This window comes from Pseudomonas bubulae, from assembly GCF_900618535.1.
In the GTDB taxonomy this organism is placed as follows: domain Bacteria; phylum Pseudomonadota; class Gammaproteobacteria; order Pseudomonadales; family Pseudomonadaceae; genus Aquipseudomonas; species Aquipseudomonas bubulae.
The window spans coordinates 509441-566122 of sequence record NZ_UYJA01000004.1; the positions used below are offsets into that span (position 1 = coordinate 509441).

Consider the following 56682-nt stretch of genomic DNA (forward strand, 5'->3'; position numbering starts at 1 on the left):
AGCGGTGTGGATAAACACGGTCTTGAGAATTCGGTCTACGACCTGTTGATCGGTGAATGCGACCTGGCCCAGGCCATGCACATCTCCGAGCACGGTGGTTACCAGTTGCTTCCCGCCAACCGCGATTTGACCGCGGCTGAAGTCGTGCTGCTCGAAATGCAGATGAAGGAAAGCCGTCTGCGTACAGCGCTGGCCCCGGTTCGCGAAAGCTACGATTACATCCTGATCGATTGCCCGCCGTCGTTGTCGATGCTGACCTTGAATGCCCTGGTGGCGGCCGATGGGGTGATTATCCCCATGCAGTGCGAGTACTTTGCACTCGAAGGCCTGAGCGACCTTGTGGATAACATCAAGCGCATCGCCGAGCTGCTCAATCCGAACCTGAAGATCGAAGGCCTGCTGCGCACCATGTACGACCCGCGCCTGAGCCTGATGAACGATGTTTCGGCGCAGCTCAAGGAACACTTCGGCGAGCAGCTCTACGACACCGTGATTCCGCGCAACATCCGCCTGGCCGAAGCGCCAAGCTATGGCATGCCAGCGCTGGCGTATGACAAAAATTCCCGTGGCGCGATTGCTTACCTTGCCCTGGCGGGCGAGCTGGTTCGTCGTCAACGTCGTTCTACCCGCACGCCTCAGCCAACTTAAGGAATTTCCATGGCCGTCAAGAAACGAGGTCTCGGACGCGGACTGGATGCACTCCTGAGTGGTCCTACGGTCAGCTCGCTGGAAGAGCAAGCGGTCAAGGTTGATCAAAGCGAACTGCAGCACCTGCCCCTGGACCTGATCCAGCGCGGCAAGTACCAGCCTCGTCGCGACATGGATCCGCAGGCGCTTGAAGAACTGGCCAGCTCGATCCGCACCCAGGGCGTGATGCAACCGATCGTGGTGCGCCCGATCGAAGGTAACCGCTTTGAGATCATCGCCGGTGAACGTCGCTGGCGCGCCAGCCAACAGGCTGGCAAGGACACGATCCCGGCGATGGTCAAAGACGTGCCGGACGAAACCGCCATTGCGATGGCGTTGATCGAGAACATTCAGCGTGAAGACCTCAATCCGATCGAGGAAGCTGTCGCCTTGCAGCGTTTGCAGCAAGAGTTCCAGCTGACTCAACAGCAAGTCGCCGACGCTGTGGGTAAGTCCCGGGTGTCTGTGGCTAACTTGTTGCGATTGATTTCGTTACCGGAAGTGATCAAGACCATGCTGTCCCACGGTGACCTGGAAATGGGTCATGCGCGGGCATTGCTCGGTTTGCCTGATGCTCAGCAGGTTGAAGGGGCGCGACACGTTGTCGCACGAGGCCTGACGGTACGTCAGACTGAAGCCCTGGTTCGCCAGTGGTTGAGTGGTAAACAGGAACCCGCGGAACCGGTTAAAACCGATCCGGACATTGCCAGACTCGAACAGCGTCTGGCTGAGCGGCTGGGCTCTGCGGTGCAGATCCGCCACGGAAAGAAGGGAAAAGGCCAGTTAGTGATTGGTTACAATTCCCTGGATGAGCTGCAAGGAGTGCTTGCTCACATCCGCTGAAACAATTCCTCATGTAGCGCGCAGTCGGAAATCACTACCTGACAGTTGAATAGGGGCTTCGTCGCCCCTATACTCTGCGCGCATTTTGTCGGCACAAATTATGCCAAGTTTTCTGTTTTTGGTAGCCGACCTTTGAGGAGCAGTTGTGATGGAAACCCGCACGCCAAACCGCTTGCCGTTCCATCGCTTGGCGGTTTTTCCGGTTTTGCTGGCTCAATTTGTCGTTTTATTGCTGGCTGCTCTGGGGCTCTGGCAATGGCATGGAGTCGTCGCCGGATATTCAGGACTCTGCGGAGGCCTGATAGCTTTGCTACCCAATGTGTATTTTGCTCACAGGGCTTTTCGGTTTTCCGGCGCCCGAGCAGCGCAAGCCATCGTCCGGTCGTTTTACGCCGGCGAGGCAGGCAAGTTAATTTTGACGGCAGTGCTGTTCGCGCTGACGTTTGCAGGTGTGAAGCCATTGGCGCCGTTAGCAGTATTCGGTGTCTTCGTGCTGACCCAACTGGTCAGTTGGTTCGCTCCCCTGCTAATGAGAACAACACTTTCGAGACCTTAGGGCGTTTGAGGCAACCATGGCAGAAACAACCGCTTCGGGCTATATCCAGCACCACTTACAGAACCTGACCTTTGGGCAGCTACCTGATGGCGGCTGGGGCTTTGCCCACACCGTTGCAGAAGCTAAAGCAATGGGCTTTTGGGCGTTCCACGTCGATACCCTCGGCTGGTCGCTGTTTGTTGGTCTGATTTTCATCCTCGTATTCCGCATGGCGGCCAAGAAGGCAACTTCCGGTCAGCCAGGCGCACTGCAGAACTTCGTTGAAGTACTGGTGGAATTCGTTGATGGCAGCGTAAAAGACAGTTTCCACGGTCGCAGTGCAGTAATCGCACCGCTGGCGCTGACCATTTTCGTGTGGGTGTTCCTGATGAACGCCATCGACTTGATCCCGGTTGACTGGATTCCTCAGTTGGCCATCTTGATCACTGGCGATGAACACTTCCCGTTCCGTGCCGTACCGACGACTGATCCAAACGCGACCATGGGCATGGCCCTGTCGGTGTTTGCACTGATCATCTTCTACAGCATCAAGATCAAGGGCATCGGTGGCTTTATCGGTGAACTGACCCTGCACCCATTCGGCAGCAAGAACATTTTTGTTCAGGCGCTGCTGATTCCGGTGAACTTCCTGCTCGAATTCGTGACGTTGATTGCCAAGCCTATTTCGTTGGCTCTGCGTCTGTTCGGCAACATGTACGCTGGCGAGCTGGTGTTTATCCTGATCGCCGTGATGTTCGGCAGCGGCCTGCTTTGGCTTAGCGGTCTGGGCGTGGTGCTGCAATGGGCGTGGGCTGTATTCCACATCCTGATCATCACCTTGCAAGCGTTCATCTTCATGATGTTGACCATCGTCTACCTGTCGATGGCACACGAAGATAATCACTAAGATCCGCTTCGGCGAATCTGGTGCTCCTCTCACCTTCGGGTGAGAGGGCGTCGCAAAATGATTTTGTTTTACCGCTTTAATCTAAAAACCTAAACCATACGACGTAAAAGTCGGGAGGAAAGATGGAAACTGTAGTTGGTCTAACCGCTATCGCTGTTGCACTGTTGATCGGCCTGGGCGCACTGGGTACCGCAATTGGTTTCGGCCTGTTGGGTGGCAAGTTCCTGGAAGGCGCAGCGCGTCAACCAGAAATGGTTCCAATGCTGCAAGTTAAAATGTTCATCGTTGCCGGTCTGCTCGACGCCGTAACCATGATCGGTGTTGGTATCGCACTGTTCTTCACCTTCGCTAATCCTTTCGTTGGTCAACTCGCTGGCTAATCACTCGAATTTTCGAGTTGATTAGAGTGATGGACAACGAACGAGCGAGGTGTTGGCGTGAACATTAATGCAACCCTGATTGGCCAGTCCGTTGCGTTCTTCATTTTTGTACTGTTTTGCATGAAGTTCGTGTGGCCTCCGGTCATCGCGGCATTGCAAGAACGTCAGAAGAAGATTGCGGCTGGACTGGACGCTGCTAACCGAGCAGCTCGCGACCTGGAGTTGGCCCAAGATAAAGCGGGTCAACAACTGCGCGAAGCTAAGGCTCAAGCAGCTGAAATCATTGAGCAAGCCAAGAAACGCGGTACTCAGATCGTAGACGAAGCCCGTGAACAGGCTCGCGTTGAAGCTGACCGTGTGAAGGCTCAGGCTCAGGCCGAGATCGAACAGGAACTGAACAGCGTCAAAGACGCCCTGCGTGCCCAACTGGGTACCCTGGCTGTTGAAGGCGCAGAGAAGATCCTGGGTGCCACAATCGATCAAAACGCGCACGCGGAGCTGGTTACTAAACTGGCTGCTGAAATTTAAGCGAGGGCGATCATGGCAGAATTGACCACGTTGGCCCGACCTTACGCTAAGGCAGCCTTCGAGCACGCCCAGGCCCACCAGCAACTGGCCTCTTGGTCAGCCATGCTCGGCCTGGCTGCAGCAGTGTCGCAAGACGACACTATGCAGCGCGTGCTCAAGGCCCCGCGACTGACGAGCGCAGAAAAGGCCGCCACGTTTATTGACGTGTGCGGCGACAAGTTCACTGTAGAAGCACAGAACTTCATCAACGTCGTTGCCGAAAACGACCGTCTCCCGCTGTTGCCGGAGATCGCCGCTCTGTTTGACCTGTACAAGGCCGAACAAGAGAAGTCGGTAGACGTTGAAGTCACCAGTGCTTTTGCATTGAACCAAGAACAGCAAGACAAACTCGCCAAGGTTCTCAGTGCACGACTCGACCGGGAAGTGCGCCTGCAAGTTGCGGAGGATGCCAGCCTTATAGGTGGTGTCATCATCCGCGCCGGCGACCTGGTTATCGATGGCTCGGTTCGCGGGAAACTCGCAAGCCTTGCCGAAGCATTGAAATCTTGAGTTTGAAGGGGCAGCAGAGCAATGCAGCAACTCAATCCTTCCGAAATAAGTGAAATTATCAAGGGCCGCATCGAAAAACTCGATGTGACCTCCCAAGCCCGTAACGAAGGCACTGTCGTCAGCGTATCTGACGGTATTGTGCGGATTCACGGTCTGGCCGACGTAATGTACGGCGAGATGATCGAGTTTCCGGGCAGCGTCTTCGGTATGGCTCTCAACCTCGAGCAAGACTCTGTAGGTGCCGTAGTACTGGGCGCATACACGACTCTGGCTGAAGGCATGAGCGCCAAGTGCACTGGCCGTATCCTGGAAGTTCCGGTTGGTAAGGAACTGCTGGGTCGCGTTGTCGACGCACTGGGTAACCCAGTTGATGGCAAAGGTCCACTGGGCAACACCGAGACTGATGCAGTCGAGAAAGTTGCTCCAGGCGTGATCTGGCGTAAGTCGGTAGACCAGCCTGTACAGACTGGCTACAAGGCTGTCGATGCCATGATCCCTGTCGGCCGTGGCCAGCGTGAGCTGATCATCGGTGACCGTCAGATCGGTAAAACCGCTCTGGCGATCGACGCGATCATCAACCAGAAGAACAGCGGCATTTTCTGTGTATACGTAGCGATCGGTCAGAAGCAATCGACCATCGCCAACGTGGTTCGCAAGCTGGAAGAAAACGGCGCGCTGGCTAACACCATCGTCGTTGCTGCCAGTGCTTCCGAATCCGCAGCGCTGCAGTTCCTGGCACCGTACTCCGGTTGCACCATGGGCGAATACTTCCGCGACCGCGGTGAAGACGCGCTGATCGTTTATGACGATCTGTCCAAGCAAGCAGTGGCTTACCGCCAGATTTCCCTGCTGCTGCGCCGTCCACCAGGCCGTGAAGCTTACCCAGGCGACGTGTTCTATCTCCACTCCCGTCTTCTGGAGCGCGCATCCCGCGTATCCGAAGAATACGTAGAGAAGTTCACCAACGGCGCAGTGACCGGCAAAACCGGTTCCCTGACCGCACTGCCGATCATCGAAACCCAGGCTGGCGACGTTTCCGCGTTCGTTCCGACCAACGTGATTTCCATCACCGACGGTCAGATCTTCCTGGAATCGGCCATGTTCAACTCCGGGATCCGTCCTGCAGTGAACGCCGGTGTTTCGGTATCCCGTGTGGGTGGTGCCGCTCAGACCAAGATCATCAAGAAGCTGTCCGGTGGTATCCGTACCGCTCTGGCTCAGTACCGTGAACTGGCAGCATTTGCCCAGTTCGCTTCTGACCTGGACGAAGCGACCCGTAAGCAACTTGAGCATGGTCAGCGCGTTACCGAGCTGATGAAGCAGAAGCAATACGCACCAATGTCGATCGCTGACATGGCGCTGTCGCTGTATGCCGCTGAGCGTGGGTTCCTGACTGACGTCGAAATCACCAAGGTCGGTAGCTTTGAACAAGCGCTGATTGCTTACTTCAACCGCGATCACGCCGAGCTTATGGCGAAGATCAACGTTAAAGGTGACTTCAATGACGAAATCGACGCTGGCATCAAAGCCGGTATCGAGAAGTTCAAGGCCACCCAAACCTGGTAAGCCGCAGCGGGAGCCGCAAGGCTCCCGCTTGCTAACCTGATAGGTGTTACATGGCAGGCGCAAAAGAGATTCGCAGTAAGATTGCGAGCATCAAAAGCACGCAAAAGATTACCAGCGCCATGGAAAAAGTGGCGGTCAGCAAAATGCGCAAGGCACAAATGCGCATGGCTGCTAGCCGTCCTTATGCGGAGCGTATCCGCCAGGTTATTGGGCATTTGGCCAACGCCAACCCGGAATACCGCCACCCGTTCATGATCGACCGCGAAGTTAAGCGTGTGGGTTATGTGGTTGTGAGCAGTGACCGTGGTTTGTGCGGTGGTTTGAATACCAACCTGTTCAAGGCTTTGGTCAAGGACATGGCGGTAAACCGTGAAAACGGCGTCGAGATTGATCTGTGCGTGGTCGGCAGCAAAGGTGCGGCATTTTTCCGTAACTTCGGCGGTAACGTCGTCGCTGCTATCAGCCATCTGGGTGAAGAACCGTCGATCAATGATTTGATCGGCAGCGTTAAGGTGATGCTGGATGCTTACCTGGAAGGCCGTATTGACCGCCTGTCCGTGGTATCCAACAAGTTCATCAACACCATGACGCAACAGCCTACTGTGGAGCAATTGATTCCACTGGTGGCGACCCCGGATCAAGAACTCAAGCACCACTGGGACTATCTCTACGAACCGGATGCCAAAGAGCTGCTAGACGGCTTGATGGTGCGTTACGTGGAGTCGCAGGTGTACCAGGCGGTGGTCGAGAACAGTGCAGCTGAACAAGCTGCGCGGATGATCGCAATGAAGAACGCCACTGATAACGCCGGTGACTTGATCAGCGATTTGCAGCTGATCTACAACAAGGCGCGTCAGGCTGCGATCACCCAAGAGATCTCGGAAATCGTCGGCGGCGCTGCCGCGGTTTAACGGTTCAAATATTCAGAGGATCCAGCTATGAGTAGCGGACGTATCGTTCAAATCATCGGCGCCGTGATCGACGTGGAATTTCCACGCGAAAACGTACCGAGCATCTACAACGCGCTGAAAGTACAAAGCGCGGCCGGAACCACTCTGGAAGTTCAGCAACAGCTGGGCGACGGCGTGGTTCGTACCATTGCGATGGGTTCCACCGAGGGCTTGAAGCGCGGTCTGGAAGTCACCGACTCTGGCGCAGCCATCTCCGTTCCAGTAGGTAAAGCTACCCTGGGCCGGATCATGGACGTTCTGGGCAACCCGATCGACGAAGCTGGCCCGATTGACACCGAAGAGCGTTGGGGCATTCACCGCCCAGCACCGTCCTTCGCTGAGCAAGCTGGCGGCAACGACCTGCTGGAAACCGGTATCAAGGTTATCGACCTGATCTGCCCGTTTGCAAAAGGCGGTAAGGTTGGTCTGTTCGGTGGTGCCGGTGTAGGCAAAACCGTAAACATGATGGAACTGATCCGTAACATCGCCATGGAACACAGCGGTTACTCTGTGTTTGCTGGTGTGGGCGAGCGTACCCGTGAGGGTAACGACTTCTACCACGAGATGAAGGATTCCAGCGTACTGGACAAAGTGGCACTGGTTTACGGTCAGATGAACGAGCCGCCGGGTAACCGTCTGCGCGTAGCACTGACCGGCCTGACCATGGCCGAGAAGTTCCGTGACGAAGGTAACGACGTACTGTTGTTCGTTGACAACATCTACCGTTACACCTTGGCCGGTACTGAAGTATCCGCACTGCTGGGCCGTATGCCTTCGGCAGTAGGTTACCAGCCGACTCTGGCTGAAGAGATGGGTACTCTGCAAGAGCGCATCACTTCGACCAAAAACGGTTCGATCACTTCGATCCAAGCGGTATACGTACCTGCGGATGACTTGACTGACCCGTCGCCTGCGACCACGTTTGCCCACTTGGACGCTACCGTCGTTCTGTCCCGTGACATCGCTTCCCTGGGTATCTACCCAGCAGTAGATCCACTGGATTCGACTTCGCGCCAGCTGGACCCGAACGTAATCGGCCAGGAACACTACGACACCGCTCGCGGCGTTCAGTACGTGTTGCAGCGTTACAAAGAACTGAAGGACATCATTGCGATCCTGGGTATGGACGAGCTGTCGGAAACCGACAAGCAGTTGGTATCCCGCGCTCGTAAGATCCAGCGTTTCTTGTCTCAGCCGTTCTTCGTGGCTGAAGTCTTCACTGGCGCTTCGGGTAAATACGTTTCCCTGAAAGACACCATTGCTGGCTTCAAAGGCATCCTCAACGGTGACTACGACCACCTGCCAGAACAAGCGTTCTACATGGTCGGCGGCATCGAAGAAGCGATCGAGAAAGCCAAGAAACTGTAATTCCAGCGCCCGGCAACGGGCGCTAATCAGGTTGAGGCAATCAGATGGCTAATATGATGACAGTCCATTGCGATATCGTCAGTGCGGAAGGAGAAATCTTTTCCGGTCAGGTCGAGATGGTGATTGCGCACGGCAGCCTGGGTGATCTTGGTATCGCTCTGGGTCACGCTCCGCTGATCACTGAACTCAAGCCGGGTCCGATCCGCCTGATCAAGCTGGGCGGGGAATCGGAGGTGTTTTACATCTCCGGTGGTTACCTCGAGGTTCAGCCGAACATGGTCAAGGTTCTTGCCGACACCGTGCAACGTGCTGCCGACCTGGATGAAGCCTCCGCTCAGGAAGCCGTAAAGGCTGCCGAGAAGGCACTGAACGAAAAAGGCGCAGATTTCGATTACGGGTCTGCTGCTGCACGTCTGGCCGAAGCCGCAGCTCAGCTGCGCACCGTCCAGCAAATCCGCAAGAAGTTTGGCGGCTAAGCCTCCTGTCTTATTGTGTGATTGATTAAAAAGGGTAGCCTCGGCTACCCTTTTTCTTTTTCCGCGAAATACTTTTTGGTCGCAACCGCTGACCACCCAGGATTGGTAGCCAGTCATGTCTCTCGATATCGTTATTCTCGCCGCAGGTCAGGGCACCCGCATGCGTTCTGCCCTGCCCAAGGTTCTGCACCCCGTGGCAGGCAACTCCATGCTTGGCCATGTTATCCACAGCGCTCGTCAGCTTGAACCGACCCGCATCCACGTCGTCATTGGTCACGGAGCCGAACTGGTGCGTGAACGCCTGGCTGCTGATGACCTGAACTTTGTGCTGCAAGACAAGCAACTGGGTACCGGCCATGCCGTGGCTCAGGCACTACCATTTCTGACCGCAGAAAACGTGTTGATCCTGTACGGCGATGTACCGCTGATCGAGGTCGAGACCCTGCAACGTCTGCTCAAGCAAGTTGGCCCCGAGCAACTGGGCCTGCTGACCGTCAACCTGGCCGACCCGACTGGTTATGGTCGTATCGTGCGTGATGCGGATGGCAAGGTGTGTGCGATTGTTGAGCACAAGGACGCAACCGAAGCCGAACGTACAATTACCGAAGGCAACACCGGGATCCTCGCCTTGCCGACCCGTCGCCTGGCTGACTGGATGAGCCGTCTGTCGAACAACAACGCACAGGGCGAATACTATCTGACCGACGTTATCGCCATGGCGGTTAGCGATGGTTTGGTCGTGGCCACCGAGCATGCCCTTGACCCGATGGAAGTGCAGGGCGCCAACGATCGTAAACAACTCAGTGAGCTGGAACGTCATTACCAGTTGCGCGAAGCCCGTCGCCTGATGGCCTTGGGTGTGACCTTGCGTGACCCGGCGCGTTTCGATGTGCGCGGTGAAGTCACCGTGGGTCGTGATGTGCTGATCGATATCAACGTGATTCTTGAAGGTCGCGTGGTTATTGAGGACGACGTGGTCATCGGCCCGAATTGCGTAATCAAGGACAGCACCTTGCGCAAAGGTGTTGTGATCAAGGCCAATAGCCATCTCGACGGTGCCGTGATGGGCGAGAACAGTGATGCCGGTCCGTTCGCTCGTCTGCGCCCGGGCAGTGTGCTGGATGCCCGTGCCCATGTGGGTAACTTTGTCGAATTGAAAAACGCCCACTTGGGTGAAGACGCCAAATGCGGTCACCTGACTTATCTGGGCGATGCCGAGGTCGGCCCGCGCACCAATATCGGTGCTGGCACCATCACCTGCAACTACGATGGCGCCAACAAGTGGAAGACCGTGTTGGGCGCTGATGTATTTATTGGTTCGAACAACTCGTTGGTTGCACCTGTGGATATCTCCAACGGTGCTACCACTGCTGCAGGCTCGACCATCAATCAGGATGTTGCCGCGGAGCAACTGGCCGTTGGTCGTGCGCGCCAGCGCAATATTGATGGCTGGAAGCGTCCGGTCAAACAGCCAAAGCCTTGATTTAAAGTTATCCACAGAAAGGCGATGATGATTTAAGGTTATTAACAAGTCATCCTATAACTGTTTTAAATCAATGAGTTACCTAAAGCCTTATTCACGCCCTGTGGATAAGGCTTTGTTTTTTGCGGGCCTAAATAAGCGTTTTGGCCAATGAACACAGGCCCATATCGACTTATTCACAGAAAATAGCCCACAACATTTTCTTGACGAAGGTTTCGAGATACGGTTTCATTGCTTTCGTTATCTTTCGAAACGAAACTTAAGCCGTTATGTCCAAACGTAATACGCCACAACGCAGACACAACATCCTGGCCATGCTTGCCGAGCAGGGCGAAGTCAGTGTGGATGAACTGGCCAAGCGCTTCGAAACCTCTGAGGTTACGATTCGCAAGGATCTGGCTGCACTCGAAAGTAACGGGCTTTTATTGCGTCGTTATGGCGGCGCGATCACCATGCCGCAAGAACTGGTCAGTGATGTCCCTCAGCCAGTTTCTCTTTATAAGCAAGCCATTGCCCGTGCAGCGGTTGGTCTGATTAAAGAGCATGCGCGCATCATCATCGACAGCGGCAGCACCACGGCCTCGATGATTCCACAACTGGGCCTGCAACCTGGCCTGGTAGTGATGACCAACTCCCTGCACGTCGCCAATGCACTCAGTGAACTGGAACATGAGCCTGTATTGCTGATGACCGGGGGCACCTGGGATCCGCACTCCGAGTCCTTTCAGGGACAGGTTGCCGAACAGGTGTTGCGCTCATACGACTTCGATCAACTGTTCATCGGTGCTGACGGCATAGACCTGCAGCGCGGCACGACAACTTTTAACGAGTTGTTGGGTCTGAGCCGGGTCATGGCTGACGTCGCGCGTGAAGTGATCGTGATGGTCGAGTCGGACAAGATTGGTCGAAAAATACCCAACCTGGAACTGCCCTGGAGCAGCGTCCATACCCTTATTACCGATGATCGCCTGCCCCTTGAGGCACGCGAACAGATTCAGGCCCGGGGCATAACATTGTTATGCGCGGCCCTAAGCTAGGAGAACTTTATGTGTGGAATCGTTGGCGCAGTCGCTGAACGTAATATCACGGCCATTCTGCTGGAAGGCCTGAAACGTCTTGAATACCGTGGTTACGACAGCGCAGGTGTGGCTGTTTTCACCAACAACGGCACCCTGGAACGCATGCGCCGCAACGGCAAAGTGGCCGAGCTGGAACAAGCTCTGGCCGGTGAGCCATTGGCCGGTCGTCTGGGCATTGCCCATACCCGTTGGGCCACCCACGGTGCGCCGTGCGAGCGTAACGCTCACCCGCATTTCTCCGGTTCCGATCTGGCTGTTGTACATAACGGCATCATCGAAAACCATGAAGCCCTGCGTGAGCAGCTCAAAGGCTTGGGCTATGTGTTTACCTCGGACACTGACACCGAAGTCATTGCCCACCTGCTAAACCACAAACTCAAAGATCACAGCGACCTGACCGAGGCCCTCAAGGCCACCGTTAAAGAGTTGCACGGTGCCTACGGCCTGGCTGTGATCAGCGCCAAGCAACCGGATCGTCTGGTTGCAGCCCGCAGCGGCAGCCCGCTGGTGATTGGCCTGGGCCTGGGTGAAAACTTCCTGGCCTCCGACCAATTGGCACTGCGTCAGGTCACTGACCGTTTCATGTACCTGGAAGAAGGCGATATCGCTGAAATCCGTCGTGACAGCGTGCAGATCTGGGACGTAAACGGTCAGAGCGTTCAACGCGAAGCCGTGCAATACAGCGATGGCGCCGAAGCGGCCGACAAGGGCGAGTATCGCCACTACATGCTCAAGGAAATCCACGAGCAACCAGCAGTAGTTCAACGCACCCTGGAAAATCGCCTGGGTGCTGACCATGTACTGGTTCAAGCTTTCGGTCCACAAGCGAAGGAATTGTTCGCCAAGGTTCGCAATGTTCAGATCGTCGCCTGTGGTACCAGCTACCACGCCGGCATGGTTGCCCGTTACTGGCTCGAAAGCCTGGCAGGCATTCCGTGCCAGGTTGAAGTGGCCAGCGAGTTCCGCTACCGAAAAGTTGTGGTGCAACCGGACACCCTGTTTGTTTCGATCTCGCAATCGGGCGAAACCGCTGACACCCTGGCAGCACTGCGCAATGCAAAAGAATTGGGCTTCCTCGGTAGCCTGGCGATTTGCAACGTAGGTATCAGCTCGCTGGTTCGTGAGTCTGATCTGACGCTGCTAACCCAAGCAGGTCGCGAAATCGGTGTGGCTTCCACCAAGGCATTTACCACCCAGCTGGTAGGCCTGTTGCTGCTGACCCTGTCTCTGGGCCAGGTGCGCGGCACCCTGGAAGAGGGCGTTGAAGCACAGCTGGTAGAAGAACTGCGTCGTTTACCAGCGCGTCTGGGCGAAGCCCTGGCGATGGATTCGGTGGTTGAAAAAGTGGCTGAATTGTTTGCCGATAAACATCACACCCTGTTCCTGGGCCGTGGCGCTCAGTTCCCGGTGGCAATGGAAGGCGCACTCAAGCTCAAGGAAATTTCGTACATCCACGCTGAAGCGTACCCGGCGGGCGAGTTGAAGCACGGCCCTCTGGCACTTGTGGATAACGATATGCCGGTAGTGACCGTTGCTCCGAACAATGAGCTGTTGGAGAAACTTAAATCCAACCTGCAAGAAGTTCGTGCCCGCGGTGGCGAGCTGATTGTGTTTGCTGATGAACAAGCCGGTATGAGCAACGGCGAAGGCACCCATGTGATCAACATGCCGCATATCCACGATGTGCTGGCGCCGATCCTCTACACCATCCCGCTGCAATTGCTGTCGTACTACGTTGCCGTGCTCAAAGGCACTGACGTGGACCAGCCGCGTAACCTGGCTAAATCCGTGACTGTGGAATAAATCACAGCTGCGGCACTACTCAGTGGTGGTTTTAGAGAATTAAAACTGTCGCGAATGAAGGGAGCCACTTACGGGCTCCCTTCTTCGACAGATCCCCTTCTTCCAGGTTGCTTGACCAACACTGAGGGAAACACTCAATTACAGGTGGAAATGGCCCGCAGCCTCTGGCTGGTAAAGCACTTTCCTGATCTCAATTCGGCGGGTCCGATCAGAAATTCGCCAGTCAATGGCGTCCCCCTCCTGATAGCCCAAAATGGCGGCGCCAATGTCGGAATACACGGAATGCTTCCCTGCGTTGCTGTCCGCGTCTTCCGGGTAGACCAGGGCCACTTCGATCTCTTCGTCGTCCAGTTGCACTAAAGCCCTGGAGTTCATCGTGACGACATTGCCCGCCACCTGCTGCGGCTTGACGACAATGGCTCGTTCAAGCTCATGTTCGAGCTCAACAACCGTCGGACCTTGCTCCAGAGCGATTAGACTCTCGAGCCTGGCCTTGTCGATTTCAGTGATGTAGATCCTGGTGGAGTCGCCAACGGTACCTTCGCGCAAGAGCTGGAGATAGCGCCCCGCTGCCATGGAAAATGACTTCAATGTGGGCGTTTCGCTTTCAAGCACAAAGCCGCTGCGCAGAAAGGCTTTTACCGAGCGCGTGTTGTCCGGGTGGATCTTGGCGATGAGCTTCTTGGCCCGCATGTCGAGGAAGGCCAGTTTCATGCCTTCGCGGATCGTGCGGGCGCCAAGGTTTCGGCCCCATTTGTCGCTGTCTCCAATGACCAGGACTATCTCGCAATTTGAGCCGGTCTTGATCAGACGGACAAAGCCTACCGGGGCGTCATGCCGGTCATAAGCCATGAAGAATCGGCCACCCTGGTTGAACAGATGGGTCAGGATTGGCAATTGGGTTCTATCAATGGCTTGCTCGATGGAGCGGGAGACATGACGTGAATCGCTCAGATAACAGGTGACGCGCTCATCTTCCAACCAATCCATCAACGTCAACGCATGCGCCCGAGTAACTTCCGGGCACAGCGAAATGAAAGGCTTGTTCATCTTCACCACACTTATTTTCAAGGGATGAAAGCCCTTCATGGCTACGGCCATGACGGTTCTTTCGGCAACCGGCTATTTTAAGACATAACGCAAGTAATGCCGAATGGTCGGGAGAGTTCGGGGATATCTTCGTTTTACCCTTTGATCCGACCCAGAGCCTCGCCGCAAGCAGCGCCAGCAAATGTACGTGTATGTCTTGTGGTTTCAGGGTTGTGGATAACTTCAGCAAGGAGCTGGCATGCTTTACACCAATGCGCTGAAACAATTGGATATGCAGGATATTTCGATCGTCTTGCTGTTGATCGAAAATCGCAGCGCCAAGCGTGTGGCAGAAATGTTGAATCTCAGCCAATCAAGCATCAGTTACAGCCTGAAAAAACTCCGCCACTGTTTCGACGACAAACTCTTCGAGAACACCGACGGCGCCATGCAACCCACGGCACGGGTGCTGGCGATCAAGCCCTATCTGCAAAACATCCTGCAGTGCATCAATCAGTGCGCCAAGGAAGGAGCAGGGCAGGGCACCGCGCTGCGTCAGTGGAATATCACTGCCCCGGAATATTTTGAAATTCTCATGTTGCCTGCAGTGTTGCAGCAGGTGCGTTCAACCGGGCGCAACTGGGCGTTGAGTGTGAGCCGCCTGGGCCAGGATTTGCCCATCAGTGAGTTATTGGCTTCTGACACCGACGTTTGCTTTGGCTTCGGCCCGGGCTATCACCAACGGCATCCGTTGCTGGGCTATCGCAGCCTTACTGAAGATTCTTTTGTGTGCCTGTCCAGCGTGGCAAAACATCAGGCTAAATCTTTTTTGGATATTGATGAGTTTTGTGACGCGCCGCACATATTTCCAACGCCGTGGCTGTCGGAAAAAAACATGGTGGATGGCTGGCTGGAAAAACAGTCGCGGCGTAGAAGTATTTTTACCCGGGCCAACTCCTATCACGCCGGGGTCAATGTTTTATTGGCGGTGCCGGCACTGATCGTGATCCCGAAAAAAATAGTGGCGACGTTGAATGTGCCGCCAAACATTAAAGTTCTCCAACCGCCGCCCGGTTTTCCGACTTTCACTCTGGACATGATCTGGAGCCGTGAACGAACCATCCACAGCGACTTTCATGAGCTGGAAGGGTTGATCGAAAAAATAAAAAAATAAATTTCAGGTGCGCAAAATCGCCTGCGGGTGCTGGTGTGCGCTATACATTCCCACTGCTTATCCCGCAGGGTAGGGCACGGCCATGAACTGAAAAGGAATTTTCGATGATCAAGCAATTTATCAAACCCGCCCGCACCGGTGCGGTTTTTCTAGTGACTTGCCTGGCGGCTTCCATCGCCTGTGCCAGCGATAAAACCAGTTACCCGGACGCCGCTGCCAGCGACCCGGCGAAGCTGGGCTGGATGGTCGGTGCACCGCCCCCGCCGGATCGCATCGTGCGCTTTGCCGACGGCAGTTATTTCCAGTTTCCCGCCATGCGCTGGAGTGTTTCCAACTTCCGTCAATTGATGCCTACCACCAATGTCTCCCGTGGCCTGGGTGCGCCCGTGCTGCTGGCCAGAGCCTTGCGCACGGATATCGACGCCTTGACCTTCGTGCCACTGGGCAGCAAGGAGCCGATGACCTGGGAACAGTCGCTGGCGGCGAACTACACCGACGGCATTGTGGTGCTGCACCGCGGCAAAATTGTTTATGAGCGTTACTTTGGTGTGCTGACCCCCGAAGGCCAGCACGGCGCCATGTCGATGACCAAGTCCGTGGTGGGTACTATGGGCGCGATGCTGGTGGCTGATGGCACGTTGGATGCCAATAAAAAAATTGCTGAGTATGTCCCCGAGCTGGCCAAGTCGGCCTTTGGCAACGCCACCCTGCGCCAGGTGCTGGACATGACCACGGGGCTTAAATACAGCGAAGATTATGCCGACCCCAATGCTGAAGTCTGGAAGCATGCACAGGCCGGTAACCCGCTACCCAAACCCAAGGACTACACCGGCCCGCAAAGCTATATGGAATATTTGCAGACGGTCGAGCCGGAGGGGGAGCACGGCGAGGCCTTCGCTTATAAAACCGTGAACACCGATGTGCTGGGCTGGGTCATTGCACGAGTGACAGGGCGTAACGTTGCGCAATTGCTCTCGGAAAAAATCTGGCAGCGCATTGGCGCTGAACAATCGGCCTATTTCACCGTGGATTCAATCGGTACCCCGTTTGCGGGGGGTGGTTTGAATACAGGGCTACGGGACATGGCCCGCTTTGGAGAAATGATCCGTAACAATGGTCAGTATCTCGGCAAGCAAATCGTACCCAAGGCGGTTGTCGATGACATTCGTGGTGGCGGCGATAAAGCGGCCTTTGCCAAAGCCGGTTATGACTTGCTTAAGGGCGCCAGCTATCGCGACATGTGGTGGGTGACGCACAACGCGGATGGTGCCTTTATGGCGCGCGGTGTTTACGGTCAGCGCACCTACATTGACCCGAAAGCCGAAATGGTTATTGTGCGTTATGCCTCCAACCCGGTTGCCAGCAACTCGGCTAACGATCCGGTGACTATTCCTGCATTTGAAGCCCTGGCCAAACAGTTGATGACTCACCCGGACTGATAGCGCCAAAAAACGCTGGGAGTCGTGCTTGACCGGCTCCCATAGCGGCGTTTCGCCGTTTTTAAACCAAGATGAAGAATCCGTAAGCTCGACAAAAGTTTCATCATTTCTGCGATATCGTAACTAGATATTTCATAAGTGAGTGTTTCCATGCGTGTCGATTTAGAGGCAGAGGAGGGCCGGCTCGAGTCTTTGCCTCGTTTCCAAAGCGCCAGCGCACAGGCTCGTCAGCTCTATCTACTGGGGGTAGTGCTGGCAGTCCTGGCGTTGCTGGCGTGGGTGCTGGCATTTTTTATAGGTCTGTTTTCATCGGAATCGCTGTGGCCGGTGCTGCTGGGCAATAACGCAGCAGCCATGCTGGTGCTGGCCGCAGGCGTTCAATCGGCTTACTGGGTGGCGGATTGGCGCAATGACGCACTCAACCCCGCACCACAGGTGGCTGAGGTCGCGCCCGACGAACAGTTGCGTGGCATTGAACGTTTTAACCAGCGGATTGATGCCGGGGCAAAACAGGTGCTGGCCACCATCGGCGCGCCCGTTTTGTGGCTGGCAGGCGTGAGCGGTGTCGCCTGGTGGAGCGTCCAGCACACCTGGAACCTGGCTTTACCCGGTTTGGCTCTGGGAACCTGGGGCAGTGTCGCGGCTGGCATTGCGGTGCTGTGCGCGTTTGCACTGTTAGTGTTCGAACGTTTCCTGGCGCAGCAACACCCTGGCCAATGGCCGGAGGCGCGTTTGCTGGCACCGTTGGTTCGCGTGCCCATCCTCACTTTGCTCCTGAGCGCCGTGTGCCTGATTTTCAGCAGCGACGATGCGGTGTGGCCTGCCCGCCTCGCGGTGCTGACCGGGTTGCTACCTGCTGCCGTGGCTATTGAGCTGATTCTGAGGGCGCTGGCTGCACTGTTCATCCCGCGCCGCGACAAACTAGAACCGCGCATGATCGGGCAAAGCTTTGTCGCTGGTATGTTGCGTTGGCCGCCTCAGCCATTGCTGACGCTGCAGAGCGAATTGCATAACCGGTTCGGCATCGACCTGCGCCAAATCTGGGCTTTTACCTTTATGCGCAAAGCGTTTTTCCCGGTGCTGGCGGTGGTTGCTGCTGTCGGCTGGGTGCTGAGCGGTGTGAGTGAAATCCCGCTGCAAGGTCGAGGGATTTATGAGCGCTTTGGTGAGCCGGTTGAAGTGTTGGGCCCGGGTTTGCACGTGGGCCTGCCATGGCCTTTTGGGCGAGTCCTGGCGGTGGAAAACGGTGTGGTACATGAGTTGGCCACTAGCACGGAATCGACTGTCGATCCGCTACTCACGCCTGCCGATGGTTTACCACCGCTTACCGCCAATCGCCTGTGGGATGCCACCCATGTGAATGACAAGTCCCAGGTGATTGCCAGCGACAGTGGCGACAAACAGGGCTTTCAGATCGTCAATATGGACGTGCGTTTTGTCTATCGCATTGGCCTGAGCGACCACGCCGCCATTGCCGCCACTTATCACAGTGCTGATGTACCGACGCTGATTCGCACTACCGCCAGCCGCATTCTGGTACACGACTTTGCCTCTCGGACGCTTGATGGTGTGCTCGGTGAGCAGCGCAGTGCGCTGGCCGATGATATAGGCCACGCCGTGCAGGCTGATCTGGATGGCCTGGACAGCGGGGTGGAAATTCTTGCCACCGTGGTTGAAGCCATCCACCCACCTGCCGGGGCCGCCAATGCCTATCACGGTGTGCAGGCAGCACAGATCAGCGCGCAGGCCCTGATTGCCCGCGAACGGGGCGCGGCCAGTGAACAAGCCAATGTGGCGCAATTGCAGGCCAGCGTCGCCCTGGATCAAGCCCATGCGCTGGCGCGTGAAATAAATGCCACCGCACTGACAGCTGATCTGCGCTTTGGCGCCGAGCAAAAAGCCTACGCCAGTGCCGGTCATGCGTTCCTTTTGGAACAGTACCTGAGCCAGTTAAGCCAGGGGCTGAACAATGCCCGATTGCTGATCCTCGACCATCGCCTTGGGGGCAGCAGTGCGCCGACCCTCGACCTGCGTTCTTTCACACTGCCGGCCGATCCTGTCGCGCCGCGTAAAGCTGCTCAGTAAGGAGTCTTCTCTTGTCTCAATCCCACGATCACAGCAGCCATCATCATGGCTGTTCCCACCACGGCCATCACCATCATGACGATACCCTTGAGCCAAGCCCCTTCCCGTGGCGACGCATGGGCTGGGCGGCATTGCTGGTGCTGTTTGCCATCGCCGCGGCGAGCCTGGTGCAAGTACGTTCCGGCGAAGCCACGGTAATTACCCGCTTTGGCAACCCGGCCCGGGTGCTGCTGGAGCCCGGTCTGGGCTGGCGCTGGCCGGCGCCATTTGAAGTCAGCGTGCCGGTGGATCTGCGTTTGCGCACCACCTCCAGCGGCCTGCAGGACGTGGGCACTCGCGATGGTCTGCGGATTATTGTGCAGGCCTATGTGGCCTGGCAGGTGCAGCCCGATGCCGAGAATGTGCAGCGCTTTATGCGCGCCGTACAAAATCAGCCTGACGAAGCGGCGCGGCAGATCCGTACATTTGTGGGGTCGGCACTGGAAACGACGGCTGCCAGTTTTGATCTTTCAAGCCTGGTGAACACCGATGCCAGCCAGGTCAAAATTGCCGACTTTGAAGCGCAATTGCGTCAGCAGATCGAACAGCAATTGCTCAACACCTATGGTGTGCGTGTGCTGCAAGTGGGCGTGGAGCGCCTGACTTTGCCATCGGTCACGCTCACGGCGACGGTTGACCGCATGCGTGCCGAGCGCGAAACCATCGCCACGGAGCGCACCGCCGCAGGCAAGCGCGAAGCGGCGCAAATCCGCTCCGCTGCCGAACGCGATGCGCGCATCCTGCAGGCCGATGCGAGCATCAAGGCCGCGGATATCGAAGCGCAGTCGCGGGTAGAAGCCGCGCAGATTTATGGTCGTGCCTATGCCAGTTCGCCCGCGCTGTACAACGAACTGCGCGCGCTCGATACGCTGGGAACAATGGTTAATCCCGGCACAAAAATTATTTTGCGCACCGATGCCGCACCCTTCCGGGTACTGGTCGATGGCCCGCCGAAGCTGGATGCCAAGGCTGGATCGCAGCCATGAGCCAGGCACCTGATGAAATCAAAGGTGTCAGCAGCCCATGGCAACAGGCGGGGCGACTGGCATTTTTGGGCCTGTACGCGGTGACTGTATTCGCGGCGGTTGCCTGGGGGTTTTCCAATGTGCGTCAGATCGATCCGCAAAATCGTGCCGTGGTATTGCGCATGGGCGCGTTGGACCGTATCCAGAATGCCGGCTTGTTGTGGGCGTGGCCAAAGCCTTTCGAGCAAGTGGTGATCGTCCCCGCAGCAGACCGCGTGAGTGAACGCCGGATTGAAAATCTGCTGCGCTCGGATGTGGCGTTGCAGGCCGATCGAAAAGCTTCGTTCGCCACGCCGGTCAGCGATGCGCTGGCCGGTTCCGGGTATTTGCTGACCGGTGATGCTGGCGTGGTGCAACTGGATGTACGGGTGTTTTACAACGTCACCGAGCCCTATGCGTTTGTGCTGCAAGGTGAGCATGTACTGCCTGCGCTGGACCGGTTGGTGACACGTAGCGCCGTTGCGCTGAGCGCCGCCCGCGATCTGGACACGATTCTGGTGGCGCGCCCGGAACTGATCGGCAGCGACAGCCAGGCAGCTGAACGCCGTGAGCGCCTGCGCGGTGATCTGGTGCAAGGCATCAACCAACAACTCGCATCCCTGAGTGCCACCGGGCAGGGTATTGGTTTGCAAGTGGTACGGGTGGATGTGCAATCGAGTTTGCCGGGCCCTGCGGTGAATGCCTTCAATGCGGTACTGACGGCCAGCCAGCATGCGGAGCAAGCGGTGGCTGCAGCGCGCAATGAAGCGGCCAAAGTCACCCAATCGGCCACCCAGCAGGCTGATCGCAGTGTCGAGCAGGCCCAGGCCCAGGCCAGCGAGCGTCTGGCCAAGGCTCAGGCAGATACGTCTACCATCATCAACCTGGCCAAGGTACAGCAGGCCGGCAATGACTCTGGCTTGATGTTGCGCCTGTACCGCGAACGCATGCCCAGGATTCTGGGGCAGGCCGGTTCTGTCACCAGCGTCGATCCCAACGATGATTCCCGCCTGATTATTCAGGGAGCCGAACAATGAATGCGTCTGCCACTCAACCCGCCGTGAGCCTGTTGACGGGTCCCGAACAACGTCGCGCAGCGCGCCAACTGACACTGGCCATGCTGGCGCTGGGCTTGTTGGGTTTAGGGCTGGTATGGCGCTGGCTGATGCCCGCGCAAATCGGCGTCAGTCAGTTGCTGCTGGGTTTTGCTTCAATATTGGTGGCCGTGCCGGTCATGCGTTCGGCCTGGTACAGCCTGCGCTACCCGAGCTTGCACGGGATCACCGACCAGTTAATTGCCTTGGCCATGCTCGGCGCCTGGGCCACCGGCGATTTGCTGACGGCGGCTTTGCTGCCGATCATCATGATTTTTGGCCATGTGCTGGAAGAGCGCAGTGTGATTGGCTCCCAGGAAGCGATCCATGCCCTGGGCAAACTGACCCGCAGCCAGGCGCGTTTATTTCAGGCTGACGGCAGTTTGCTGGAAGTCGACAACGCCACCCTTAAAAGCGGCGATCAGGTAGAGGTGCGCGCTGGAGATCGGGTGCCCGCCGATGGTCTGGTACTGGCAGGGCAGGCCAGCCTGGATACGGCCTCTATTACCGGTGAGTCAGTGCCGCTGGAAGTCGGTAGCGGCATGCCGGTCTTTGGTGGGGCCATCAACCTCGATGGTTTACTGCGGGTACAGGTTACCCGCACCGGTGAAGAATCGACATTAGGTAAAGTCATCGCCCTGATGCAAAGCGCCGAGCGCGCCAAGCCGCCGATCACCCGTTTGCTTGAACGCTATGCTGGCAGTTATATGGTGTTGGTGTTGATGATTGCAGCAGTGACCTGGTTTATCACCAACGATGCCCAGGCCATGCTGGCAGTGCTCGTGGCTGCGTGCCCTTGTGCGCTGGTGTTGTCGGCACCGGCGACGGCGATTGCCGGGATTGCCGTGGCGGCGCGCCACGGGATCTTGATCCGTAGTTCGGCGTTTCTGGAAGAGCTGGCAGACCTCAGCTCATTGGTTGTGGATAAAACCGGCACCCTGACCTACGGCACTTTGCGCCTGCAAGCGATCGAAACCGATGTGCTGCACGAGCAACCGCTGCTGCAACTGGCCGCCAGTTTGGGCGCCGCCAGCAGCCACCCGGTGAGCCGGGCGCTGGCCGGGTTGGTGAGCCACGAGCAGATGCTCACCCTCAATGATGTGCGCGAGCGACAAGGGTTGGGCATTGTGGCCAGCACCGGGCAGGGTGAAGCAGCGTTGGGCCGTCCTGAATTGTTCAGTCAATTGAACATCACCACCAGTGCCGTGCCTGACCACGATGGCCCCATTGCCGGGCTTTCCCTCAATGGCAATTTCCTGGGCTGGATGTTGCTGGCAGATAGCGTAAAACCCGAAGCCCGACAGGCGTTAAGTGAATTACGTGAACTGGGGCTTGGGCGCCAGGTGCTGCTGACCGGCGACCGCCAGAGCGTGGCCGAGCATTTGGCGCACACTGTGGGCATCAACGAAGTTCAGGCGCAGGCACTGCCCGAAGACAAGCTCGAACGTGTGCTGAGTGAAATCGGCAACGGCTTTCGGCCTATGGTGGTGGGCGATGGTATCAACGATTCGCTGGCGCTCAAGGCCGGTGTGGTGGGGGTTGCCATGGGCGCCGGTGGCGCGGATATCGCGCTGGCGTCATCGGATATCGTGTTGATCGGCAGCGATTTGCGTCGGCTGGGCACCTGCGTGCGCCTGAGCCGTGAGTGCCGGCATACTTTGCAGGTCAATGTGATCATCGGCCTGGGCTGGACCCTGGCGATTGTCGCGGCGGCGGCGTTTGGCTGGCTGGGGGCCGCCGGCGCGATGATCGCCGCGGTGTTGCATAACCTCAGCACATTGCTGGTGCTGGGCAATGCCGGGCGTTTGCTGCGGTTTCATGAACCCCTGCAGCCGTTGAAGTTGGCTTGAAAGTGATTCGGATAAACGGTCGCGCCCGCTCTAGCGTCGACCTCCTGTCCGCGAAGCTGACAGTTTTCGTTATTCGTCTAACCTATAGTTTTGATATCTGAAATGAAGGAGGATTACAGATGCTCGCGCAACTTCCACCGGCCTTACAGAAACTTCAACTTCCATTACGCCTGAGGCTGTGGGACGGGCACGAGTTCAATTTCGGCCCGACGCCCAGCGTCACGATCGTGGTCAAGGACCCGACCCTGGTGGCTCAATTTACCCACCCCAGCCTCGACTTGCTGGGCAGTGCCTTCGTTGAGGGTCGGCTTGAACTGGAAGGCTCTATCAGCGAAGCGATTCGGGTATGCGATGAGTTGAGCCAGGCGCTGGTAGATGATGATGACTACGCCCCGCCACCCCGGGTTTATCACGACAAGGCGACTGACGCCGAGTCCATCTCTTATCACTACGACCTGTCCAATGACTTCTACCAGCTGTGGCTTGATCGCGACATGGCGTATTCCTGTGGTTATTTTGAAACCGGGGAAGAGAGTCTGGACGAAGCCCAGCAAGCCAAGTTTCGTCTGTTATGCCGCAAGCTGCGACTCAAGCCCGGCGAATACTTGCTGGATGTTGGCTGCGGTTGGGGCGGGCTGGCGCGGTTTGCCGCACGCGAATATGGGGTCAAGGTATTCGGGATTACCCTCAGCAAGGAACAACTCAAACTTGCCCGTGAGCGCGTCAACGCTGAAGGTCTGCAAGACAAGGTTGATCTGCAACTGCTCGATTATCGCGATCTGCCGCAGGATGGCCGGTTCGACAAAATCGTCAGCGTCGGGATGTTTGAACACGTCGGGCACGCCAACCTGCGCGAATACTGCGAAATTCTCTCCAGAGCGGTGCGCGAAGGCGGGTTGGTGATGAACCACGGGATCACTTCCAAGCACACCGATGGCCGCCAGGTTGGTCGGGGTGCAGGGGATTTTATCGATCGTTATGTGTTCCCCAATGGCGAGTTGCCGCATCTGTCGATGATGACTGCCGAAATCAGCGAGGCCGGGTTGGAAGTGGTCGATGTTGAAAGTTTGCGCCTGCACTACGCGCGTACGCTGGAGCATTGGAGCCAGCGCCTGGAGCAAAAACTGGATGCTGCCGCCAAGCAGGTACCGGAGCAGGCCCTGCGGATCTGGCGTTTGTATCTGGCCGGTTGTGCCTACGCCTTTGCCCATGGCTGGATCAACATCGACCAGATTCTGGCGACCAAACCCCATGCCGATGGCTCGTTGGAGTTACCACCGACCAGGGCGGATATTTACCGCTGAGCGTGGGTTTCCCAGGTGATGGGTTGCGGGTCTTGTATCAGGTTTCTGTCCAGGACGAAGCGCCCATTCTGGAGCCCGATATTTTGATCAACCTTGGCCAGGGCTTTTTGCTCAAACGTCAGTGAGCTTTTGTTGAAAACAAGGTCGTGGCGGGCAACATTGCCGCCCCAGTCCGGTGAGGGGAGGGAGATATAACTGATGCGGTATTGGTCGTCAGTAAAATCTCCCTCCACTACATACACGCCGTAATGGTTCTCTCCCGGGGAGATGATTTTGTAGAGGCCATTGTCGTAGTAGTACAGCACTGCTTCTTCAAAGGGCTTTTCGCTATACATCTTCTTGTAGTGCAGCCGGTGGATAAACGTTGGCTGGCCCACTTCTACGTTGATAAGCGGCGGGGTGTGAGGGGTGTCTTTGGTCTGAGCTGAAGCAAGCGTGCTGATAGTGAAGAGCACACCCATTAACGAGAATCTCATTATTTTTATTCCTTAAACTGAACGGCCCGGGTTATTCCGGGCCATTCAGTTTATGGAATCCTGCTTGACGCTTTTGCCTGCCCTGAGTAATTCAGATCCGTCCTACACAGCTATAAAACCGGTGAAACCAGTCTGGCTATTCGCATGCCCAGTTGCTGCAAACGGTGTGTGGCTTTGATATCGGCATCAGTGATTTCACGGGCCAGTGCGAAGTCATCAAGCAGCATATGCTCGACTTGCCTGGCGAAGTCTTGGTCGACGGTCAGCAGCATGACTTCAAAGTTGAGACGGAACGAGCGGTTGTCCATATTGGCGCTGCCAATGGCGCTGATCTCGTCATCGACCAGTACTACTTTTTGATGCACAAAACCGGGCTGGTAACGGAAGATCCGTACGCCTGCGCGTACTGCCTCGAAGGCATACAGGCTGGATGCGGCGTACACGACTTTGTGGTCCGGGCGTGAAGGTATCAGGATGCGTACATCCACGCCGCGCAGCACGGCGAGCCTGAGCGCGGAAAACACCGCTTCGTCAGGTACAAAGTAAGGGCTGGTAATCCACACCCGTTGATTGGCGGCATGGATAGCTTCAACGAAAAACAGCGAACAGGTTTCGTATGGATCTGCCGGGCCGCTGGCCAGGAACTGGCAGAGCACGCCACCGTCCGGGTAGCTTTGTGGCAGGATCAGGGGCGGCAGTTTGCGTGCGGCCCAGAACCAGTCCTCGGCAAACGACTCCTGCAGGCAGGCCACAACAGGGCCGGTGACTTCCACATGGGTATCGCGCCACGGCGACAGCGGGGGCTTGGCACCCAGATACTCATCGCCAACGTTATGGCCGCCGACAAAACCGCGCACGCCATCCACGACCACCACTTTGCGATGGTTACGGAAGTTGACCTGGAAACGACTGATCCAGCCGCCACGAGTGGCAAACGCATAAGTTTGCACGCCACCTGCGCGCAGGGTCTCGGCATAAACTTTTGGCAAGGCATGGCTGCCAATACTGTCATACAGCAGATGCACCGCGACCCCTTGCGCGGCTTTTTCGAGCAGCAGTGCATGCAGTTTCATGCCCAGGTCATCGTCGTGGATGATAAAAAACTGCACCAGCACCACTTCTCTGGCTGAGCGAATGGCATCGAAAATGGCGTCAAATGTCGCCGTGCCATTGATCAACAGGCGCACGCTGTTGTTGGCCAGGCATGGCATGCGACCCAGTCTGGGCATTGCGCGCAGCGAGGCGTAGGCTTTTGAGCTGCGTGCGGCCAGTGCTTCTTCGACCCATGGGCGCCAGCTCAGATGGGTGATGGCTTCACGCATTTCCTGGTTGGCATCGCGACGGGCTCGAATGTAATCGTCAAAAGTACTACGGCCAAAGATCAGATACGGGATCAGGGTGAAGTAAGGAATAAAGAACAGCGACATAGCCCAGGCAATCGAGCCCTGCGCAGTCCTGACCGTCAGCACTGCATGCACGGCGGCAATCAGGCCTAAGCTGTGGATTAATAAAATCAGATAACCAAGTACGTGCGGGCCTAGATAATCCATGCGTATCCTTACTCCAAAATGTCTAATGCCAGTACTAACAGACCATGATCTGTTATGAATGTCCTATTTGTTTGCGGGCGCAACACTTGCCCTTTTTTGACGTCTAACGCTGACAATCGCGTAGGAGTTGCTTGATGAATGTTCGTCTGCTTGGGCTGTTCATGGCCTGTGGTTTGTCGATTCCTGTGGCTCAGGCCCAGATGCTGCAACCGGGGCTTTGGGAACTCAGCTCCAGCAATATGCAGGTAGATGGCCAACAGCTGCCTGAACTGCAGGTAATGTTAGGCCAATTACAGAATATGCTGACCCCGGAACAAAAAGCCCAACTGGAAAGCCAGGGGCTGACCATGGCGGGCAAAGGTGTGCGGGTGTGCCTGACGCCCGAGCAAGTGAAGTCAGACAATATTCCGCTGACTGACCCCAAGTCTGGGTGTAACCAGCAGATCACTGAGCGTAGTGGAAATCAGTGGAAGTTTCGCTTTAGTTGTCCAAAAGCCCAGGGCGCAGGTGTGGCAACGTTTGCCAGTGATCGAGAGTTCACCACCCAAGTAAATGGCACCTTCAATGCGACCGGGATACAGCAGAAGGGCAGCATGGATACCCGTGCTGTCTGGTTGGGAAAAAACTGTGGAACCGTCAAACCACGTACTTGATCAGAACTCGTTTTGCAGCGCTTTATAGCCGCGCACCAAATCCACATTGGTGCGCGCTACATCTTCTGAAAACTCCGATGCGCTAACACTCACTGGCGCAAATTGGCTCAGGTCCGTGTTTGGTCCGATTCGGGTCGTGGACGGCACATAGAAGTTATCCGGCAGGTCGCGGCCATCCACGACCGAGTTATGCCGCACCACACAGCCATCACCCAACTCGCAATTGAACAGCACACTGTTGAAACCGATAAATACCCTATCGCCAACACGGCATGGCCCGTGAACGATGGAACGATGTGCTATCGAAGTGTTTTCACCAATGATGACCGCCGCGCCGGACTTTGAGTGAATGACCACGCCGTCCTGAATATTTGAATTAGCGCCGATGCTGATCGGTTGCATGCCGCCGTCCTTGTCGACTTCATCGGCGCGGATCACGGCGTACGGTCCGACAAATACGTTTTCGCCGATCACTACTTTGCCGCAAATGATGGCCGTTCTGTCGACATAGGCGGACTCGGCGATTTGTGGCAAGTCGCCTGATGGATTTTTTCGGATCATGGTGTGCTCAATGCGTTGTGCAGGGTGGTGAGGTTGTATTCGAAAAGGCCAAGAAAAGTGCTGGCCGGACCTTCACTGGCCAGGGCATCGGAGTACAGCGTGCCACCAATCTGTGCGCCACTTTCATCGGCAATCTGCTGCAACAGACGCGAGTCTTTAATGTTCTCCATAAATACGGCCCTCACCTTGTCGGCCCGTATCTGACGAATCAGCGAAGCGACTTCAGCGGCCGAAGGTTCGCGCTCAGTGGACAAACCCTGTGGTGCCATAAAGTCGATGCCATAGGCCTGGCCCAGATAGCCGAAGGCATCATGGGAGGTCACGATACGGCGATTGCCGGCGGGCAGGTTGCCCAGCTCTGTTATGGCCTCGGCTTGCAGTCGATCCAGCTTTTTCAGATAAGCCGCAAGGTTGCGGTTGTAGTACGCCTCATCGGCCGGGTCGGCCTTGATCAGCGCTTGAGTGATGTTGTTCACATACAGTTTTGCGTTTGTCAGGTTGTGCCAGGCGTGAGGGTCGGGGATGGTTTCGCCGTCTTCCTCCATCGTGTGAGCAGCCACTCCTTTGCTGGCAGTCACGATAGCCCCCGGGGTTTCGGTACTGCTCACCAGGCGATCAAGCCAGGGCTCGAACCCCAGGCCATTTTTGATAATGATCTTGGCATTGAGCAGTGCCTTGGCATCGTCCGGGGTGGGCTCATAGGTATGTGCATCCTCATCAGGGCCGACCAGCGCGCTGACGTGCACATGTTGGCCGCCGATTGCCCGGGTCATGTCGCCGAGAATGCTGAAGCTGGCAACGACAGGTATTTTCGGTGTCTGAGCCGCGACGCCAAGGGACAAGCCCATCGCCACGCACATACTGAATATCATGGTTAGAGCACGCATCGTGTTGCACCTCATCGGGATGACAGCAAAGGCGGTCGGCGCAGCAAACCGTGTACCGGACCAAAAATGACAGACAACGCATAGCTGCAACCCGCTATCAGTACGATGGCCGGGCCGCTGGGCAGTGAGTAATAAAACGACAGTAAAAGGCCCAGCCAAACCGAAACGCAGCCAATCGCAGCCGAGATCAGGATCAGCACAGGCAGTCGACGGCTCCAGAAGCGCGAGGCAATAGCCGGCAACATCATCAGGCCAACCACCATCAGTGCGCCGATAGCCTGAAAGCCGATCACCAGATTCAACACCACCAATGTCAGGAATAGCCCGTGAGCCAATGGCCCCAGCCGACTGACACTGCGAAGGAATAGAGGATCCAGGGTGTCGAGCAACAATGGGCGGTAGATGGCTGCCATCAGCAGCATGCTGAAGCCGGTTACCCAGAGCATGCCTGTGAGCGTCTGGCTGTCGACGGCCAAGGCTGAACCAAACAACAGATGGAGCAGATCAAGACGTTTACCGGCGATGCCAAGGATCAATATGCCGCTGGCCAATGAGATCGGGTAAATCGCCGCGAGGCTGGCATCTTCACGCAAGCCGGTGCGCCGAGTGATCCAGGCTGACACTCCGGCCATGCTCAAACCCGCCCCCAACCCCCCCAATGTCAAAGCAGGCAGGCTCAGCCCGGCAAACCAAAACCCCAGCGCAGCTCCGGGGAGAATGCCGTGTGCGACTGCATCACCAATCAAACTCATGCGCCGCAAGATCAAAAAAACGCCCAGGGGTGCCGTGCTACATGCCAGTACCAGACCGCCAAATAAGGCACGGCGCATAAAGACAAATTCCTGGAACGGTTGCCATAACTGGCTGACGATAACCATCAGGCGACCTGCGGCGGGTTGATCAGTTGCTCGGTCGGCGCCAGTAAGTTGCCGCTGCTTTTAATCAATAATGTTTGGGGGATATGTTTGCGAACGGCGTTAAGGTCATGGCACACAACCAGCAACGTTCGGCCTTCGGTTTGCCATCTCTGGATATGTTGCCAGAGCAGTTCTTGCCCCAGTTCATCGAGAGCTGCATGGGGTTCATCCAGTAGCAACACCGAGGCATCGGCAAGGCATAAGCGGGCCAGAAGCGAGCGTTGCAATTCGCCGCCCGACAGGGCCATAAGCGGTCGGTGTTCCAGGCCGTCTAAATGCCAGTCTGCCAAGACAGCGTTCAACCGGTCGTTTCGTTGTTGGGCCGTTTGCTTCTTGCCCCAAAATCCCGCAGCCACCAACTCTTGCAAACTGATGGGGAATTGCCGATCCATAAATTGTTGTTGAGGCATAAAGGCCACGTTGCCTTGGCGTGGAACATCCAGCACAACTTTTCCCGAGAGCGGCTTTTGCAGCCCCGCAATCACTTTGAGCAAACTGCTTTTGCCGCAACCATTGGCACCTATTACGGCTGTGAGGCTGCCTTTGACCAAGTTCATATTTAGTGCTGGGGTGAGGGGCTGACCTGGAACGCCCCAAGTCAGATGCTGACAACCGATCATCACGCCTCCCAATTCCAAAAGCTTTCGGCCACGGCGTCATGGCTGTGCAAACTTTCTGCGTGAACAACTTTAAGTTTGAACGCCTCCACGCCAGAAGTTTTCTGCAACACCGTGTTGAGCCTTCGGGCAGCGTCTTCGCAGAACATCAAGTTTTGACCGTTGGCCAGTGCGAAGGCTTGTTCGTCGGCGCGTTTTACCGCTGTTTGAACGGCAGTCCCTAATGCGCCTTCGGCGTTATTGATGATTGTTTCCAGAGGCAGTTGTGGGAACTGATGTCCCAAACGAATCGTTAGATGTGCAGTGCTTCGCTGGCTGTGTGGTGTGGCTACGATACCTTTTGAACTACCGAGCCAAGCAAGAACATCTGCGTGTTGCAGTGATGTGTTGGCGAAATCATCGATGAATTGTCGCTGTATTAATTGCCGTGCGAGCGCCGCTGAGCAGGGGCATGTGGAGGAGTAGCTCACGAGAATTTTTAGTTCCACGTGGAACATTCCGTTTTTCAAACTCGCTTCAATGCTTGTTGGATAGCTTTTCCAGCCTGCCAATGGGCTGACTAAGGCCGGGCGTTTGAGCAGTACATCGCTGTGAATTCGCACATAGGCTTTGTTCGATAAACCTTCGTGGCTGTCGAGAAAGCACTGCAATAGTTGCCTGAGCAGGGCCGGCGTAAGGTTTTCCGTTTCCAGCTGATCCAACGCCAGATACAGGCGAGACATGTGTATGCCCCGTGCAGTTGCGTCTACGAGATTGACGCCGGCATCTATTTTCGCGCTGAGGCGTTGGCCGTTGATTAATACCGGGGAAGCAATGCCGCACATACCGACCCATTCAAGCGCTATTGCTTGCTGGGATGACTGCGCGGCGATATCTGGCAAAGTCAGCGCATTCATAAAGTGAGATCCGTCGCAGAGTGTTTTGACATGTTATATTATAACTATAAAGTCGACGATGCTTTTTTGCTGGGGCATACACACAGCAATCTTGAGTACGGATGCTCCCTTATCTGCGGTACAGGCCATGCACAGACGTCAACTGCTCAACTGGCTGCTTGCCAGTTCCGTATTCACATTGCCGCTGGGAATTTCAGCTGCCCAAATTCAGCACGCCAGGCTATGGCGCACCGGGAATACCCTGCGTCTGGTTCTGGATCTGAGTGGGCCGGTGCAGTACAAAACCTTCTCATTAACGGCTCCCGATCGGCTGATTATTGATGTGAGTGGTGCCAGCCTGAAGGGGGATTTCAGTGAGTTGGTACTGGCCAATACGGGCCTGCGTTCGATTCGCTCCGGGCATTACGGCCAGGGTGATACGCGCATCGTGCTGGACCTGGATGAGCCGGTTCAGCTCAGCAGTTTTCTGCTGTCACCCCAGGGCGGGCAAGGTCACAGACTGGTGCTAGACCTGGCCAAAAGTGCGGTCCCCCAACTGAGTGTGGCAGCGGCAACGCCAAGCAACGCACACCCCAAACGCGACATTATTGTGGTGATTGACCCCGGGCACGGGGGTAAGGATCCGGGTGCGACGAGCGCCAAAGGCCATCGTGAAAAGGATGTTGTTTTGTCCATCGCCCAGCTGTTGGCCAGGCGGCTCAAGCGTGAAAAAGGCTTTGATGCACGGCTGGTGCGCAATGATGATTTCTTTGTCCCCCTGCGCAAGCGGGTAGAAGTCGCCCACAAGCACAATGCAGACCTTTTTATTTCGGTGCATGCAGACGCCGCGCCGCGCCTTACGGCGTCTGGAGCGTCGGTGTACGCGCTCTCGGAGGGTGGTGCCACATCGGCCACGGCGCGGTATATGGCACAGCGTGAAAATGGTGTGGATTTGCTCGGTGCCACCCGCCTTTTGAACCTCAAAGACAAAGATCCGATGCTCGCAGGTGTGATCCTCGATATGTCCATGAATGCCACCATCGCGGCCAGTTTGCAGTTGGGCAATACCATTCTGGGTAGCCTTTCGGGCATCACCTCACTGCATCAAAAACGCGTGGAACAGGCAGGTTTTGCCGTGCTCAAGTCGCCGGATATTCCGTCGATTCTGGTAGAGACGGGCTTTATGTCCAACCCCCGCGACAGCGAGCGCTTGATCACCGCGCGTCATCAACAGGCGGTAGCCGAGGGTTTATTTAACGGATTAATCGCTTATTTTCAGAAAAATCCGCCCGCCAGCAGCCATATGGCGTGGGTTAACGAACAGAAAAACAGTACGTTCGTCACTTCAGGGTTGTCTTAAATGTATTGTTATAATGTATCATTTGTTGATCCGGTATCGGATTGACTGCCAAGCGGGCGTTTTGACCTGCAGCCCTGATGAGGAAATATCCAGATGTCGAATCGTCTTCCTGTAACTGTTCTCTCAGGCTTTTTAGGTGCAGGTAAAAGCACGCTGCTCAATTATATTTTGCGCAACCGCGACAACTTGCGCGTGGCCGTGATCGTTAACGATATGAGCGAAATAAATATTGATGGCGGTGAAGTACAGCGCGATGTGACCTTGAACCGGGCTGAAGAAAAACTGGTCGAAATGAGCAACGGCTGCATCTGTTGCACCCTGCGTGAAGACTTGCTTGAAGAGGTCAGCGCACTGGCCAGGGAGGGTCGATTTGATTATTTATTGATCGAGTCGACCGGTATTTCAGAACCGCTGCCTGTGGCAGAAACTTTTACGTTTCGTGATGAATCAGGACAAAGCCTGGCCGATATTGCCCGCCTGGATACGATGGTTACAGTGGTCGACGGGCTGAATTTTCTTCAGGATTATCAAGCCGCAGAGAGCCTGGATTCACGGGGTGAAACCCTTGGAGAATCAGACGAACGGTCAATTACTGATTTATTGATCGAACAAGTTGAGTTCGCTGACGTCATTTTAATCAGCAAAATTGATTTAATAAGTTCCGACGAACGGCAAGAATTAATGGCCATTCTGCAACGCCTCAACGCTCAGGCCGAAATAATGCCTATGGTCATGGGTGAAATTGCGCTGCATAAAATTCTCGATACCGGCCGGTTTGACTTTGACCGTGCGGCGCAGGCACCGGGCTGGTTGCAAGAGTTACGCGGTGAGCATGTGCCCGAAACCGAAGAGTACGGCATCGCCTCCAGTGCCTATCGTGCGCGCCGGCCTTTTCATCCCGAACGTTTTTTCAATTTTATCGAGCGGCCCTGGACCAATGGCAAACTGCTGCGCTCCAAAGGTTTTTTCTGGCTGGCCAGTAAATTTCAGGAGGCGGGCAGTTGGTCTCAGGCTGGCGGTCTGATGCGCTATGGGTTTGCCGGTCGCTGGTGGCGCTTTGTGCCCCGCGACCAATGGCCGCAGGAGCCGCAAGCCAAGGCAGAAATATTGCAAAAATGGCTGCCGGATACAGGAGATTGCCGCCAGGAATTGGTGTTTATCGGTCAGCACATCGACTTCGCCCGGCTGACGGCTGAACTCGATGCCTGTTTGCTCAACGATGCTGAAATGGCCTTGGGCGAAGCGAGCTGGAAATTGCTGAGCGATCCTTTTGGCGACTGGTGTGAAGAGGTGGCTGCATGAAGAATGCATTTGCCTTTACCGCTCAGCCGTTGATCGATCAGGTTCGTGGGCAGACGCCTGAAATCATGACCCGAATTCTGGATGAAGACGTCAACCTGGCGATCTGGCAGCGTCAGTTACCTGTGCATATCGTCGATTTCGGGGCTTTATTGCTTTCGCTGGACGAGCCATTGGCTGACGCCATCGTGATAGATATGCCCAACGAAAAGGCTCACCCCATCCTGACAGGCCTGGCTGCCAGGTTTAATGATCTGGAAGGCTATGCAGGCTTTATTGCAGACGTTTCCTGGCTGGTGAGTGCCTACGCGTGCCTGTTGGGCGCAAAACGCATTGGGCTGCGTCTCAGGGCCCTGGATAAAGCCATGTGCCCCCGGTTTCATGTGGACCATGTACCTGTACGTCTTATTACCACTTATGCAGGGATTGGTAGCCAGTGGCTGCAGGAAGGCGTAATGGAGCGTCGTCAGTTAGGGCAGGTGCAGGCCGAACCCGCCCGTGCAGAGTTGATTCAGCAAATAAACGCCGGTGAAGTTGCCTTGCTCAAGGGGGAGAAGTGGCAGGGTAACGAGGGAGCGGGGTTGATCCATCGTTCGCCGGCACTGGCACCGGGCGAGCGCAGGCTGATTTTGACCCTCGATTGGCTGGCCTGAGGCATATTGCTTGCTTCAATCCGTACAGAAGCTGGCCTCATGTTGCAAAACATACCTACCCACGTGATTGCCGGGCCGCTTGGCGCCGGCAAAACCAGTCTGATTCAGCATCTGATGGCACACAAACCGCCACACGAACGCTGGGCGGTGCTGGTCAATGAGTTCGGTCAGATCGGCCTGGATGCGGCCCTGATGAGCCAGGGAAGCGATGACATTGCTATCACCGAAGTGGCGGGTGGCTGTGTGTGCTGCGTCAATGGCGCGCCTTTTCAGATCGGTTTGAGTCGCCTTTTGCGCAAGTCTATGCCCGATCGCCTGTTTATCGAGCCTTCCGGTTTAGGCCATCCCGCACAGATTCTAAAGCAGCTCGGTGAAGCGCCCTGGCTGGGGGTTTTGGTCCTCCAGCCGTGCGTCATGGTGCTCGATGCGCAAGCGATGGCTCAGGGCAAACCTTTGCCAAAAACCCAGCAAGAGGCCCTGAAAAGTGCCGGTTTACTGGTCATGAATAAATCTAATAGTGTCCCAAATGAGCAACGTGAGCAGATTGCATGCAGCCTGCCAAAGTGCCCTGTTTTATGGGTCGAGCATGGCCGCATCCCTTTTAATACGCTGCCTGTAGCCCATATGAATATCGCTCATGCTGTGGATAACTCATTGATTTATAAGGATTTTAATCATATTGGCAGTGTGTTTTCCGACCCACGTACGCCGTTGGTGATGACTCAGCATCAGCCCGAAGGATGGAGCGCAGGTTGGCGCTGGCACCCCTCTCGGCAATTTGACCTGGATCTGTTGCAACAGTGGCTCGAAAGCCTGGATTGGCAGCGTGCAAAGCTGGTTATTCATGGTTCGGCGGGCTGGTTTTCGAACAATTCTGTGGATAACTCGATCGCGCAATGGAGATCGAGTGAGTGGCGCAAGGATTCACGCCTCGAATTGATTTTTGCTCAGCCCCAGGATCTGGATTTGCTTTGCTCGGGGCTGGAAAGTTGTCTACTCAAGGAGGTTTTTTAGGTAGCAGGCCCGTGTTGCGAGGCACAAAACCCAGGGTTTTAGCGGGTTCTGTGCTGGTAAAATTGTCCTACAACTTGAAGTGTGCGCAGGAGATTTGCACCGTTAAAACCTCACGGAGGTTTCTATCTCAATGGTTTTAGCGAGGTTGCGCGGAAAGTTATCCACAGGCGCCCGGCATGCAGGCGCTGAAAGGCAGGGCTCAGTGGCGGGTCTTGCTGTGTTCCTGACGCCACTGGCTGAGTTCGATCACCTGAGCGCTGGGAATGACACTTGGCTCGGCTTCGGTCTGGAACGGGTAGGGCGGCAGCTCGATTTTTACGCTGTGGGCGCCGAACTGGGTGATGGTTCCGGTATGACGCTGATCACCGGTCACCGTGAATTCAAAGTTATACACACGGGCCAGGCGTTTATGGCCGTTGGCGTCGGGGATCAGACCGATTTTTTTAAGCGCCACGTTTTCATCGAGCAGTTCGATATCGAGGTTTTTGCAGTGTTGCTTGACCCGCTCCAGCGCCCGCTCGCGCAGCCCGTGGTTGTGCCACAGCCAGGCAGCGCCTGCAGCCAGCAGCATGAGGACGAACATATTTCCCAGGGTCAGCATTACATGTGCTCCAACAGATTGTGCTCAGCTTAACTGCGTCTTCAACCTGTCGTACAGGCCGCGTTTGGTCGCATACTGCGTGGCTTGAATCCACCCGTAGTCTGGAATCCGGCATGAAACGTACACCTCATTTACTCGCCATCCAATCCCACGTGGTTTTCGGCCATGCCGGCAACAGCGCAGCGGTTTTTCCCATGCAGCGCGTCGGGGTGAATGTCTGGCCTCTGAACACGGTGCAATTCTCCAATCACACTCAGTATGGCCAGTGGACGGGGGAAGTGTTGGCTCCCGAGCAAATTCCTTCGCTGGTCGACGGAATCGCCGCCATCGGCGAGCTGGGCAGCTGTGATGCGGTCTTGTCCGGTTACCTGGGCAGTGCGGCGCAGGGGCGGGCCATTTTAAGCGGGGTGGCGCGTATCAAGGCTGTTAATCCCCATGCACTGTACCTGTGCGACCCGGTAATGGGGCACCCGGAGAAAGGTTGTATCGTGCCTCAGGAAGTCAGTGACTTTCTGCTTGAAGAAGCTGCCGCTATGGCCGATTTTTTGTGCCCCAACCAGCTCGAACTGGACAGTTTTTGCGGCCGTCATCCGCAATCGTTGTTTGACTGCCTGGCCATGGCCCGCAGCTTGCTGGCCCGCGGCCCGAAAGCGGTGCTGGTGAAGCATTTGTCGTATCCGGGCAAACCGCCTGAAAGTTTCGAGATGCTGCTGGTCACGGCAGAGGGCAACTGGCACTTGCGTCGGCCGCTGCTTGCCTTCCCGCGCCAGCCAGTGGGCGTAGGCGACCTGACCTCAGGTTTGTTCCTGGCGAGAGTGCTGCTGGGCGACAGCCTGGTGGCTGCGTTTGAATTTACCGCTGCGGCGGTGCATGAGGTGTTGCTGGAAACCCAGGCCTGCACCAGCTATGAATTGCAGCTGGTACGGGCCCAGGACCGCATTGCCCATCCGCGTGTGCGGTTTGAGGCAGTGCCGATCAGTTTGTAAGCAAACTGAACAAAACCTGTGGGAGCGGGCTTACAGTGTTTCGTCTTTTAGCTCGCGGTAGCGCTGCTCCAGCTCCTGACGGATCTGGCGGCGTTGCTTGCCCTGGATAAAGCGGCGCTTGTCTTCGCTGTTCACTGGCTGCAACGGAGGAACAGCGGCCGGCTTACGGTCGTCGTCCACGGCTACCATGGTGAAGAAGCAGCTGTTGGTGTGGCGCACCGAGCGCTCGCGGATATTTTCGGTAACGACCTTGATGCCAACTTCCATCGAGGTGTTGCCGGTGTAGTTGACCGAGGCGAGGAAGGTCACCAGTTCACCGACATGAATCGGCTCGCGAAAAATCACCTGATCCACCGACAAGGTGACCACATACCGCCCCGCATAGCGGCTGGCGCAGGCATAGGCGACTTCATCGAGGTACTTGAGCAGGGTTCCGCCGTGAACATTGCCAGAAAAATTGGCCATGTCCGGGGTCATCAAGACCGTCATCGACAGTTGGGAGTTTCCGGGTTCCATAGCAGCAGGCTCGTGGTTGTGTTGCAGCAGTGAAATGGGTATCTCTGTGGATACTTGTCGATTTTTGAAACAGTGATTAACGGGACGCTGCCGTGTTGGCTGCCGTCACGCTTATCTCTATCTGTTTCCATATATTGCACCGCCTTTCTGTCGCAAGTCGCGGTGTTAACCTGCAAAAGTCCGTTAGTCGGATACTTCCTACATTTTAAACAGTCGATACGCGCGGCCTGACAGGCTGTGTCTGTCGTCATGTTGCCTGGTGAATATCAAACAAGGAGTGCCACGCCATGCATGCCATCAGTTTTATTCAGGATCTGGCAGTCATCATGCTGGTCGCAGGTGTGGTGACGATTCTTTTCCACAGGTTCAAACAGCCGGTGGTACTGGGCTATATCGTTGCAGGTTTTATTATCGGCCCGCACACCCCGCCGTTTGGCCTGATTCACGATGAAGAAACGATCAAAACCCTGGCTGAGCTGGGGGTGATCTTTTTGATGTTCTGTCTGGGGCTGGAGTTCAGCCTGCGCAAGTTGTTCAAGGTCGGGGCCACAGCCTTTATCGCAGCGTTTATGGAAATCACGCTGATGATCTGGATTGGTTATGAAATTGGCCGCTGGTTCGACTGGAACACCATGGATTCGCTGTTTCTGGGCGCCATCCTGGCCATTTCATCTACCACCATCATCGTCAAGGCCCTCAACGACCTCAAGATGAAAAACGAGCGCTTTGCCCAGCTGATTTTTGGCGTGCTGATCGTTGAAGATATTTTGGGTATCGGGATTATTGCGCTGCTGTCGAGCATTGCGGTCAGCGGCAGCGTCAGCCCCGAAGAGGTTTTTTCGACCGTCGGTAAATTGTCATTGTTTATGATCGTGGCGTTGGTTATCGGCATTTTGCTGGTGCCGCGTGTGCTGGCGTATGTAGCCCGATTCGAAAGCAATGAAATGCTGCTGATCACTGTGCTGGGCCTGTGTTTTGGCTTTTGCCTGCTGGTGGTCAAGCTGGAATACAGCATGGTGCTCGGGGCGTTTTTGATCGGTGCAATCATGGCCGAGTCGCGTCAGTTACTGAAAATCGAGCGCCTGATTGAACCGGTGCGTGATTTGTTCAGTGCAATATTCTTTGTCGCCATCGGGTTGATGCTCGACCCGGCCATCCTGCTGGAGTACGCGCTGCCAATTGTGGTGATCACTATCGCCGTGGTGCTGGGCAAGATGCTCTCCTGCGGGCTGGGGGCGTTTATCGCAGGCAATGATGGACGTACCTCGCTGCGAGTTGGAATGGGGCTTTCGCAGATTGGGGAGTTTTCTTTCATTATCGCGGCGCTGGGTATGACATTGCAGGTCACCAGCAGCTTCCTGTACCCCGTAGCAGTGGCCGTCTCCGTATTGACCACCCTGATGACCCCTTACCTGATTCGCGCCGCAGACCCGCTCTCGCTCAAGCTGGCACAGGTGGTGCCTGGTCGCTTGTCACGGGTGTTGGGGTTATATGGCGAATGGCTGCGCAGTATTCAGCCACAGGGCGAAGGGGCGTTGTTGGCGGCCATGATTCGCAAGATCTTGCTGCAAGTTGGGGTCAATCTGGCCCTGGTCATCGCTATTTTCTTTGCCGGCGGTTATTTCGCACCGCGCATCGGCCGTTATTTGCAGGGCTGGATTCTGGAGCCGAGCTGGCAAAAAGGGATGATCTGGGGGGCTGCTTTGCTGCTGTCGTTGCCGTTCCTGATTGCGGCGTATCGCAAGCTCAAGGCGCTTTCGATGCTACTGGCCGAGATGGGGGTCAAGCCGGAAATGGCAGGGCGCCATACGCAGCGCGTGCGCCGGGTGATCTCGGAAGTCATCCCGATTCTGTCGTTGCTGGTGATTTTTCTGCTGCTGTCGGCCTTGTCGGCAAGCATCCTGCCCACCAACGAGTTGCTGATGGTGATTGCGGTGGTGGCGGCGGGGGTTGCGGCGCTGTTGTGGCGCTGGTTTATCCGGATTCACACGCGCATGCAGGTTGCACTGCTGGAAACGCTGGATAACCACAAGGAGGGGGGGCACTGACAGCCCGCTGACCAATGGCTGGAAAGCGGGGATGCCCGGGGGCTGTTGATGTTTCGTTGTGGCTCACAACGAAACGTCAACCAACCCTGGAGGTATCAGCTTTCCAGCCAGACGTCGCGCGCCCAGTGCCAGACCGATTCCCAGGTTTCTTCAGTGACGAGTTCTTCTTCGCCGGACCACAGCACCACGGTGCCGTCTTCTTCCACGCAGTAGTAGTCGTCGCCGTCCTGGCAAATAGGGATCAGGCTGCGATCAACGCCAGCATCCCAGGCATTTGCCGCCACTTCCGGCAGGTAGGTGTGTGATTGTGGGTCGGTCACTGTGACCGGCTCCAGGCTGCCATACACCACGTCACTGACGGTCAGCAGAAATTCTCTGAAGACAAATGGAATATCGATGAACAGCTGCTCTTCGATTTCCACCAACTGGTCTTCTTCAGGCAGTTCCAGGGGAACCGGTACAGGCTCGTTTTTTTCGCGTAGCTCTTCAATAATCTCTTCCACGACCTCATCCTCATGCTCTATGGCGCGGTTTATATGACGCGCTTTATACAGTAGCTCGTTATAAGTGCAATCGTGAAATGCAAAGCCCCGGACAAGTCCGGGGCTTTGGTAAACGCATGTGTAACTCGCAGGGTTAGCCGTTCTGGCGGATACCTGCCACCAGCCAAGGCTGGTTTTCGCCTTGCTGACGTTCCATGTTCCAGCTTTCGCTGAAGGCTTCGCCCTGGTCAAAGCGCGAGTTTTTCGACACGCCGCTGAAGGTCAGGGTTGCAATGGTTTTGTCTGCGCGATCGTCCAGGCCGTCCAGTTGCACGGTCAGGTTGTCGATGTAGGTGGACTGGAAGCCATCACCCAGCTCAGCGCGTTCACGCTTGAGGAAGTCGAGCATCTGCGGGGTCACGAACTCGGCGATCTTGTCCATTTCGTTGGCATCCCAGTGCTGTTGCAGGGACTGGAAATGGTTGCGCGCGGCTTCCAGGAAGTTTTGCTCGTTAAACCAGGCTGGAGCGTTGATCACCGGACGTGCTGCAGGGGCAGCCGAACCACCGAAGATCGAAGCAGCAGGCTTGGCGTCGAACGCTTCGCGTTGCATGGGTGCGTGGCCAGCAGGGGCCATCATGTCAGCTTGTTTGCGACGACGGGCCGCGATAAAGCGGAAGATCAGGAAGGCGATAACCGCCATGATCAGGATGTCGAAGAACTGCATGCCCTGGAAGCCGCCGCCCATGAACATGGACGCCAGCAGGCCACCGGCAGCGAGGCCGGCCAGAGGGCCGAGCCAGCGCGAAGCACCGCCGGCCTTGGCTGCGGCGCCTGCGGCACCGGCAGCCGCCGGGGCTGCAGCTGGAGCAGCTTGACGCGTTTGGTGGCTAGGCGCTGCACCCGCGCTTTTGCCGCCACCGAAGCGCTTGGCGTTCGCGTCGATGCTCATCGTCAAGCCGATGCACAACGCCATGGCGATGCTAAGAAAACGTTTCATAAGGGGTTCCCATTTGTGGATATCACGCGCGCCATGTTGCACAGATGAGTTGTGACTGGCTAGCGGTGAAGTGTTTCGGGCTTTTGCTTATTTGTTTGTAGGGCTAGGATTTATTTTGCGTAGGAGAACATGTGGGAGCGAGCCTGCTCGCGAAAGCGGTGTATCAGCCAACAATAATATTGACTGATGCGCTCTCTTCGCGAGCAGGCTCGCTCCCACAGCGGTTTGCCTTACCTTATTCCCGCCAAGCTGTCGGGTTGCTGTCAGACCGCCTCAAGTTTGGCGTAGCCCATCATCAGCCATTTGCTGCCTTCGCTGAAGTTGACCTGTACCCGTGCCTGGGCACCTGCACCCTCGAAATTGAGGATGACGCCTTCGCCGAAGACCGCATGCTTGACCATCTGGCCGAGTTTGAATTCGGTTTCGGGAATCTCCGAACCACCAAACAGGGTGCTGGCGCTCTGCTTTTGACCGCCGCCGAAAGGACGACTGACACTGTTGGATAGTCGGACTTCCTGGATCAGACCCTTTGGTACTTCGCGTACGAAGCGTGAAACCTTATTGTAGGTTTCGCTGCCGTACAGGCGTCGGGTTTCTGCGTAGGTCATCACCAGGTTTTGCATGGCGCGGGTAATGCCTACGTAGGCCAGGCGTCGTTCCTCTTCGAGGCGACCGGGCTCTTCCAGGCTCATTTTGTGCGGGAACAGGCCTTCTTCCATGCCTACCAGGAACACGTACGGGAACTCCAGGCCTTTGGCGCTGTGCAGCGTCATCAGCTGAATACCGTCTTCATGCTCTTCGGCCTGGGTATCGCCAGCCTCCAGTGAGGCATGCCCGAGGAAGGCGGCCAATGGCGACAGCTCTTCGTCTTCGTCATTGTTCTCAAAGTTGCGTGCTGCGCTGACCAGCTCCTCAAGGTTTTCTACCCGGGCCTGGCCTTTTTCGCCTTTTTCCGCCTGATGGTAGGCAATCAGCCCGCTTTGCTCGATCACGGTTTGCGTCATCAGATGCAGAGGCATGTCCATGACTTTTGCCGCGAGGTTTTCGATCAGTTCCATAAAGCCGGCAATGGCACCCGAAGCACGGCCCGGCAGGGCTTTATTGGCGATCAGCTGGCGCATTGCTTCCCACATCGACACGTCGCTGTGACGTGCGTGTTCGCGAATGGCTTCGACGGTTTTTTCGCCAATGCCGCGGGCAGGTACGTTAATCACCCGCTCCAGCGCCGCATCATTGCCGCGACCTTCGAGCAGGCGCATATAGGCCATGGCATTTTTGATTTCCGCGCGTTCGAAGAAGCGCTGGCCACCATAGATGCGGTAAGGGATGCGCTCGCGCAGCAAGGCTTCTTCAAGCACCCGCGACTGGGCGTTGGAACGGTACAAGATGGCGATATCGCTATGGGCGATGCCGGTTTTCAGAGCGCTTTCGATGGTTTCAACCACGTAGCGCGCTTCGTCATGTTCGTTGAACGCGGCGTACAGATTGATGGCTTCGCCTTCGCCGCCGTCAGTCCACAGCTCTTTGCCCATGCGCCCGGTGTTGTTGGCAATCAGGGCATTGGCCGCTTTGAGGATGCCCGCCGTGGAGCGGTAATTTTGCTCCAGACGAATGGTCTCGGCATCCGGGAAGTCGGTTGAGTACTGATAGATGTTTTCGATTTTTGCGCCGCGCCAGCCGTAGATCGACTGGTCGTCATCACCGACCACCATCAGGCTGTCGCCGCCCTGGGCCAGCAACCGCAGCCAGGCATATTGCACGGCGTTGGTATCCTGGAATTCGTCTACCAGGATGTGCCGGAAGCGTTTCTGGTAATGCGCCAGCAAGCCCGGGTTGTCGCGCCACAAATCAAGGGCACGCAGCAGCAGCTCGGAAAAATCGATCACACCGGCGCGTTGGCACGCGACCTCATAGGCCTCGTAAATATTGCGCATGGTGGCCAGGAACAAGTCGCCGCTGGCCTGGATATGTTTGGGGCGAAGGCCTTCGTCTTTTTGACCGTTGATAAACCACTGGGCCTGACGTACGGGCCAGCGCTGTTCATCCAGCCCCAGCTCACGGATCACACGCTTGACCAGGCGTTGCTGGTCGTCGCTGTCGAGGATCTGGAATGTCTGGCTAAGGCCGGCTTCTTGCCAGTGAGCCCGCAGCAGACGGTGAGCCAGGCCGTGGAAGGTGCCGACCCACATGCCTGCCGGGTTGATACCCATCAACTGCTCGATGCGGTGGCGCATCTCGGCAGCGGCCTTGTTGGTGAACGTCACCGACAGCACAGAGTGCGGGGACGCGTTTTCGACCTGGATCAGCCAGGCGATACGGTGCACCAGCACACGGGTTTTGCCGGAACCAGCGCCGGCCAGGACCAACTGACGCCCGACACTGGCCGTGACGGCCTGACGTTGGGCATCGTTGAGAGAATTTAACAAGAGAGAGAGATCATCGCGCATCGGAGCATTTTAGGGGCTGTTGGTGTTTCATTGCTAGCTGCGTGGCCGCCTTGGGCCGAGCGGTCAAAAAGCCGGACAATAAACGTGCCTAGCTGATTTCATCCATTTAATAGCGCCTGTGCGTTTGGTCACGGGCATTGCTTGTGTATGCTCGGGCGACTTTTTGGCTCATCTACTGATAAGAATTTCGCCGATGGTTCAGAGTTTAAATTCGCCGGGTATTTTTTTCGGCATAGGCATCGGTTTTTTCCTGCTGGCGGGCGGTCTGGGATGGCAGGTCAAGCGGATCAGGCAACGGCGCATGGTGCGCCGCTTGCGGCATCAAGGTTTGCGCGAAGATTTGCAGCAAGCGAATGTCCGTAGTGAGCAACTCAATACCGAGCTTGCCTATGAGGTCGAGCAACGCCGTTTGAGCGAAGCGCGGGTGCGCCACCTGACCCGTTTTGATGAGCTGACCGGGCTGGCCAACCGCCTTCTGTTCAAGGAACGCCTGGAGGAGGCTAGCCAGCGTGTACGCCAGGGCTCGTGCAACCTGACGTTGCTGCACATCAATCTCGATCGTTTCAAATTGCTCAATGACAATTTCGGGCATGAGCTGGCGGACCATGTGCTGCAAAAAATGGCCGAACGCATCACCAAGGCCTTGCCTGAGGCCGACACCATTGCGCGCCTGTCGGGTGATGAATTTGCAGTGCTGTTTGATGCCTATAACAGCCTGACCAGCCTGGCGCGGGTCGCGACCCGGCTGCTGGACAAGCTCGGTCGGCCGCTGGTGGTGGATGGCCATGAGCTGGTCATCAGTGTGTCAATGGGCATCAGCATGTTGCCCGACAGCGCGCGCGATATTGCCAGCCTGGTCCATCAGGGCAACAAGGCCATGCAGCAGGCCAAGCACCTGGGCGGTGGCAGGTTTCAGTTCTACAGTGACAGCCTGCATGGCAGCTCCCTTGAACGGCTGCAGCTGGAAAACCAACTGCGCAAAGCCATTAGCGAACGCCAGCTCAACGTGTTCTATCAACCCAAGCTGTGCCTGGCCACAGGGCGTCTGCACGCCGCCGAAGCGTTGGTGCGCTGGGATCACCCGCAACTGGGTAATGTGCCGCCAGGCAACTTTATTGTCCTTGCCGAAGAGACCGGCCTGATCAGCGCCATCGGTGAATTTGTACTGCGCGAAGCCTGCCGGCAAGCGTGTGAATGGCAACGAGCAGGGCTGGCGCCAATACGGGTATCGGTGAACTTGTCGGGGCATCAGTTGCGCCAGGGCAAGCTGGTCAGCCTGGTGCGCCAGGTACTTGAAGAAACCGGGCTGGCGCCGCACTGCCTGGAACTGGAACTGACAGAAAGCCAGTTGCTCGACAATGTTGAATACGTCATCGCTACCTTCCAGCAATTGCATGAACTGGGGGTGAAGCTGGCAATCGATGATTTTGGCACCGGCTATTCATCGCTCAGTTACCTCAAGCGATTTGCGGTGGATTACGTAAAAATCGATAAAACGTTTATTCACGGCGTGGGTCGTTGCAGCGAAGACGAGGCCATCACCCTCGCAATTATTGCCATGGCCCACAGTCTGGGCCTTAAAGTGGTGGCAGAAGGCGTTGAAAACGAGGCGCAGCTGGCATTTCTCAAGACTCGCCAGTGCGACGAAGTGCAGGGCTATTTGATCAGTCGTCCGATAAACGCAGTGCAATTCAGCGATTTACTGCGTAACGGTGTAGTGGTCTTGTAGTGCCAAAAAGGGCTACATGGCCCTCAAGCGGCTTGAATCAAGGGAGATAACTGGATAGTTGATGGCGTATTGGCTGGGCAGAAAACGAATTCTTGTAGTATAACTACAAGATTGCTACATCCCCGGCGCCCGCCGCTTACAGACCGAGTCCTGCCCTTTGAACCTGCTGCAACATATTGCCCAGTCACGCCACCTGTTACGTAAATCGGAACTCAAGGTCGCCGATCACGTGCTGCTTGATCCTGCGGCTGTAATGCACAGTTCCATGGCCGACCTTGCCCACAGTGTCGGAATCAGCGAGCCGACCATCGTGCGTTTTTGCCGGGCGATAGGCTGTTCCGGGTTTCAGGACCTGAAACTCAAGCTGGCGCAAAGCCTGGCGGCCGGTGCCAGTTTTGGTCAGTTCGCGATCCATGAAGACGATTCGGTAGCGGACTACAGCCTGAAAATTTTCGACACCACGCTGCATACCTTGATGGACGTGCGCGAGAAGCTCGATCCGATAGCGCTGCAGCGTGCCGTGACAGCCATGTCGCAAGCGCAGCGTGTCGAGTTTTATGGGTTTGGTGCCTCGGGCGCGGTTGCGGCGGATGCCCAGCACAAGTTTTTCCGTCTGTTGCTGACCGCGGCGGCCTATTCCGACCCGCATATGCAAGCGATGTCGGCCGTGACCTTGAAGCCTACCGACGTGGCGATCTGCATTTCCCAGTCGGGCCGTTCCAAAGACTTGCTGATCACCGCCAACCTGGTGCGTGAAAGCGGCGCGACCCTGATTACCTTGTGCCCGAGCCAGACGCCGCTGGCGGAGCTGGCAACCGTCAATCTGGCGATCGATGTGCATGAAGACACCGAAATCTATACCCCGCTGACCTCGCGTATTGCCCACCTGGTAGTGATTGACGTGTTGGCAATGGGTGTTGCCATGGCCCGAGGCCCGAGCCTGGTCAACCACCTCAAGAGCGTCAAGCGCAGCCTGCGCAGCTTGCGTCTGTCGCCTAAATCACTGAAAAGCCACGAAGATTAAAAGCGCACAACATCTTCTGTGGGAGCGGGCTTGCTCGCGATAGGGAATGCCGCCGTGTGACAGACACACCGCAGCGCCTGAATCGCGAGCAGGCCCGCTCCCACGCAGAGCTCACATTCAGCGTTCATCCCCCTGTCATCCCACCTTCGCCAAGTCGTCATAAACAAGGTGCATCGTAAAGCTCCCGTACACGCCTTGGGAGACTCGAAATGGCTCAGCCTTACGAAGAACGCAATAGCGCCGTCAAAACCCGCCGTCAGCAAGAAGACCAGCGCCGCATGGCCTTCCGTCGCGCGATTGAAGACCATACGAGCCAGCGCCAACTGCGTCTGGAAACCTCTGATTACCCTGACCTGGGGTCGATCAACTACTGGCAGTCTGCGTCGGCAAGTGACCGTCGAAGCGCTCAACCAACGCGCTGATTTGCAGGCGCTCACTGCGAATAAACCCCAGAAATGCATGCGCCACCGGTGACAGGCGCTTGGCCTTGGCCTGCACCACGCACCAGCTGCGATACAGCGGCAACTCCTCGACCGGCAGTTCGCACAGCAGGCCGGTCGCCAGCTCCAGGTTGACGGCGTGGCGGGTCAATAACGCCACGCCCAACCCGGCTACCGCGCACTCGCGCTGCGACTCGTTGGACGACACTTCCAGCGTCTGATTGAAGTGAACGCGCTTTTCCTTGAAATACTCCTCACACGCCATGCGCGTGCCCGAACCCTGCTCGCGCATCAGCAAGGTATAAGGCTCCAGATCCTGCAAATGCAGCGGACCCCGGTTGCACAACGGATGATCAGCGGGAGCCACGGCCACAATCGGGTTGTTCAGAAACGGCAAGAATTCCAGGCCCATGTCCTGGGGCACCATCGACATGATCACCAGATCATCGCGGTTATCTGACAGCCGACGAACGGCCTGCGCCCGGTTGACCACCGTCAGTTGCAAATTGACTTCCGGATGCTGGCGCTTGAAGGCCGCAAACAGATGCGGCACAAAATATTTCGCGCTCGACTCTACGGCCAGTTTCAACTGGCCTTGCAATGACCCGAGCATGTCGGAAAGTTGCATGTCGAGGTTTTCCAGCCGGCCGAAAATATCCCGACTGGCCAACTGAAGCGCTTCAGCGGCTTCGGTCATGTACAGCTTTTTGCCGACGTACTCGAACAATGGTTGGCCAACCAGCTCTTCAAGCTGACGAATTTGTAGACTTACGGCGGGTTGCGTCAGCGACATTTCTTCTGCTGCGCGGCTGTAAGAACGCAAATCACAGACTTCGTTAAACACCTGTAATTGGCGAAAAGTGATACGCATCAATGACTTACGCATTTTTATAAAATTATCCGAAGCGACAAGTGATCTGACTATAAGTTATTACTTATGCACGACCCAAGAATTATTGATTTTTGTTTATCACTGCGTGGGTCTAGTGTGACGACACAACGGTTCAGACACATTTGGACACGTGCCGACCTGGTCTAGCAGGTCGTTTGTTCCATGGGCTTTAGGGAAAATCCAAGTGATAAAAAAGATCCTGATCGCCAACCGCGGAGAAATCGCCGTCCGCATCGTGCGTGCCTGCGCCGAGATGGGGATTCGCTCTGTAGCGGTCTATTCCGAAGCTGATCGGCATGCCTTGCACGTCAAGCGCGCCGACGAAGCACACAATATCGGCGAAGACCCGCTGGCCGGTTATTTGAATCCGCGCAAGCTGGTGAATCTGGCGGTTGAAACCGGTTGTGATGCTCTGCATCCCGGTTACGGTTTTTTGTCAGAAAACGCTGAGTTGGCTGATATCTGCGCCGAGCGCGGGATCAAGTTCATCGGTCCGGCCGCTGAAGTCATTCGCCGTATGGGCGACAAGACTGAAGCGCGTCGCAGCATGATCAAGGCCGGTGTGCCGGTCACACCGGGCACTGAAGGCAACGTTGCCGACATCCACGAAGCCTTGATTGAAGGCGAACGCATTGGCTACCCGGTGATGCTCAAGGCCACCTCGGGTGGTGGCGGTCGCGGCATTCGTCGCTGCAACAGCCGTGAAGAACTCGAGCAAGCCTTCCCGCGGGTGATCTCGGAAGCGACCAAGGCCTTTGGTTCGGCCGAAGTGTTCCTCGAAAAATGCATCGTCAACCCCAAGCATATCGAAGCGCAAATTCTCGGCGACAGCTTTGGCAACGTGGTGCATCTGTTTGAGCGCGACTGCTCGATCCAGCGTCGCAACCAAAAGCTGATCGAAATCGCCCCAAGCCCGCAGCTGACCCCGGAACAGCGCGCCTATATCGGCGACCTGTCTGTGCGCGCAGCCAAGGCCGTGGGTTACGAGAACGCCGGTACCGTGGAGTTCCTGCTCGCCGAGGGCGAGGTGTACTTCATGGAGATGAACACTCGGGTGCAGGTGGAGCACACCATCACCGAAGAAATTACCGGCATCGACATTGTTCGTGAACAGATTCGTATCGCCTCTGGCCTGCCGCTCTCGATCAAGCAGGAAGACGTGCAGCATCGCGGCTTTGCCCTGCAGTTCCGGATCAACGCCGAAGACCCGAAAAACAACTTCCTGCCCAGTTTCGGCAAGATCACCCGTTACTACGCGCCCGGCGGCCCCGGTGTACGTACCGACACGGCGATCTACACCGGCTATACCATCCCGCCGTATTACGACTCCATGTGTCTGAAACTGGTGGTGTGGGCCCTGACCTGGGAAGAAGCGATGGACCGTGGTTTGCGCGCCCTCGACGACATGCGTCTGCAAGGGGTCAAAACCACCGCCGCGTATTACCAGGAAATCCTGCGTAACCCGGAATTCCGTAGTGGCCAGTTCAACACCAGCTTCGTAGAAAGCCACCCTGAGCTGACCAACTACTCGATCAAGCGCAAACCCGAAGAGTTGGCCCTGGCCATCGCTGCCGCCATCGCCGCCCACGCAGGCCTGTGAGGAAAAGAATAATGAGCAAGAAGATTTTCGTAACTGACACCATCCTGCGTGACGCCCACCAGTCGCTGCTGGCCACCCGCATGCGCACTGAAGACATGCTGCCGATCTGCGACAAGCTCGACAAAGTCGGCTACTGGTCCCTGGAAGTCTGGGGCGGCGCGACCTTTGATGCCTGCGTGCGTTTCCTCAAGGAAGATCCGTGGGAGCGTCTGCGCCAACTGCGTGCCGCCTTGCCCAACACGCGTCTGCAAATGTTGCTGCGCGGCCAGAACCTGCTGGGCTATCGCCATTACAGCGACGACGTGGTCAAAGCCTTCGTCGCCAAAGCAGCAGTCAACGGCATCGACGTGTTCCGCATCTTCGACGCCATGAACGACGTGCGTAACCTGCGTGTGGCCATCGAGGCGGTCAAAGCTGCCGGCAAGCATGCCCAAGGCACCATCGCCTATACCACCAGTCCGGTACATACCACCGAGGCGTTTGTGGCGCAGGCCAAGCAGATGGAAGCCATGGGCTGCGACTCGGTCGCCATCAAAGACATGGCTGGCCTGCTGACGCCGTACGCCACGGGTGAACTGGTCAAGGCGCTGAAAGCCGAAATCACTCTGCCGATCTTTATTCACTCCCATGACACCGCCGGTCTGGCTGCCATGTGCCAGCTCAAGGCTATCGAGAATGGCGCAGACCACATTGATACCGCGATCTCCAGCTTCGCGTGGGGCACCAGCCACCCGGGCACCGAGTCGATGGTTGCCGCGCTCAAAGGCAGTGAATACGACACCGGTCTCGATCTGTCGCTGTTGCAGGAAATCGGCATGTACTTCTACGCAGTGCGTAAGAAGTATCACCAGTTTGAAAGCGAATTCACCGCTGTAGATACCCGTGTTCAGGTTAACCAGGTCCCGGGCGGGATGATTTCCAACCTTGCCAACCAGCTCAAAGAGCAGGGTGCGCTGAACCGCATGAGCGAAGTGCTGGCCGAAATCCCGCGTGTGCGTGAAGACCTCGGTTACCCGCCGCTGGTGACACCAACGTCGCAAATTGTGGGTACTCAGGCATTCTTCAACGTATTGGCGGGTGAGCGTTACAAAACCATCACCAACGAAGTGAAGCTCTACCTGCAAGGCGGCTACGGCAAGGCGCCGGGCGTGGTCAACGAGCAACTGCGTCGTCAGGCCATTGGCAACGAAGAGCTGATCGACGTACGCCCTGCGGACCTGCTAAAGCCCGAAATGGTCAAGCTGCGTGCTGAAATTGGTGCCCTGGCCCAGTCGGAAGAAGACGTACTGACCTTCGCCATGTTCCCGGATATCGGTCGCAAGTTCCTTGAGGAGCGCGCTGCAGGCACTCTGACCCCAGAAGTGCTGCTGCCTATCCCTGAGGCTGGCGGTGTCACCAAGGCGAGCGGTGAGGGCGTGCCGACCGAGTTCGTGATCGACGTGCACGGTGAGAGCTATCGCGTTGACATAACCGGTGTGGGCGTCAAGGCTGAAGGCAAGCGTCACTTCTACCTGTCCATCGATGGCATGCCGGAAGAGGTGGTGTTCGAACCCCTCAACGAATTTGTTGGTGGCACCTCAAGCAAGCGCAAGCAGGCCAGCGAGCCAGGCCATGTGAGCACGGCAATGCCGGGCAATATCGTTGATGTACTGGTCGCTGTAGGCGATGTGGTCAAGGCGGGTCAGTCGGTACTGATCACCGAAGCGATGAAAATGGAAACTGAAGTCCAGGCCGGCATCGCAGGCAAAATCGTCACCATCCATGTAATCAAGGGCGATCGCGTTAATCCGGGCGAAATTCTGATCGAAATCGAAGCCTGATACTGTCTTTGATGTAAACGCTTTAAACCTCGGGGGGGCATGTGCTCCCCTTTTTTTTGCTCTTGAATTGAGGCTTTTTCGCAGGTTCGATTCAAGGAGTCTGGCGACGACAAGGCTGGAAAAGCGCCTGTAGCGCCTAGCAAGTAGGGCGAGGTGTGGTGTGCCCGTACGAGGCGTTAGACATAGGTCGCTGAGCCATGGTGTTTCAGGTGCATCGCGCTGCTACGAGTGTTTGCGCTTCTCCCTGTGCAACAGGGGTATCAAGCGGTCGCGTAGCGCAAATGTGTTTATTCCAAGCACAAAAACGCCCAGCAGTCCTTGCTGGGCGTATTGATCAAATTTTATACAACTGTGGCTCTGCATTCTTCCAGGGTCTTTATTTGGCCGCTTTCTGGTTGGTTATCCAATGCCAGCCATTTTTCGAACCCTGCCGCTAGTGGGGGCCATTCCGTACTAATAATGCTGTACCACGTGGTATCACGGTTTTTACCTTTAGCCACCATATGCTGGCGGAAAACGCCTTCGTATGTGTACCCCAATCGTACTGCAGTACGCTTTGATCTTGCGTTATCGTTGTTGCACTTCCATTCCAGACGCCGGTTGCCCAGGGCGAAGGCTTCCTTGGCGAGCAGGTAGACCGCCTCCGTGCTTTTCGGTGAGCGTTGCATGGGTGTGCCAAAGGCGACGTGGCCGATCTCGATACGCCCGTGCTCCGGGACGATGCACATCAGGCTAAGCAAGCCTTGTGCCTCACCGCTGGGCTTGTCGATAACGGCATAGAAATGTGGATCACGGCTATCGGCATGCTTTTGCAGCCAAGCGTCAAAGGTCGGACGCTCGTTAAATGGACCGTAGGGCAAGTAGTCCCACAGCTTGGGATCGGCCTGCGGCCCTTGTAAGGCTAGCCATAGTTCATCGCCATGACGTTCGGGGTCGAGCTTTTCCAGACGAATGAATCGCCCTTCGAGGGTGCGGGTATCCGGGGTTTTAGCCGCCAGCCAACGTTCTAGAGAGTCGGGCATTGCGCGTTCCTTATTTATGACAAGGTTTTGCGAAACTGAATAAAGCCGGGGCGCTCGCCAATGCGCTCATACAACTGAATAGCCGTGGCGTTGGTTTCCTGGGTGAGCCAATGCACTTTGCAGCAGTCCTTGGCGCGGGCGGCTGCGTATACATGCTCGATTAACTGACGACCCACCCCCTTGCCGCGCACATCGGGACTGACAAACAGGTCTTGAAGATAGCAGGCGTCTTTGATGCTCCAGTTGGTGCGGTGATAAACGCACTGCACCATGCCCACCGCTTTGTCGTCTTGCCAGGCCAGGGCCAGGGTGGTCGGTTCTGCCGGGTCGAGAAAACGCGCCCAGGTGGATTGGCTGATTTCGTCGGACAGCTCGGTTTTGTAGAAGCGCAAGTAAGCTTGCCAAAGTGGTAGCCACTGTTCGCGATCGGTGGCGGTGGCAGTTTTGATCTGGATTTGAGCCATTTTCAGTTATTCCTTAACCATTAAATGAGCGAGTGCGTGGTCTTGCGGGTTGGGGTTGGCCAGCAGGCCCTGGCGCACACCAGCCTGGTCGCGGGCGTCGCGGTTCTGGCTGAGTTTGCGTTTGCCTTGCAGGCGGGTGATAGGCAGGCGAAAGCCCACAATGGCCTTGAGCATGCTGTCGACATAGTCGGCGGGGGCGTCGCTGACAGCCCAGGGCGCGGGGCGATTGGCTTCATGCCTGTCGCTCAGGCGGCTGACCAGTGCCAGCAAACGTTCGGCATCATCGAACACCTCGGCCATGCCATAAGCGTGTACGGCCAGGTAATTCCAGGTGGGTACGGCTTTTCCGTGGTCGGCCTTGCCTGGGTAAAAGGTCGGGCTGATATAGGCCTGTTCGCCGGCAAAGATCACCAGTGCTTCCGTGCCTTGGGCCAGGTCCTGCCAGTGTGGATTGGCCCGGGCCAGGTGCCCGTACAATGTGCCGCACGGGCCTTCGTCGGGGTTCAACAGCATAGGCACATGACTGGCGAGCAGGCCCTGGCTGGCATGTGTGACCAGTACGGGCAGGGGGGAGGCCTGCATCTGCTGGTGCAGGATTTTAATGTCGTCTACGGCGAAGGCGCGGGGTACGTACATGGAAATTATCCTTGGCGATTGGCTTTATCCTAGGCAGGCTATTGGTTGGTTGTAAGAGCCATTAATGGTCAATTTCATAGGTCCAATCCATGAAGGATTCAGTTCTTTCCATCGCCTTCAACCCCGCCGGGATCGAGCTTGATCCCAAAAAGGGTCTGAGCCGCCAGCTGTATCTGGCATTGCGCCAACGTGTGCTGGATGGTCGTTTGAATGGCGGCTCGCGTTTGCCCGCCAGCCGTGACATGGCCGGTGCCTTGGGGATTTCCCGCAATAGTGTGATGCGGGCCTATGACCAGTTGTATGCCGAAGGATTTATTGAGGGGAGAGTTGGGGACGGTACCTATGTGGCCCAATTGCCAGAAAAAGCCCTGCCGCTAAAAAAGTTGTCCACCAACTTATCCACAGGCTTTTCAACAGGCTTATCCCCAGGGTTATCCACAAAACAGTCTGGAATACCTGTAATTACATCCAGTAAAGTTATCCACAGCACGGCTCTGAGCAGGGTTGCAACCCATGCATTGGACCTGCCACCCAGTGGTGTTCCCCGCGCATTTCGGGTGGGTGTTCCGGCGTTCGACTTATTCCCTTTCGAGGTATGGAGCAAGCTGCAGGCGGCTTTTTGGCGTAAGCCGGAGTTGCAGCATCTGTGCTACGGCGATCCTGCAGGTGATGAGCGTCTGCGTGCATTGATTGCGGCTTATTTGCGTACTTCACGAGGTTTATCGTGTACGGCTGAGCAAATTTTGATCACCAGTGGCGCGCAGCAAGGAATTAGCCTTTGTGCACAGCTGCTGGTGGAGCCGGGCGAAGGGGTGGCTGTGGAAAACCCCGGCTATCGCGCAGCTGCCTATGCCTTTGCGATTGCCGGGGCGAATGTGCAGGGCGTGGCGGTGGATCAGGACGGTATGGACTGTTCGGCGCTGGCGCATTTGAACAACTGTCGGCTGGCCTATGTCACGCCCTCCCATCAATACCCCAGCGGGGTCACCATGAGCCTGGCCCGGCGCCTGGAACTGCTGGCCTGGGCCGAGCGTACAGAGGGCTGGATTGTCGAAGACGACTACGATGGCGAGTACCGCTATAGCGGTGCGCCGCTGGCCCCGCTGGCGGCATTGGACCGCAGCGGGCGGGTGATTTATGTCGGTACCTTCGGCAAGGTGGCGTTTCCGGCGTTGCGCCTGGGGTATCTGGTGCTGCCCAAGGGGCTGATCGAGCCGTTTGCCCGCCGGCGCTCGCTGGATATGCGCCATTCGGAGGTCGGCACTCAGGCAGTGATGGCCGAGTTTATGGCGGCGGGGCATTTTCAGCGGCATATACGGCGGATGCGTCGCGCGGCTTTGAGTCGCCGTGATGTGTTGCTGGCCAACTGGCCACAGAGGTTGGCGGAGGTTGGGGCCATGCCGGGTATCGCGGCGGGCTTGCATGTGGCGGTGCCGGTGGCGAGTTTGGCTCGTGAGCAGCAACTGCTGGCGCAGGCCCGGGCAGTGGACGTGGAGATCAACGGGCTGAGCAGTTATTGGTTACAGGATTCGAGTGAGCCTGTGGATAACCGCGCGGGATTGGTGTTGGGGTTTGCAGCGGTACCCGAAGTGGAGATCAAGGCGGCGCTGGAGCGGCTGGGCAAGGTGTGGAATGGCAGCCGTTGAACCTGTGGGAGCGGGCTTGCTCGCGAGGGGGGCACCGCATTAATTCAGACAGACCGCACCGGCTGAATCACGAGCAAGCCCGCTCCCACAGGAAGGGCTTGATCATTGCGCGCTTTCAAACCCTTCAAGCACATTCACCGCATTCACGCCGATTTCTTCAACCGCATAGCCACCTTCCATCACGAACAGTGTCGGTTTGCCCAGCCGCGCAATACGCTCACCCATGCGCAGGTAGTCCGGGCTGTCGAGTTTGAATTGGGAAATCGGGTCGTTCTTGAATGTATCCACACCCAGCGAAACCACGATTACGTCAGCGTCATAGCGCTCGATTTCAGCGCAGGCCAATTCCAGCGCCGCGCTCCAGCGATCCCAGGCCGAACCCGCAGCCAGCGGGTAGTTGAAGTTAAAGCCTTCCCCGGGCCCTTCGCCCAGTTCATCTTCATACCCTAAAAAGAACGGAAACTCGGCCTCAGGATGGCCGTGAATCGAGGTAAACAGCACGTCGTTACGTTCATAGAAAATCGACTGCGTACCATTACCGTGATGGTAATCAACGTCGAGGATAGCCACCTTGCTGTAGCCTTGATCGAGAAAGGCCTGGGCTGCTATGGCGGCGTTATTCAGGTAGCAGTAACCGCCCATCAAGTCGCTGGCGGCGTGATGCCCCGGTGGCCGGCAAAGTGCGAAAGCACTGTGGGCGCCGTTTTGAATTTCGGCTTGGGCAGTCAGGGCTACTTGCGCTGCACTGTAAGCCGCTTGCCATGTGCCCGCAGTAATCGGCGCTCCGCCGTCGAAGCTGTAATACCCAAGCTGGCCATGCAGGCTGGTGGGCAGAACGGCACGTAAAGTACGGGCAGGCCAGGTATAAGGCAGCAAGTCACCGTCGCGGCCATGTTGGGCCCAGCGGTCCCAGGCACCCTGGAAAAAGTCCAGGTAGGCCGCACTGTGAATCCGCTCGATAGGCCCGCGGCCGAAGTCTTGCGGGGCGCTCACTGGGCCGAGTTCACGGGTTTGTACACGTTGCAAAATATGGTCGGCCCGTGATGGCATTTCAAAGCAGGGCAACAGTTGCCCGTCCATCAACTCACAACGGCCATGATGCAGGTGGTGATCGTCCGAATAGATCGTCAGCATTGTCTTGTTCTCCCAGGGCATGAGCGGTTGGCTACAGTCTTGCGGCGCCGGGGGTTTGAGAGAACGGCAGGAGCGGCCAAAAGGAGATGTATGTGGCCAAAATGGTTGACCGTAATTGGCCCCTGCCCATCCCCTCTGAATCAGGCCCGGAACTGGCTGGGTGCAACCCCGCTCCAGCGCACGAAGGCATGGCGGAAGCTCGCGGTTTCACTGAAACCCAGGGTCTCGGCAATCTTGTAAATGGGCCATTCGGTTTCGTTGAGCAGCAGCTTGGCGCGCTCAAAACGCAGGTCATCGAGCAGCGTCTGGTAGCTGCAACCCATATCGTGCAAGTGGCGGCGCAGGGTGCGCGGCGAGCAGTTCATGTGCTCGGCCAGCCCTTCGAGGCCGGGGGCTGCATGCAGTTGTGCGGCCAGCAACTGGCGGATGCGTTCCAGCCAGGTTTGTCTCCCGGTGAACTCCAGATTCTGTTTGCGGCAACGCTCGGCCATCGCTTGATGGGTCACCGCATCGGCCAGTGGCAAAGGCTGGTCGAGCCATCGCTTGGCGAAGGCGAAAGCATTGCTGTCGGCATCGAACTGACGCGGGCAATCGAAGCTTTGCCCGTAGCTGGCGTGGTAGTCGGGTGCGCTGTGGATAAAGCGTGCACCCAATAGCGGCAGCGATTGGCCTAGCAAGTCTTCGCATATAACCTTGAGCGAAACCAGGCATAGCTCGGTATTGAACACCGCCATTTGCGGGCTCTCGGCATAGCCATTGGCACAGAACCGGACCTGTTCGCCCTCGACCTCCAGGCTCAGCTCAAAAAGTGTTCCCAGCAGCGCCGGGTAGCGTAAAGCTAGACGCAATGCGTCACCTAAGGTGGCACTGGTGAGTAGGGCGTAACCGAGTATGCCGTAGGACGACACATGCATGCGTCGCCCTAGTTCAAGGCCGATTTCGCGGCGCAGAGCCACGGCATTGGCGCACACGCGCATTTCCTGATTGGTGGTGATGCGAGTGTCTGCACGGCTCAGGTCCGCCGCCCGAATGCCGCTGCCGGCCAGCAGCATCTCGCTGGGCAAGCCTTCTGCGTTGAAGGTGCTGAGCACCAGGGATACGGCGTTGAGCGTTGTGAGATGGGAGTGGAGCATGCTCGTTTCCTGCCTGGGAAGTGCAGGA

The 56682-nt window shown here is 56.7% G+C and carries 53 protein-coding genes (1 of these 53 running past the window's edge); 34 read left to right on the forward strand and 19 right to left on the reverse strand.

The genetic code is table 11. The features are described 5' to 3' along the window. From PPTH39_RS16930 to glmS, 14 genes are all read left to right on the forward strand, one after another. Positions 1-648 carry the 3' portion of a ParA family protein gene (locus tag PPTH39_RS16930; RefSeq protein ID WP_094999575.1) on the forward strand. It extends 144 nt beyond the left edge of the window, so the window shows 648 of its 792 coding nt (coding positions 145-792); its start codon lies off the left edge, out of view; it ends in the stop codon at positions 646-648. A gap of 9 nt (positions 649-657) precedes the next feature. Beyond that, positions 658-1530: a ParB/RepB/Spo0J family partition protein gene (locus PPTH39_RS16935; protein WP_094999574.1), complete on the forward strand. Its 873-nt coding sequence runs from the start codon at positions 658-660 to the stop codon at positions 1528-1530. Between the two features lie 148 nt (positions 1531-1678). After that, positions 1679-2086 (forward strand): F0F1 ATP synthase subunit I, encoded by a 408-nt coding sequence (locus tag PPTH39_RS16940; RefSeq protein WP_003437994.1) that lies wholly within the window; start codon positions 1679-1681, stop codon positions 2084-2086. A gap of 16 nt (positions 2087-2102) precedes the next feature. Then, entirely contained in the window at positions 2103-2972 is an 870-nt protein-coding gene (atpB, locus tag PPTH39_RS16945; protein ID WP_086799500.1) for a F0F1 ATP synthase subunit A, read from the forward strand. A 122-nt stretch (positions 2973-3094) separates the two neighbouring features. Beyond that, a complete protein-coding gene (atpE, locus tag PPTH39_RS16950) occupies positions 3095-3352 on the forward strand; it encodes a F0F1 ATP synthase subunit C (protein WP_002555987.1) in 258 nt (85 codons plus the stop codon). A gap of 57 nt (positions 3353-3409) precedes the next feature. After that, the gene (locus tag PPTH39_RS16955) at positions 3410-3880 is read left to right on the forward strand and encodes a F0F1 ATP synthase subunit B (protein ID WP_094999573.1); all 471 of its coding nucleotides are present in this window, start codon (positions 3410-3412) and stop codon (positions 3878-3880) included. Positions 3881-3892: 12 nt separating this feature from the next. Continuing rightward, a complete protein-coding gene (locus PPTH39_RS16960) occupies positions 3893-4429 on the forward strand; it encodes a F0F1 ATP synthase subunit delta (protein ID WP_016782875.1) in 537 nt (178 codons plus the stop codon). Positions 4430-4450: 21 nt separating this feature from the next. Beyond that, positions 4451-5995 carry a F0F1 ATP synthase subunit alpha gene (gene atpA / locus PPTH39_RS16965; RefSeq protein ID WP_086799496.1) on the forward strand — a complete coding sequence of 515 codons (1545 nt, stop codon included), beginning with the start codon at positions 4451-4453 and terminating at the stop codon, positions 5993-5995. A 50-nt stretch (positions 5996-6045) separates the two neighbouring features. Next, positions 6046-6906 (forward strand): F0F1 ATP synthase subunit gamma, encoded by an 861-nt coding sequence (gene atpG, locus PPTH39_RS16970; protein ID WP_003438003.1) that lies wholly within the window; start codon positions 6046-6048, stop codon positions 6904-6906. 27 nt (positions 6907-6933) lie between these two features. Beyond that, the gene (atpD, locus tag PPTH39_RS16975) at positions 6934-8313 is read left to right on the forward strand and encodes a F0F1 ATP synthase subunit beta (RefSeq protein ID WP_016782877.1); all 1380 of its coding nucleotides are present in this window, start codon (positions 6934-6936) and stop codon (positions 8311-8313) included. Between the two features lie 56 nt (positions 8314-8369). Next, positions 8370-8789, forward strand: coding sequence for a F0F1 ATP synthase subunit epsilon (locus PPTH39_RS16980; RefSeq protein WP_029611653.1), 420 nt, complete (start codon positions 8370-8372; stop codon positions 8787-8789). A 115-nt stretch (positions 8790-8904) separates the two neighbouring features. Beyond that, positions 8905-10272 carry a bifunctional UDP-N-acetylglucosamine diphosphorylase/glucosamine-1-phosphate N-acetyltransferase GlmU gene (glmU, locus tag PPTH39_RS16985; RefSeq protein WP_130872221.1) on the forward strand — a complete coding sequence of 456 codons (1368 nt, stop codon included), beginning with the start codon at positions 8905-8907 and terminating at the stop codon, positions 10270-10272. Between the two features lie 269 nt (positions 10273-10541). Then, a complete protein-coding gene (locus tag PPTH39_RS16990) occupies positions 10542-11309 on the forward strand; it encodes a DeoR/GlpR family DNA-binding transcription regulator (RefSeq protein WP_088378585.1) in 768 nt (255 codons plus the stop codon). Between the two features lie 9 nt (positions 11310-11318). After that, positions 11319-13154, forward strand: coding sequence for a glutamine--fructose-6-phosphate transaminase (isomerizing) (gene glmS / locus PPTH39_RS16995; RefSeq protein WP_094999571.1), 1836 nt, complete (start codon positions 11319-11321; stop codon positions 13152-13154). 138 nt (positions 13155-13292) lie between these two features. On the opposite strand, the gene PPTH39_RS17000 is transcribed toward glmS, so the two are convergent. Beyond that, on the reverse strand, positions 13293-14255 hold the full coding sequence (locus tag PPTH39_RS17000; RefSeq protein WP_094999570.1) for a bifunctional GNAT family N-acetyltransferase/nucleoside diphosphate kinase regulator: 963 nt from the start codon (positions 14253-14255) through the stop codon (positions 13293-13295). 187 nt (positions 14256-14442) lie between these two features. On the opposite strand from PPTH39_RS17000, the gene PPTH39_RS17005 reads away from it, so the two are divergent. From PPTH39_RS17005 to cfaB, 7 genes are all read left to right on the forward strand, one after another. Beyond that, positions 14443-15357, forward strand: a complete 915-nt coding sequence (locus tag PPTH39_RS17005; RefSeq protein WP_130872222.1) for a LysR substrate-binding domain-containing protein — start codon at positions 14443-14445, stop codon at positions 15355-15357. A 104-nt stretch (positions 15358-15461) separates the two neighbouring features. Further along, positions 15462-16796, forward strand: a complete 1335-nt coding sequence (locus PPTH39_RS17010; RefSeq protein ID WP_130872223.1) for a serine hydrolase domain-containing protein — start codon at positions 15462-15464, stop codon at positions 16794-16796. Between the two features lie 150 nt (positions 16797-16946). After that, entirely contained in the window at positions 16947-18881 is a 1935-nt protein-coding gene (gene hflK, locus PPTH39_RS17015) for a protease modulator HflK (protein WP_094999567.1), read from the forward strand. A gap of 11 nt (positions 18882-18892) precedes the next feature. Then, positions 18893-19906 carry a protease modulator HflC gene (hflC, locus tag PPTH39_RS17020; RefSeq protein ID WP_094999566.1) on the forward strand — a complete coding sequence of 338 codons (1014 nt, stop codon included), beginning with the start codon at positions 18893-18895 and terminating at the stop codon, positions 19904-19906. After that, a complete protein-coding gene (hflK, locus tag PPTH39_RS17025) occupies positions 19903-20961 on the forward strand; it encodes a protease modulator HflK (protein WP_095017932.1) in 1059 nt (352 codons plus the stop codon). Before hflC ends, hflK (PPTH39_RS17025) begins: the two co-directional genes overlap by 4 nt. Then, positions 20958-22868 (forward strand): cation-translocating P-type ATPase, encoded by a 1911-nt coding sequence (locus PPTH39_RS17030; RefSeq protein WP_130872224.1) that lies wholly within the window; start codon positions 20958-20960, stop codon positions 22866-22868. Before hflK (PPTH39_RS17025) ends, PPTH39_RS17030 begins: the two co-directional genes overlap by 4 nt. A gap of 119 nt (positions 22869-22987) precedes the next feature. Then, positions 22988-24172, forward strand: coding sequence for a C17 cyclopropane fatty acid synthase CfaB (gene cfaB, locus PPTH39_RS17035; protein WP_088378578.1), 1185 nt, complete (start codon positions 22988-22990; stop codon positions 24170-24172). Here the strand turns inward: cfaB and PPTH39_RS17040 are convergent. After that, complete coding sequence (locus PPTH39_RS17040) at positions 24163-24648, reverse strand: hypothetical protein (protein WP_095024799.1); 486 nt, start codon at positions 24646-24648, stop codon at positions 24163-24165. The two genes, cfaB and PPTH39_RS17040, sit on opposite strands and share 10 nt — an antisense overlap. A gap of 110 nt (positions 24649-24758) precedes the next feature. Continuing rightward, on the reverse strand, positions 24759-26198 hold the full coding sequence (gene cls, locus PPTH39_RS17045) for a cardiolipin synthase (protein WP_095023139.1): 1440 nt from the start codon (positions 26196-26198) through the stop codon (positions 24759-24761). A gap of 134 nt (positions 26199-26332) precedes the next feature. Between cls and PPTH39_RS17050 the strand changes: the two genes are divergently transcribed. Next, on the forward strand, positions 26333-26851 hold the full coding sequence (locus PPTH39_RS17050; RefSeq protein ID WP_130872225.1) for a DUF3617 domain-containing protein: 519 nt from the start codon (positions 26333-26335) through the stop codon (positions 26849-26851). Here the strand turns inward: PPTH39_RS17050 and PPTH39_RS17055 are convergent, their stop codons facing one another. Genes PPTH39_RS17055 through folE2 form a run of 5 tightly spaced genes read right to left on the reverse strand, consistent with a single transcriptional unit; the run spans position 26852 to position 30729 of the window. Beyond that, positions 26852-27412: a gamma carbonic anhydrase family protein gene (locus tag PPTH39_RS17055; RefSeq protein ID WP_095020592.1), complete on the reverse strand. Its 561-nt coding sequence runs from the start codon at positions 27410-27412 to the stop codon at positions 26852-26854. After that, a complete protein-coding gene (locus tag PPTH39_RS17060; protein ID WP_130872226.1) occupies positions 27409-28299 on the reverse strand; it encodes a metal ABC transporter substrate-binding protein in 891 nt (296 codons plus the stop codon). Before PPTH39_RS17060 ends, PPTH39_RS17055 begins: the two co-directional genes overlap by 4 nt. Before the next feature lie 11 nt (positions 28300-28310). Further along, the gene (locus PPTH39_RS17065) at positions 28311-29177 is read right to left on the reverse strand and encodes a metal ABC transporter permease (protein ID WP_094999559.1); all 867 of its coding nucleotides are present in this window, start codon (positions 29175-29177) and stop codon (positions 28311-28313) included. Next, positions 29177-29836 (reverse strand): metal ABC transporter ATP-binding protein, encoded by a 660-nt coding sequence (locus PPTH39_RS17070; protein ID WP_095020590.1) that lies wholly within the window; start codon positions 29834-29836, stop codon positions 29177-29179. The genes PPTH39_RS17065 and PPTH39_RS17070 overlap by 1 nt, the downstream gene beginning before the upstream one ends. Further along, on the reverse strand, positions 29836-30729 hold the full coding sequence (folE2, locus tag PPTH39_RS17075; RefSeq protein WP_130872227.1) for a GTP cyclohydrolase FolE2: 894 nt from the start codon (positions 30727-30729) through the stop codon (positions 29836-29838). The genes PPTH39_RS17070 and folE2 overlap by 1 nt, the downstream gene beginning before the upstream one ends. A 127-nt stretch (positions 30730-30856) precedes the next feature. Between folE2 and PPTH39_RS17080 the strand changes: the two genes are divergently transcribed. The 4 genes from PPTH39_RS17080 (at position 30857) to PPTH39_RS17095 (ending at position 35034) form a co-directional block, all read left to right on the forward strand. Continuing rightward, positions 30857-32068, forward strand: coding sequence for an N-acetylmuramoyl-L-alanine amidase (locus PPTH39_RS17080; RefSeq protein WP_130872228.1), 1212 nt, complete (start codon positions 30857-30859; stop codon positions 32066-32068). A 93-nt stretch (positions 32069-32161) separates the two neighbouring features. After that, positions 32162-33370: a zinc metallochaperone GTPase ZigA gene (zigA, locus tag PPTH39_RS17085; RefSeq protein ID WP_130872229.1), complete on the forward strand. Its 1209-nt coding sequence runs from the start codon at positions 32162-32164 to the stop codon at positions 33368-33370. Beyond that, complete coding sequence (locus PPTH39_RS17090) at positions 33367-34020, forward strand: DUF1826 domain-containing protein (protein WP_130872230.1); 654 nt, start codon at positions 33367-33369, stop codon at positions 34018-34020. Before zigA ends, PPTH39_RS17090 begins: the two co-directional genes overlap by 4 nt. A gap of 39 nt (positions 34021-34059) precedes the next feature. Further along, positions 34060-35034: a CobW family GTP-binding protein gene (locus tag PPTH39_RS17095; protein ID WP_130872231.1), complete on the forward strand. Its 975-nt coding sequence runs from the start codon at positions 34060-34062 to the stop codon at positions 35032-35034. Positions 35035-35233: 199 nt separating this feature from the next. On the opposite strand, the gene PPTH39_RS17100 is transcribed toward PPTH39_RS17095, so the two are convergent. Further along, positions 35234-35635 carry a DUF3301 domain-containing protein gene (locus PPTH39_RS17100; protein ID WP_094999552.1) on the reverse strand — a complete coding sequence of 134 codons (402 nt, stop codon included), beginning with the start codon at positions 35633-35635 and terminating at the stop codon, positions 35234-35236. Between the two features lie 113 nt (positions 35636-35748). Here PPTH39_RS17100 and pdxY point away from each other — a divergent pair, with 113 nt between their 5' ends. Further along, positions 35749-36621, forward strand: coding sequence for a pyridoxal kinase PdxY (gene pdxY / locus PPTH39_RS17105; protein WP_095020586.1), 873 nt, complete (start codon positions 35749-35751; stop codon positions 36619-36621). Positions 36622-36651: 30 nt separating this feature from the next. Here the strand turns inward: pdxY and PPTH39_RS17110 are convergent, their stop codons facing one another. Continuing rightward, the gene (locus tag PPTH39_RS17110; protein ID WP_094999550.1) at positions 36652-37137 is read right to left on the reverse strand and encodes an acyl-CoA thioesterase; all 486 of its coding nucleotides are present in this window, start codon (positions 37135-37137) and stop codon (positions 36652-36654) included. A gap of 287 nt (positions 37138-37424) precedes the next feature. Between PPTH39_RS17110 and PPTH39_RS17115 the strand changes: the two genes are divergently transcribed. Next, entirely contained in the window at positions 37425-39185 is a 1761-nt protein-coding gene (locus PPTH39_RS17115; RefSeq protein WP_094999549.1) for a cation:proton antiporter, read from the forward strand. A 95-nt stretch (positions 39186-39280) separates the two neighbouring features. On the opposite strand, the gene PPTH39_RS17120 is transcribed toward PPTH39_RS17115, so the two are convergent. The 3 genes from PPTH39_RS17120 to uvrD all read right to left on the reverse strand — a co-directional run bounded on the left by PPTH39_RS17120 (position 39281) and on the right by uvrD (position 43114). Beyond that, positions 39281-39688 carry an SMI1/KNR4 family protein gene (locus tag PPTH39_RS17120; protein WP_016782918.1) on the reverse strand — a complete coding sequence of 136 codons (408 nt, stop codon included), beginning with the start codon at positions 39686-39688 and terminating at the stop codon, positions 39281-39283. A gap of 133 nt (positions 39689-39821) precedes the next feature. Beyond that, a complete protein-coding gene (locus PPTH39_RS17125; RefSeq protein ID WP_095038456.1) occupies positions 39822-40667 on the reverse strand; it encodes a Tim44 domain-containing protein in 846 nt (281 codons plus the stop codon). Positions 40668-40930: 263 nt separating this feature from the next. Then, on the reverse strand, positions 40931-43114 hold the full coding sequence (gene uvrD / locus PPTH39_RS17130) for a DNA helicase II (protein ID WP_094999547.1): 2184 nt from the start codon (positions 43112-43114) through the stop codon (positions 40931-40933). A 193-nt stretch (positions 43115-43307) separates the two neighbouring features. On the opposite strand from uvrD, the gene PPTH39_RS17135 reads away from it, so the two are divergent. From PPTH39_RS17135 to PPTH39_RS17145, 3 genes are all read left to right on the forward strand, one after another. Next, positions 43308-44843 carry a putative bifunctional diguanylate cyclase/phosphodiesterase gene (locus PPTH39_RS17135; protein ID WP_130872232.1) on the forward strand — a complete coding sequence of 512 codons (1536 nt, stop codon included), beginning with the start codon at positions 43308-43310 and terminating at the stop codon, positions 44841-44843. 157 nt (positions 44844-45000) lie between these two features. After that, entirely contained in the window at positions 45001-45867 is an 867-nt protein-coding gene (gene hexR / locus PPTH39_RS17140; protein WP_094999545.1) for a transcriptional regulator HexR, read from the forward strand. 209 nt (positions 45868-46076) lie between these two features. Then, entirely contained in the window at positions 46077-46289 is a 213-nt protein-coding gene (locus tag PPTH39_RS17145) for a PA3496 family putative envelope integrity protein (RefSeq protein ID WP_094999544.1), read from the forward strand. Here the strand turns inward: PPTH39_RS17145 and PPTH39_RS17150 are convergent. Next, entirely contained in the window at positions 46231-47193 is a 963-nt protein-coding gene (locus tag PPTH39_RS17150) for a LysR family transcriptional regulator (RefSeq protein ID WP_130872233.1), read from the reverse strand. The genes PPTH39_RS17145 and PPTH39_RS17150 overlap by 59 nt on opposite strands. A 190-nt stretch (positions 47194-47383) precedes the next feature. Between PPTH39_RS17150 and PPTH39_RS17155 the strand changes: the two genes are divergently transcribed. Together PPTH39_RS17155 and oadA are read left to right on the forward strand one after the other, a co-directional pair. Then, positions 47384-48799, forward strand: coding sequence for an acetyl-CoA carboxylase biotin carboxylase subunit (locus PPTH39_RS17155; RefSeq protein WP_016782925.1), 1416 nt, complete (start codon positions 47384-47386; stop codon positions 48797-48799). A gap of 11 nt (positions 48800-48810) precedes the next feature. After that, positions 48811-50619 carry a sodium-extruding oxaloacetate decarboxylase subunit alpha gene (gene oadA / locus PPTH39_RS17160; protein ID WP_094999542.1) on the forward strand — a complete coding sequence of 603 codons (1809 nt, stop codon included), beginning with the start codon at positions 48811-48813 and terminating at the stop codon, positions 50617-50619. Between the two features lie 341 nt (positions 50620-50960). On the opposite strand, the gene PPTH39_RS17165 is transcribed toward oadA, so the two are convergent. From PPTH39_RS17165 to PPTH39_RS17175, 3 genes are read right to left on the reverse strand one after another with little or no spacing between them, the layout of a single operon-like run. Then, positions 50961-51641 carry a GNAT family N-acetyltransferase gene (locus tag PPTH39_RS17165; RefSeq protein ID WP_130872234.1) on the reverse strand — a complete coding sequence of 227 codons (681 nt, stop codon included), beginning with the start codon at positions 51639-51641 and terminating at the stop codon, positions 50961-50963. 14 nt (positions 51642-51655) lie between these two features. After that, entirely contained in the window at positions 51656-52105 is a 450-nt protein-coding gene (locus tag PPTH39_RS17170; RefSeq protein ID WP_094999540.1) for a GNAT family N-acetyltransferase, read from the reverse strand. Positions 52106-52111: 6 nt separating this feature from the next. Further along, positions 52112-52741: an FMN-binding negative transcriptional regulator gene (locus PPTH39_RS17175; RefSeq protein WP_095017943.1), complete on the reverse strand. Its 630-nt coding sequence runs from the start codon at positions 52739-52741 to the stop codon at positions 52112-52114. Positions 52742-52830: 89 nt separating this feature from the next. On the opposite strand from PPTH39_RS17175, the gene pdxR reads away from it, so the two are divergent. Continuing rightward, entirely contained in the window at positions 52831-54387 is a 1557-nt protein-coding gene (pdxR, locus tag PPTH39_RS17180; protein WP_130872235.1) for a MocR-like pyridoxine biosynthesis transcription factor PdxR, read from the forward strand. A 102-nt stretch (positions 54388-54489) separates the two neighbouring features. Here pdxR and PPTH39_RS17185 read toward each other — a convergent pair whose 3' ends face one another. Together PPTH39_RS17185 and PPTH39_RS17190 are read right to left on the reverse strand one after the other, a co-directional pair. Beyond that, positions 54490-55521, reverse strand: coding sequence for a histone deacetylase family protein (locus tag PPTH39_RS17185; RefSeq protein WP_095031579.1), 1032 nt, complete (start codon positions 55519-55521; stop codon positions 54490-54492). Positions 55522-55661: 140 nt separating this feature from the next. Beyond that, complete coding sequence (locus PPTH39_RS17190) at positions 55662-56654, reverse strand: AraC family transcriptional regulator (protein ID WP_094999536.1); 993 nt, start codon at positions 56652-56654, stop codon at positions 55662-55664. Positions 56655-56682 lie beyond the last annotated feature (28 nt).

Bases quoted from the DNA above. Each gene is read 5' to 3' on its own strand.
- PPTH39_RS16935 (WP_094999574.1), top strand. From the start codon at position 658: ATGGCCGTCAAGAAACGAGGTCTCGGACGCGGACTGGATGCACTCCTG.
- PPTH39_RS16940 (WP_003437994.1), top strand. From the start codon at position 1,679: ATGGAAACCCGCACGCCAAACCGCTTGCCGTTCCATCGCTTGGCGGTT.
- atpB (WP_086799500.1), top strand. From the start codon at position 2,103: ATGGCAGAAACAACCGCTTCGGGCTATATCCAGCACCACTTACAGAAC.
- atpE (WP_002555987.1), top strand. From the start codon at position 3,095: ATGGAAACTGTAGTTGGTCTAACCGCTATCGCTGTTGCACTGTTGATC.
- PPTH39_RS16960 (WP_016782875.1), top strand. From the start codon at position 3,893: ATGGCAGAATTGACCACGTTGGCCCGACCTTACGCTAAGGCAGCCTTC.
- atpA (WP_086799496.1), top strand. From the start codon at position 4,451: ATGCAGCAACTCAATCCTTCCGAAATAAGTGAAATTATCAAGGGCCGC.
- atpG (WP_003438003.1), top strand. From the start codon at position 6,046: ATGGCAGGCGCAAAAGAGATTCGCAGTAAGATTGCGAGCATCAAAAGC.
- atpD (WP_016782877.1), top strand. From the start codon at position 6,934: ATGAGTAGCGGACGTATCGTTCAAATCATCGGCGCCGTGATCGACGTG.
- PPTH39_RS16980 (WP_029611653.1), top strand. From the start codon at position 8,370: ATGACAGTCCATTGCGATATCGTCAGTGCGGAAGGAGAAATCTTTTCC.
- glmU (WP_130872221.1), top strand. From the start codon at position 8,905: ATGTCTCTCGATATCGTTATTCTCGCCGCAGGTCAGGGCACCCGCATG.
- PPTH39_RS16990 (WP_088378585.1), top strand. From the start codon at position 10,542: ATGTCCAAACGTAATACGCCACAACGCAGACACAACATCCTGGCCATG.
- glmS (WP_094999571.1), top strand. From the start codon at position 11,319: ATGTGTGGAATCGTTGGCGCAGTCGCTGAACGTAATATCACGGCCATT.
- PPTH39_RS17000 (WP_094999570.1), bottom strand. From the start codon at position 14,255: ATGGCCGTAGCCATGAAGGGCTTTCATCCCTTGAAAATAAGTGTGGTG.
- PPTH39_RS17005 (WP_130872222.1), top strand. From the start codon at position 14,443: ATGCTTTACACCAATGCGCTGAAACAATTGGATATGCAGGATATTTCG.
- PPTH39_RS17010 (WP_130872223.1), top strand. From the start codon at position 15,462: ATGATCAAGCAATTTATCAAACCCGCCCGCACCGGTGCGGTTTTTCTA.
- hflK (WP_094999567.1), top strand. From the start codon at position 16,947: ATGCGTGTCGATTTAGAGGCAGAGGAGGGCCGGCTCGAGTCTTTGCCT.
- hflK (WP_095017932.1), top strand. From the start codon at position 19,903: ATGAGCCAGGCACCTGATGAAATCAAAGGTGTCAGCAGCCCATGGCAA.
- PPTH39_RS17030 (WP_130872224.1), top strand. From the start codon at position 20,958: ATGAATGCGTCTGCCACTCAACCCGCCGTGAGCCTGTTGACGGGTCCC.
- cfaB (WP_088378578.1), top strand. From the start codon at position 22,988: ATGCTCGCGCAACTTCCACCGGCCTTACAGAAACTTCAACTTCCATTA.
- PPTH39_RS17040 (WP_095024799.1), bottom strand. From the start codon at position 24,648: ATGAGATTCTCGTTAATGGGTGTGCTCTTCACTATCAGCACGCTTGCT.
- cls (WP_095023139.1), bottom strand. From the start codon at position 26,198: ATGGATTATCTAGGCCCGCACGTACTTGGTTATCTGATTTTATTAATC.
- PPTH39_RS17050 (WP_130872225.1), top strand. From the start codon at position 26,333: ATGAATGTTCGTCTGCTTGGGCTGTTCATGGCCTGTGGTTTGTCGATT.
- PPTH39_RS17055 (WP_095020592.1), bottom strand. From the start codon at position 27,412: ATGATCCGAAAAAATCCATCAGGCGACTTGCCACAAATCGCCGAGTCC.
- PPTH39_RS17060 (WP_130872226.1), bottom strand. From the start codon at position 28,299: ATGCGTGCTCTAACCATGATATTCAGTATGTGCGTGGCGATGGGCTTG.
- PPTH39_RS17065 (WP_094999559.1), bottom strand. From the start codon at position 29,177: ATGGTTATCGTCAGCCAGTTATGGCAACCGTTCCAGGAATTTGTCTTT.
- PPTH39_RS17070 (WP_095020590.1), bottom strand. From the start codon at position 29,836: ATGATCGGTTGTCAGCATCTGACTTGGGGCGTTCCAGGTCAGCCCCTC.
- folE2 (WP_130872227.1), bottom strand. From the start codon at position 30,729: ATGAATGCGCTGACTTTGCCAGATATCGCCGCGCAGTCATCCCAGCAA.
- PPTH39_RS17080 (WP_130872228.1), top strand. From the start codon at position 30,857: ATGCACAGACGTCAACTGCTCAACTGGCTGCTTGCCAGTTCCGTATTC.
- zigA (WP_130872229.1), top strand. From the start codon at position 32,162: ATGTCGAATCGTCTTCCTGTAACTGTTCTCTCAGGCTTTTTAGGTGCA.
- PPTH39_RS17090 (WP_130872230.1), top strand. From the start codon at position 33,367: ATGAAGAATGCATTTGCCTTTACCGCTCAGCCGTTGATCGATCAGGTT.
- PPTH39_RS17095 (WP_130872231.1), top strand. From the start codon at position 34,060: ATGTTGCAAAACATACCTACCCACGTGATTGCCGGGCCGCTTGGCGCC.
- PPTH39_RS17100 (WP_094999552.1), bottom strand. From the start codon at position 35,635: ATGCTGACCCTGGGAAATATGTTCGTCCTCATGCTGCTGGCTGCAGGC.
- pdxY (WP_095020586.1), top strand. From the start codon at position 35,749: ATGAAACGTACACCTCATTTACTCGCCATCCAATCCCACGTGGTTTTC.
- PPTH39_RS17110 (WP_094999550.1), bottom strand. From the start codon at position 37,137: ATGGAACCCGGAAACTCCCAACTGTCGATGACGGTCTTGATGACCCCG.
- PPTH39_RS17115 (WP_094999549.1), top strand. From the start codon at position 37,425: ATGCATGCCATCAGTTTTATTCAGGATCTGGCAGTCATCATGCTGGTC.
- PPTH39_RS17125 (WP_095038456.1), bottom strand. From the start codon at position 40,667: ATGAAACGTTTTCTTAGCATCGCCATGGCGTTGTGCATCGGCTTGACG.
- uvrD (WP_094999547.1), bottom strand. From the start codon at position 43,114: ATGCGCGATGATCTCTCTCTCTTGTTAAATTCTCTCAACGATGCCCAA.
- PPTH39_RS17135 (WP_130872232.1), top strand. From the start codon at position 43,308: ATGGTTCAGAGTTTAAATTCGCCGGGTATTTTTTTCGGCATAGGCATC.
- PPTH39_RS17145 (WP_094999544.1), top strand. From the start codon at position 46,077: ATGGCTCAGCCTTACGAAGAACGCAATAGCGCCGTCAAAACCCGCCGT.
- PPTH39_RS17150 (WP_130872233.1), bottom strand. From the start codon at position 47,193: ATGCGTAAGTCATTGATGCGTATCACTTTTCGCCAATTACAGGTGTTT.
- oadA (WP_094999542.1), top strand. From the start codon at position 48,811: ATGAGCAAGAAGATTTTCGTAACTGACACCATCCTGCGTGACGCCCAC.
- PPTH39_RS17165 (WP_130872234.1), bottom strand. From the start codon at position 51,641: ATGCCCGACTCTCTAGAACGTTGGCTGGCGGCTAAAACCCCGGATACC.
- PPTH39_RS17170 (WP_094999540.1), bottom strand. From the start codon at position 52,105: ATGGCTCAAATCCAGATCAAAACTGCCACCGCCACCGATCGCGAACAG.
- PPTH39_RS17175 (WP_095017943.1), bottom strand. From the start codon at position 52,741: ATGTACGTACCCCGCGCCTTCGCCGTAGACGACATTAAAATCCTGCAC.
- pdxR (WP_130872235.1), top strand. From the start codon at position 52,831: ATGAAGGATTCAGTTCTTTCCATCGCCTTCAACCCCGCCGGGATCGAG.
- PPTH39_RS17185 (WP_095031579.1), bottom strand. From the start codon at position 55,521: ATGCTGACGATCTATTCGGACGATCACCACCTGCATCATGGCCGTTGT.
- PPTH39_RS17190 (WP_094999536.1), bottom strand. From the start codon at position 56,654: ATGCTCCACTCCCATCTCACAACGCTCAACGCCGTATCCCTGGTGCTC.